The 46,457-nt window shown below is 62.2% G+C and carries 59 protein-coding genes, 34 tRNA genes and 1 pseudogene; 31 read left to right on the forward strand and 63 right to left on the reverse strand.

Annotation, left to right across the window (positions count from 1 at the left end):
- Positions 1-2,220, forward strand: a 2,220-nt coding sequence (locus DYI24_RS00710; protein ID WP_349627720.1) for a lytic transglycosylase domain-containing protein, incomplete at its 5' end; no start/stop codon positions are given.
- A gap of 293 nt (positions 2,221-2,513) precedes the next feature.
- Here the strand turns inward: DYI24_RS00710 and DYI24_RS00715 are convergent.
- On the reverse strand, positions 2,514-3,968 hold the full coding sequence (locus DYI24_RS00715; protein ID WP_164570887.1) for a porin: 1,455 nt from the start codon (positions 3,966-3,968) through the stop codon (positions 2,514-2,516).
- A gap of 608 nt (positions 3,969-4,576) precedes the next feature.
- Here DYI24_RS00715 and DYI24_RS00720 point away from each other — a divergent pair.
- The 16 genes from DYI24_RS00720 to DYI24_RS00795 all read left to right on the forward strand — a co-directional run bounded on the left by DYI24_RS00720 (position 4,577) and on the right by DYI24_RS00795 (position 11,861).
- Positions 4,577-4,670: transfer RNA gene (locus tag DYI24_RS00720), tRNA-Ser, on the forward strand.
- A 146-nt stretch (positions 4,671-4,816) separates the two neighbouring features.
- The gene (locus tag DYI24_RS00725) at positions 4,817-5,626 is read left to right on the forward strand and encodes a DUF6551 family protein (protein WP_164570888.1); all 810 of its coding nucleotides are present in this window, start codon (positions 4,817-4,819) and stop codon (positions 5,624-5,626) included.
- Positions 5,623-6,000 carry a winged helix-turn-helix domain-containing protein gene (locus DYI24_RS00730; protein WP_349627721.1) on the forward strand — a complete coding sequence of 126 codons (378 nt, stop codon included), beginning with the start codon at positions 5,623-5,625 and terminating at the stop codon, positions 5,998-6,000. The genes DYI24_RS00725 and DYI24_RS00730 overlap by 4 nt, the downstream gene beginning before the upstream one ends.
- On the forward strand, positions 5,997-6,230 hold the full coding sequence (locus DYI24_RS00735; protein ID WP_164570889.1) for a hypothetical protein: 234 nt from the start codon (positions 5,997-5,999) through the stop codon (positions 6,228-6,230). Before DYI24_RS00730 ends, DYI24_RS00735 begins: the two co-directional genes overlap by 4 nt.
- Positions 6,227-6,598 carry a hypothetical protein gene (locus DYI24_RS00740; protein WP_164570890.1) on the forward strand — a complete coding sequence of 124 codons (372 nt, stop codon included), beginning with the start codon at positions 6,227-6,229 and terminating at the stop codon, positions 6,596-6,598. Before DYI24_RS00735 ends, DYI24_RS00740 begins: the two co-directional genes overlap by 4 nt.
- Positions 6,595-7,329, forward strand: a complete 735-nt coding sequence (locus tag DYI24_RS00745) for a hypothetical protein (RefSeq protein WP_164570891.1) — start codon at positions 6,595-6,597, stop codon at positions 7,327-7,329. Before DYI24_RS00740 ends, DYI24_RS00745 begins: the two co-directional genes overlap by 4 nt.
- Positions 7,326-7,508: a hypothetical protein gene (locus DYI24_RS00750; protein WP_164570892.1), complete on the forward strand. Its 183-nt coding sequence runs from the start codon at positions 7,326-7,328 to the stop codon at positions 7,506-7,508. Before DYI24_RS00745 ends, DYI24_RS00750 begins: the two co-directional genes overlap by 4 nt.
- A gap of 141 nt (positions 7,509-7,649) precedes the next feature.
- A complete protein-coding gene (locus DYI24_RS00755) occupies positions 7,650-8,417 on the forward strand; it encodes a hypothetical protein (protein WP_164570893.1) in 768 nt (255 codons plus the stop codon).
- Positions 8,402-8,890: a DUF7694 domain-containing protein gene (locus DYI24_RS00760; RefSeq protein ID WP_349627722.1), complete on the forward strand. Its 489-nt coding sequence runs from the start codon at positions 8,402-8,404 to the stop codon at positions 8,888-8,890. Before DYI24_RS00755 ends, DYI24_RS00760 begins: the two co-directional genes overlap by 16 nt.
- Positions 8,887-9,162: a hypothetical protein gene (locus tag DYI24_RS00765; RefSeq protein WP_164570894.1), complete on the forward strand. Its 276-nt coding sequence runs from the start codon at positions 8,887-8,889 to the stop codon at positions 9,160-9,162. Before DYI24_RS00760 ends, DYI24_RS00765 begins: the two co-directional genes overlap by 4 nt.
- A complete protein-coding gene (locus DYI24_RS00770; protein WP_164570895.1) occupies positions 9,159-9,656 on the forward strand; it encodes a hypothetical protein in 498 nt (165 codons plus the stop codon). The genes DYI24_RS00765 and DYI24_RS00770 overlap by 4 nt, the downstream gene beginning before the upstream one ends.
- A gap of 9 nt (positions 9,657-9,665) precedes the next feature.
- Positions 9,666-9,950: a hypothetical protein gene (locus DYI24_RS00775; RefSeq protein ID WP_164570896.1), complete on the forward strand. Its 285-nt coding sequence runs from the start codon at positions 9,666-9,668 to the stop codon at positions 9,948-9,950.
- Positions 9,943-10,326: a hypothetical protein gene (locus DYI24_RS00780; RefSeq protein WP_164570897.1), complete on the forward strand. Its 384-nt coding sequence runs from the start codon at positions 9,943-9,945 to the stop codon at positions 10,324-10,326. Before DYI24_RS00775 ends, DYI24_RS00780 begins: the two co-directional genes overlap by 8 nt.
- A gap of 286 nt (positions 10,327-10,612) precedes the next feature.
- Positions 10,613-10,918 (forward strand): hypothetical protein, encoded by a 306-nt coding sequence (locus tag DYI24_RS00785; RefSeq protein WP_164570898.1) that lies wholly within the window; start codon positions 10,613-10,615, stop codon positions 10,916-10,918.
- A gap of 209 nt (positions 10,919-11,127) precedes the next feature.
- Positions 11,128-11,730, forward strand: coding sequence for a hypothetical protein (locus tag DYI24_RS00790; RefSeq protein ID WP_164570899.1), 603 nt, complete (start codon positions 11,128-11,130; stop codon positions 11,728-11,730).
- A complete protein-coding gene (locus DYI24_RS00795; protein WP_164570900.1) occupies positions 11,721-11,861 on the forward strand; it encodes a hypothetical protein in 141 nt (46 codons plus the stop codon). The genes DYI24_RS00790 and DYI24_RS00795 overlap by 10 nt, the downstream gene beginning before the upstream one ends.
- Here the strand turns inward: DYI24_RS00795 and DYI24_RS00800 are convergent.
- The 3 genes from DYI24_RS00800 to DYI24_RS00810 are packed head-to-tail and all read right to left on the reverse strand — an operon-like array spanning position 11,858 to position 14,389.
- A complete protein-coding gene (locus tag DYI24_RS00800; protein ID WP_164570901.1) occupies positions 11,858-13,174 on the reverse strand; it encodes an ISL3 family transposase in 1,317 nt (438 codons plus the stop codon). The genes DYI24_RS00795 and DYI24_RS00800 overlap by 4 nt on opposite strands.
- Positions 13,175-13,216: 42 nt before the next feature.
- Positions 13,217-13,546 carry a hypothetical protein gene (locus DYI24_RS00805; RefSeq protein WP_164570902.1) on the reverse strand — a complete coding sequence of 110 codons (330 nt, stop codon included), beginning with the start codon at positions 13,544-13,546 and terminating at the stop codon, positions 13,217-13,219.
- Positions 13,547-13,555: 9 nt separating this feature from the next.
- A complete protein-coding gene (locus tag DYI24_RS00810; protein WP_164570903.1) occupies positions 13,556-14,389 on the reverse strand; it encodes an adenine nucleotide alpha hydrolase family protein in 834 nt (277 codons plus the stop codon).
- A gap of 140 nt (positions 14,390-14,529) precedes the next feature.
- Between DYI24_RS00810 and DYI24_RS00815 the strand changes: the two genes are divergently transcribed.
- The 6 genes and pseudogenes from DYI24_RS00815 to DYI24_RS28720 all read left to right on the forward strand — a co-directional run.
- The gene (locus DYI24_RS00815) at positions 14,530-14,826 is read left to right on the forward strand and encodes a hypothetical protein (RefSeq protein ID WP_164570904.1); all 297 of its coding nucleotides are present in this window, start codon (positions 14,530-14,532) and stop codon (positions 14,824-14,826) included.
- Between the two features lie 20 nt (positions 14,827-14,846).
- Entirely contained in the window at positions 14,847-15,035 is a 189-nt protein-coding gene (locus DYI24_RS00820) for a hypothetical protein (RefSeq protein ID WP_164570905.1), read from the forward strand.
- Positions 15,032-15,223 carry a hypothetical protein gene (locus tag DYI24_RS00825; protein WP_164570906.1) on the forward strand — a complete coding sequence of 64 codons (192 nt, stop codon included), beginning with the start codon at positions 15,032-15,034 and terminating at the stop codon, positions 15,221-15,223. The genes DYI24_RS00820 and DYI24_RS00825 overlap by 4 nt, the downstream gene beginning before the upstream one ends.
- Before the next feature lie 13 nt (positions 15,224-15,236).
- Positions 15,237-15,461: a hypothetical protein gene (locus DYI24_RS00830; RefSeq protein WP_164570907.1), complete on the forward strand. Its 225-nt coding sequence runs from the start codon at positions 15,237-15,239 to the stop codon at positions 15,459-15,461.
- A 9-nt stretch (positions 15,462-15,470) separates the two neighbouring features.
- On the forward strand, positions 15,471-15,995 hold the full coding sequence (locus tag DYI24_RS00835; protein WP_164570908.1) for a hypothetical protein: 525 nt from the start codon (positions 15,471-15,473) through the stop codon (positions 15,993-15,995).
- Positions 15,986-16,291: pseudogene (locus DYI24_RS28720) on the forward strand (HD domain-containing protein); the annotation flags it as partial. The gene DYI24_RS00835 and the pseudogene DYI24_RS28720, both read left to right, overlap by 10 nt.
- A gap of 54 nt (positions 16,292-16,345) precedes the next feature.
- Here DYI24_RS28720 and DYI24_RS27980 read toward each other — a convergent pair.
- From DYI24_RS27980 to DYI24_RS00850, 3 genes are all read right to left on the reverse strand, one after another.
- Positions 16,346-16,510 (reverse strand): hypothetical protein, encoded by a 165-nt coding sequence (locus DYI24_RS27980; RefSeq protein WP_205523315.1) that lies wholly within the window; start codon positions 16,508-16,510, stop codon positions 16,346-16,348.
- A tRNA-Trp gene (locus tag DYI24_RS00845) sits at positions 16,489-16,562 on the reverse strand. Before DYI24_RS00845 ends, DYI24_RS27980 begins: the two co-directional genes overlap by 22 nt.
- A gap of 38 nt (positions 16,563-16,600) precedes the next feature.
- Positions 16,601-16,677, reverse strand: a tRNA-His gene (locus tag DYI24_RS00850).
- Positions 16,678-16,706: 29 nt separating this feature from the next.
- On the opposite strand from DYI24_RS00850, the gene DYI24_RS00855 reads away from it, so the two are divergent.
- Positions 16,707-17,159 carry a hypothetical protein gene (locus DYI24_RS00855; RefSeq protein ID WP_164570909.1) on the forward strand — a complete coding sequence of 151 codons (453 nt, stop codon included), beginning with the start codon at positions 16,707-16,709 and terminating at the stop codon, positions 17,157-17,159.
- Here the strand turns inward: DYI24_RS00855 and DYI24_RS00860 are convergent.
- The 3 genes from DYI24_RS00860 to DYI24_RS00870 all read right to left on the reverse strand — a co-directional run bounded on the left by DYI24_RS00860 (position 17,143) and on the right by DYI24_RS00870 (position 17,676).
- Positions 17,143-17,217 (reverse strand) — tRNA-Met (locus DYI24_RS00860). The two genes, DYI24_RS00855 and DYI24_RS00860, sit on opposite strands and share 17 nt — an antisense overlap.
- Before the next feature lie 303 nt (positions 17,218-17,520).
- Positions 17,521-17,595: transfer RNA gene (locus DYI24_RS00865), tRNA-Gln, on the reverse strand.
- 4 nt (positions 17,596-17,599) lie between these two features.
- Positions 17,600-17,676: transfer RNA gene (locus DYI24_RS00870), tRNA-Glu, on the reverse strand.
- A 9-nt stretch (positions 17,677-17,685) separates the two neighbouring features.
- On the opposite strand from DYI24_RS00870, the gene DYI24_RS00875 reads away from it, so the two are divergent.
- A complete protein-coding gene (locus DYI24_RS00875) occupies positions 17,686-17,907 on the forward strand; it encodes a hypothetical protein (protein WP_164570910.1) in 222 nt (73 codons plus the stop codon).
- A 1-nt stretch (position 17,908) separates the two neighbouring features.
- Positions 17,909-18,247, forward strand: coding sequence for a hypothetical protein (locus DYI24_RS00880; protein WP_164570911.1), 339 nt, complete (start codon positions 17,909-17,911; stop codon positions 18,245-18,247).
- A 2-nt stretch (positions 18,248-18,249) separates the two neighbouring features.
- On the opposite strand, the gene DYI24_RS00885 is transcribed toward DYI24_RS00880, so the two are convergent.
- A tRNA-Gly gene (locus DYI24_RS00885) sits at positions 18,250-18,324 on the reverse strand.
- A 20-nt stretch (positions 18,325-18,344) separates the two neighbouring features.
- Here DYI24_RS00885 and DYI24_RS00890 point away from each other — a divergent pair.
- Positions 18,345-18,515: a hypothetical protein gene (locus DYI24_RS00890; RefSeq protein WP_164570912.1), complete on the forward strand. Its 171-nt coding sequence runs from the start codon at positions 18,345-18,347 to the stop codon at positions 18,513-18,515.
- A 1-nt stretch (position 18,516) separates the two neighbouring features.
- On the opposite strand, the gene DYI24_RS00895 is transcribed toward DYI24_RS00890, so the two are convergent.
- From DYI24_RS00895 to DYI24_RS00930, 8 genes are all read right to left on the reverse strand, one after another.
- A tRNA-Ser gene (locus DYI24_RS00895) sits at positions 18,517-18,603 on the reverse strand.
- Positions 18,604-18,616: 13 nt separating this feature from the next.
- Positions 18,617-18,693, reverse strand: a tRNA-Arg gene (locus tag DYI24_RS00900).
- Positions 18,684-18,890, reverse strand: coding sequence for a hypothetical protein (locus DYI24_RS00905; RefSeq protein WP_164570913.1), 207 nt, complete (start codon positions 18,888-18,890; stop codon positions 18,684-18,686). The genes DYI24_RS00900 and DYI24_RS00905 overlap by 10 nt, the downstream gene beginning before the upstream one ends.
- A 19-nt stretch (positions 18,891-18,909) precedes the next feature.
- Positions 18,910-18,984 (reverse strand) — tRNA-Arg (locus DYI24_RS00910).
- A 196-nt stretch (positions 18,985-19,180) separates the two neighbouring features.
- Positions 19,181-20,491, reverse strand: coding sequence for a TROVE domain-containing protein (locus DYI24_RS00915; protein ID WP_164570914.1), 1,311 nt, complete (start codon positions 20,489-20,491; stop codon positions 19,181-19,183).
- Between the two features lie 319 nt (positions 20,492-20,810).
- Positions 20,811-20,887: transfer RNA gene (locus tag DYI24_RS00920), tRNA-Pro, on the reverse strand.
- Between the two features lie 7 nt (positions 20,888-20,894).
- Positions 20,895-20,971, reverse strand: a tRNA-Arg gene (locus tag DYI24_RS00925).
- Between the two features lies 1 nt (position 20,972).
- Positions 20,973-21,047 (reverse strand) — tRNA-Glu (locus tag DYI24_RS00930).
- Positions 21,048-21,109: 62 nt separating this feature from the next.
- Between DYI24_RS00930 and DYI24_RS00935 the strand changes: the two genes are divergently transcribed.
- Complete coding sequence (locus DYI24_RS00935; protein WP_164570915.1) at positions 21,110-21,319, forward strand: hypothetical protein; 210 nt, start codon at positions 21,110-21,112, stop codon at positions 21,317-21,319.
- A 506-nt stretch (positions 21,320-21,825) separates the two neighbouring features.
- On the opposite strand, the gene DYI24_RS00940 is transcribed toward DYI24_RS00935, so the two are convergent.
- Positions 21,826-21,900, reverse strand: a tRNA-Asn gene (locus tag DYI24_RS00940).
- 252 nt (positions 21,901-22,152) lie between these two features.
- Here DYI24_RS00940 and DYI24_RS00945 point away from each other — a divergent pair.
- Positions 22,153-22,491, forward strand: coding sequence for a hypothetical protein (locus DYI24_RS00945; RefSeq protein ID WP_164570916.1), 339 nt, complete (start codon positions 22,153-22,155; stop codon positions 22,489-22,491).
- Positions 22,492-22,600: 109 nt separating this feature from the next.
- Positions 22,601-23,149 (forward strand): hypothetical protein, encoded by a 549-nt coding sequence (locus DYI24_RS00950; protein ID WP_164570917.1) that lies wholly within the window; start codon positions 22,601-22,603, stop codon positions 23,147-23,149.
- Here DYI24_RS00950 and DYI24_RS00955 read toward each other — a convergent pair.
- The 28 genes from DYI24_RS00955 to DYI24_RS01090 form a co-directional block, all read right to left on the reverse strand.
- A tRNA-Phe gene (locus DYI24_RS00955) sits at positions 23,133-23,208 on the reverse strand. The two genes, DYI24_RS00950 and DYI24_RS00955, sit on opposite strands and share 17 nt — an antisense overlap.
- A 5-nt stretch (positions 23,209-23,213) precedes the next feature.
- A tRNA-Gly gene (locus DYI24_RS00960) sits at positions 23,214-23,287 on the reverse strand.
- Positions 23,288-23,314: 27 nt separating this feature from the next.
- Entirely contained in the window at positions 23,315-23,737 is a 423-nt protein-coding gene (locus DYI24_RS00965) for a group I intron-associated PD-(D/E)XK endonuclease (RefSeq protein ID WP_164570942.1), read from the reverse strand.
- Positions 23,707-23,799 (reverse strand) — tRNA-Tyr (locus tag DYI24_RS00970). The genes DYI24_RS00965 and DYI24_RS00970 overlap by 31 nt, the downstream gene beginning before the upstream one ends.
- A gap of 65 nt (positions 23,800-23,864) precedes the next feature.
- Positions 23,865-23,948, reverse strand: a tRNA-Met gene (locus DYI24_RS00975).
- A 107-nt stretch (positions 23,949-24,055) separates the two neighbouring features.
- A tRNA-Ser gene (locus DYI24_RS00980) sits at positions 24,056-24,143 on the reverse strand.
- Positions 24,144-24,148: 5 nt separating this feature from the next.
- Positions 24,149-24,225 (reverse strand) — tRNA-Arg (locus DYI24_RS00985).
- Positions 24,203-24,649 carry a hypothetical protein gene (locus tag DYI24_RS00990; protein ID WP_164570918.1) on the reverse strand — a complete coding sequence of 149 codons (447 nt, stop codon included), beginning with the start codon at positions 24,647-24,649 and terminating at the stop codon, positions 24,203-24,205. Before DYI24_RS00990 ends, DYI24_RS00985 begins: the two co-directional genes overlap by 23 nt.
- A gap of 287 nt (positions 24,650-24,936) precedes the next feature.
- Entirely contained in the window at positions 24,937-25,473 is a 537-nt protein-coding gene (locus DYI24_RS00995; protein ID WP_164570919.1) for an HNH endonuclease, read from the reverse strand.
- Between the two features lie 21 nt (positions 25,474-25,494).
- A tRNA-Ile gene (locus DYI24_RS01000) sits at positions 25,495-25,570 on the reverse strand.
- A gap of 97 nt (positions 25,571-25,667) precedes the next feature.
- Positions 25,668-25,745 (reverse strand) — tRNA-Pro (locus DYI24_RS01005).
- A gap of 7 nt (positions 25,746-25,752) precedes the next feature.
- A tRNA-Asp gene (locus DYI24_RS01010) sits at positions 25,753-25,826 on the reverse strand.
- 42 nt (positions 25,827-25,868) lie between these two features.
- Positions 25,869-25,951 (reverse strand) — tRNA-Leu (locus DYI24_RS01015).
- A gap of 3 nt (positions 25,952-25,954) precedes the next feature.
- Positions 25,955-26,042, reverse strand: a tRNA-Lys gene (locus DYI24_RS01020).
- A 4-nt stretch (positions 26,043-26,046) separates the two neighbouring features.
- Positions 26,047-26,135 (reverse strand) — tRNA-Lys (locus DYI24_RS01025).
- Positions 26,097-26,279 carry a hypothetical protein gene (locus tag DYI24_RS01030; protein WP_164570920.1) on the reverse strand — a complete coding sequence of 61 codons (183 nt, stop codon included), beginning with the start codon at positions 26,277-26,279 and terminating at the stop codon, positions 26,097-26,099. Before DYI24_RS01030 ends, DYI24_RS01025 begins: the two co-directional genes overlap by 39 nt.
- Before the next feature lie 24 nt (positions 26,280-26,303).
- Positions 26,304-26,377 (reverse strand) — tRNA-Ile (locus tag DYI24_RS01035).
- 5 nt (positions 26,378-26,382) lie between these two features.
- Positions 26,383-26,458, reverse strand: a tRNA-Val gene (locus tag DYI24_RS01040).
- Positions 26,459-26,628: 170 nt separating this feature from the next.
- A tRNA-Val gene (locus DYI24_RS01045) sits at positions 26,629-26,703 on the reverse strand.
- 184 nt (positions 26,704-26,887) lie between these two features.
- A tRNA-Leu gene (locus tag DYI24_RS01050) sits at positions 26,888-26,965 on the reverse strand.
- A 115-nt stretch (positions 26,966-27,080) separates the two neighbouring features.
- Positions 27,081-27,164, reverse strand: a tRNA-Leu gene (locus DYI24_RS01055).
- 5 nt (positions 27,165-27,169) lie between these two features.
- A tRNA-Thr gene (locus DYI24_RS01060) sits at positions 27,170-27,247 on the reverse strand.
- 5 nt (positions 27,248-27,252) lie between these two features.
- Positions 27,253-27,328, reverse strand: a tRNA-Thr gene (locus DYI24_RS01065).
- Between the two features lies 1 nt (position 27,329).
- A tRNA-Thr gene (locus DYI24_RS01070) sits at positions 27,330-27,405 on the reverse strand.
- A gap of 145 nt (positions 27,406-27,550) precedes the next feature.
- Positions 27,551-27,745 carry a hypothetical protein gene (locus DYI24_RS01075; RefSeq protein WP_164570921.1) on the reverse strand — a complete coding sequence of 65 codons (195 nt, stop codon included), beginning with the start codon at positions 27,743-27,745 and terminating at the stop codon, positions 27,551-27,553.
- Positions 27,746-28,298: 553 nt separating this feature from the next.
- Positions 28,299-28,685 (reverse strand): hypothetical protein, encoded by a 387-nt coding sequence (locus tag DYI24_RS01080; RefSeq protein ID WP_164570922.1) that lies wholly within the window; start codon positions 28,683-28,685, stop codon positions 28,299-28,301.
- A gap of 840 nt (positions 28,686-29,525) precedes the next feature.
- Positions 29,526-29,801, reverse strand: a complete 276-nt coding sequence (locus DYI24_RS01085; RefSeq protein WP_164570923.1) for a hypothetical protein — start codon at positions 29,799-29,801, stop codon at positions 29,526-29,528.
- Positions 29,798-31,120, reverse strand: coding sequence for a glycoside hydrolase family 19 protein (locus DYI24_RS01090; protein WP_164570924.1), 1,323 nt, complete (start codon positions 31,118-31,120; stop codon positions 29,798-29,800). Before DYI24_RS01090 ends, DYI24_RS01085 begins: the two co-directional genes overlap by 4 nt.
- 336 nt (positions 31,121-31,456) lie before the next feature.
- On the opposite strand from DYI24_RS01090, the gene DYI24_RS01095 reads away from it, so the two are divergent.
- Positions 31,457-32,530: an acyltransferase family protein gene (locus DYI24_RS01095; RefSeq protein ID WP_164570925.1), complete on the forward strand. Its 1,074-nt coding sequence runs from the start codon at positions 31,457-31,459 to the stop codon at positions 32,528-32,530.
- On the opposite strand, the gene DYI24_RS01100 is transcribed toward DYI24_RS01095, so the two are convergent.
- The 15 genes from DYI24_RS01100 to DYI24_RS01170 form a co-directional block, all read right to left on the reverse strand.
- Positions 32,508-33,707: a hypothetical protein gene (locus tag DYI24_RS01100; protein ID WP_164570926.1), complete on the reverse strand. Its 1,200-nt coding sequence runs from the start codon at positions 33,705-33,707 to the stop codon at positions 32,508-32,510. The two genes, DYI24_RS01095 and DYI24_RS01100, sit on opposite strands and share 23 nt — an antisense overlap.
- A gap of 849 nt (positions 33,708-34,556) precedes the next feature.
- Positions 34,557-34,898 carry a hypothetical protein gene (locus DYI24_RS01105; RefSeq protein ID WP_164570927.1) on the reverse strand — a complete coding sequence of 114 codons (342 nt, stop codon included), beginning with the start codon at positions 34,896-34,898 and terminating at the stop codon, positions 34,557-34,559.
- A complete protein-coding gene (locus tag DYI24_RS01110) occupies positions 34,895-35,338 on the reverse strand; it encodes a hypothetical protein (protein ID WP_164570928.1) in 444 nt (147 codons plus the stop codon). The genes DYI24_RS01105 and DYI24_RS01110 overlap by 4 nt, the downstream gene beginning before the upstream one ends.
- Positions 35,339-35,353: 15 nt before the next feature.
- Entirely contained in the window at positions 35,354-36,319 is a 966-nt protein-coding gene (locus DYI24_RS01115; RefSeq protein ID WP_164570929.1) for a hypothetical protein, read from the reverse strand.
- The gene (locus DYI24_RS01120) at positions 36,312-36,701 is read right to left on the reverse strand and encodes a hypothetical protein (RefSeq protein WP_164570930.1); all 390 of its coding nucleotides are present in this window, start codon (positions 36,699-36,701) and stop codon (positions 36,312-36,314) included. Before DYI24_RS01120 ends, DYI24_RS01115 begins: the two co-directional genes overlap by 8 nt.
- Entirely contained in the window at positions 36,656-37,078 is a 423-nt protein-coding gene (locus tag DYI24_RS01125) for a hypothetical protein (RefSeq protein WP_164570931.1), read from the reverse strand. The genes DYI24_RS01120 and DYI24_RS01125 overlap by 46 nt, the downstream gene beginning before the upstream one ends.
- A 4-nt stretch (positions 37,079-37,082) precedes the next feature.
- On the reverse strand, positions 37,083-37,484 hold the full coding sequence (locus DYI24_RS01130) for a hypothetical protein (protein WP_164570932.1): 402 nt from the start codon (positions 37,482-37,484) through the stop codon (positions 37,083-37,085).
- Between the two features lie 35 nt (positions 37,485-37,519).
- Positions 37,520-37,951, reverse strand: coding sequence for a hypothetical protein (locus DYI24_RS01135; RefSeq protein ID WP_164570933.1), 432 nt, complete (start codon positions 37,949-37,951; stop codon positions 37,520-37,522).
- Entirely contained in the window at positions 37,948-38,343 is a 396-nt protein-coding gene (locus tag DYI24_RS01140; protein ID WP_164570934.1) for a hypothetical protein, read from the reverse strand. Before DYI24_RS01140 ends, DYI24_RS01135 begins: the two co-directional genes overlap by 4 nt.
- Positions 38,340-41,846, reverse strand: a complete 3,507-nt coding sequence (locus tag DYI24_RS01145; protein ID WP_164570935.1) for a host specificity factor TipJ family phage tail protein — start codon at positions 41,844-41,846, stop codon at positions 38,340-38,342. The genes DYI24_RS01140 and DYI24_RS01145 overlap by 4 nt, the downstream gene beginning before the upstream one ends.
- Before the next feature lie 15 nt (positions 41,847-41,861).
- Positions 41,862-42,083 carry a hypothetical protein gene (locus DYI24_RS01150; RefSeq protein WP_164570936.1) on the reverse strand — a complete coding sequence of 74 codons (222 nt, stop codon included), beginning with the start codon at positions 42,081-42,083 and terminating at the stop codon, positions 41,862-41,864.
- Complete coding sequence (locus DYI24_RS01155; protein WP_164570937.1) at positions 42,076-42,501, reverse strand: hypothetical protein; 426 nt, start codon at positions 42,499-42,501, stop codon at positions 42,076-42,078. Before DYI24_RS01155 ends, DYI24_RS01150 begins: the two co-directional genes overlap by 8 nt.
- Positions 42,498-43,022 (reverse strand): DUF1833 family protein, encoded by a 525-nt coding sequence (locus tag DYI24_RS01160; protein WP_246701117.1) that lies wholly within the window; start codon positions 43,020-43,022, stop codon positions 42,498-42,500. The genes DYI24_RS01155 and DYI24_RS01160 overlap by 4 nt, the downstream gene beginning before the upstream one ends.
- The gene (locus DYI24_RS01165) at positions 43,022-43,393 is read right to left on the reverse strand and encodes a hypothetical protein (RefSeq protein WP_164570939.1); all 372 of its coding nucleotides are present in this window, start codon (positions 43,391-43,393) and stop codon (positions 43,022-43,024) included. The genes DYI24_RS01160 and DYI24_RS01165 overlap by 1 nt, the downstream gene beginning before the upstream one ends.
- Positions 43,394-43,396: 3 nt before the next feature.
- On the reverse strand, positions 43,397-46,457 hold a 3,061-nt coding region (locus DYI24_RS01170), incomplete at its 5' end, for a phage tail length tape measure family protein (RefSeq protein ID WP_205523316.1).

Below are 46,457 nucleotides of genomic sequence, written 5' to 3' on the forward strand. Positions count from 1 at the left end.
TCACAACGCCGCCCGCGTTTCACGGTCGTCCTGAAGGCATCGACGGCGATCCTGGCACTCAGCTTGGGCTTTGCGGGATTGATCGAGGCTGCCGACGCCGCCACCACGGTGCCGCTGCCGAAGCCGCGACCGCTGGCGCGGAGTGCCGCCCCCCAGAACGTTGCGAAGTCGCTGCCGGCTCCGGATCCTCGCCCCTCGACCAAGCTCCCCGTCACCAGCCCTGCTGCAGCGGTCGAGCCGATGCGTCAGCGGCCGCCCACCGCAGCCCTGCACAAGCCGGCGACGCGCTCTGCGATCGCTGCGACCGCATCGACCTCCTCCGCCGATGCCGGCGCGCTCGAAAACGTCATCGAACTCGCACGCAAGAAAAGGGCTGGCGAAGCCACCGAGGTCGCCAACACCATCTCCGATCCCGTCGCGCGCAAGCTTGCCGAATGGGTGATCCTGCGCAGCGAGGACAACGGCGCCAGCGTGGAACGCTATGCGGCGTTCGTGCGCGCCAATCCGAGCTGGCCGTCGCAGAGCTTCCTGCGCCGCCGCGCCGAGGCCGCGCTGTGGGACGATCGGCGCGATGATTCCGCCGTGCTCGCTTACTTCGAAGACGAGCGCCCTTCGACCGGCAAGGGCAAACTGGCGCTGGCGCGTGCGGTGCTGGCGCGCGGTGACCGCCGCACCGCCGAGCAACTGGTACGCGACGCCTGGCGCAACGACACCATGTCGGAGGCGACCGAAACCACCGCGATGGAGTTGTTCGGACCGCTGATCACGCCGAGCGACCACAAGGCGCGGATGGATTCGTTCCTGTACGGCGACGATCTCGGCCCGGCGCTGCGCGCCGCCAAGCGCCTCGGCGCCGCTCAGTTGGCGCTAGCGCGAGCGCGGATCGCGGTCGACAAGAAAGCGTCGAACGGCAAGGCGCTGCTCGCCGCCGTCCCATCCGAACTACACCACGACCCAGGCTTTCTGTTCAGCAAGATCCAAGTGCTGCGCCGCGACGACATGATCGCGGAGGCCGGACGGCTGATGCTGACGGTCCCGCGCGATCCGGCCCGACTGCACAATCTCGACGAATGGTGGATCGAGCGCCGGTTGGTCGCGCGCAAGCTGATCGACATCGGCGATTATCGCCTCGCCTATCTGGTGGCGCGCGATGCAGCGACTCCGACTAAGGCGATCTACAGGACCGAGCATGAATTCACCGCGGGTTGGATCGCGCTGCGGTTTCTGAATGATCCCGCGACGGCCGCACAGCACTTCGCACGACTCGGACGCGACACCACCAACCCCACTGCCCTCGCACGCGCCGGCTATTGGCAGGGCCGCGCCGCCGAAGCTGCCGGGCGCATCCAGGAGGCGCGCGCCGCTTACTCGGCATCGGCGGCGCATTCCACCAGCTATTACGGTCAGTTGTCGCGCGCCAAGCTCGGTCTGGGGCAGCTCGATCTCAACGGTCCACCATCCGGTGGCCGCAACGCCGACCGGCTCGAGATCGTCCGCGCGGTGAGCCTGCTGTATGCGATCGATGAAGGCGAGATGGCGATTCCGATCTTCGCCGATGTCGGCGAGAACGGCGATGTCGACGCCCTGATCGGACTGAGCGAAGTCGCAGAACGGCGCAACGATGCGCGCGCGATGCTGCTGGTCGGCAAAGCCGCACTCAATCGCGGTCTGCCGTTCGATCACTACGCCTACCCGGTCAACGGCATTCCGCAGTTCCGCTCGGTGGGCCCCGACGTCGAACGCGCCATCGTCTATGCGATCGCCCGTCAGGAGAGCGCCTTCAATCCGGCAGTCGTTTCGCCTGCCAATGCCTACGGCCTGATGCAGGTGACGCCCGACGCCGGCAAGTACGTTTGCCGCCGCCACGGCTGCACCTTCGATCTCCAGCGCCTCAAAACCGATTCGGTTTACAACGCGGCGCTCGGCGCCGCCGAACTCGGCGGCCTGATCGAAGACTATCGCGGCTCCTACATCATGACCTTCGCCGGCTACAACGCCGGCCGCGGCAGCGTCCGCAAATGGGTCGAACGCTATGGCGATCCACGCGATCCGAAGGTCGACGCGGTGGATTGGGTCGAACTGATTCCGTTCGCAGAAACGCGCAACTACGTGCAGCGGATCATGGAGAACCTGCAGGTCTATCGCGCCCGCTTCGGCGGCGGCCACCGTTTGCAGATCGAAGCCGACCTCCGCCGCGGTGCCGGCGTCGGGACAGAATAGCGGCAGCCGGCTTTAGCGGTCGGTATCCGTCCAGCGCATCCTGCCCAGCAGCCCAGCGCATCGCCGAATTTCGCGCACGATCATCGCTCTGCTGAGAGCTCCGTCGCGGTGCGGCTTTGCCTCGAGCCCCCAGAGAGACGCCGGTGCACGCGCGCCTTATGTCTCGCCAATCGCAGCGGCAGCATCTCAATTCACGCAATCGGCCCACGACGTGAGACAACGAATGGGAGACAACGAAAAACCCCGGCGGTTGCCCGCCGGGGCTCATCAAATCTCGCTTCGAGAAGCGGGGATCAGAAGTTGCGCTGAACGCGGAGGTTGCCGCTCCAGACGCCCTGGTCCTTGAACTCGTAGTTCGCCTGCGGCTTGGTCGCCGAAGCCGTCAGCGGCAGCACGCCCGAGGAGGCCTGGTCGAGGTAGGTGTAGAGCACTTCGCCCGAGAACGTCAGGTTCTTGACCGGGGTCCAGCGGGTGACAGTGCCGACCTGAGCAATCGCGAAGTCCGGATTGCAGTTGAAGCCGGCGGTGTTCGCAACGCCGAGAGCGCCGCAGATCAGAGCAGTCGCGGTGCCGTTGTAGTCGATCTTGGTGTACGAACCGAACAGCGAGCTCGACCAGTAGGGGTTCCAGTTGTGGTTGAATGCACCACGGACGCCCCAGGCATTGGTCTTCTCGATGCCGGTGCCGGTCAGGTTGTTGAGGCCGGCGAACACGCCGTCAGCAGCAACACCGAACGCGACGCTCTGGTAGGTATTCGGAGCCGAGTTGTTTCCGTAGATCGCGAACGAGTTCGGGCTCACGCCGCCCAGCACGTAACGGGTCGCGCCGTTCGAGTAGGTCGCCGTGATGTTGATGCTGTCGCCGGGGCCGGTCGGCAGGTTCTTGAGCGACAGAGCGCCCTGAACCGCATAGCCCCAGGTGTCGCTCGGATGACCGGAGGTCTCAAGCGCGGTGTTGTAGTAGCTGGCGCGGACCTGGTGCGCCGCAGCCGAAACCTGGAACAGACCCCAAGCCTGGTCGACACGGATCTTGCCGACGATGTCGGGGATCGAGGTGCCGGCGTAGGAGTTGGCGCCGTAGGCCAGGAAGTTCGGAGCGGACGAGACGTTGTACAGCGCCGACTGCAGGTACGACGACTGATCTTCGAGCGAGATCGAGGCCGACACGCCGTTGCCGAATTCCGCAGTGTACGACACCTGGTTGATGCCGGTGACGTCGTCGTAGCCGCCGATCAGGAACGAAGTGTTGTTGCCCGGATAGCCGGTCCAGGGAGTGTCGAACTGCGACACCGCCTTACCGAAGGTGAAGCCGGCGAACTGCACGAAGGCGTAGTACACGCCGAGCGAGCCGTTGGCGACGGTGTCGGAACCAGTGGTCCACTGGAACACCGCATCGAAGTAGGTACGAACCACGCCGTACTCGGTCGCGGTGCGGGTGTCGATGTTGATGTCCTGACGAGACCGGAAGACGTAGTCGTTCGCGAGGCGGTTCTTCTGGCCAGCGGCACCAGCCCAGGCGGGCGAGTTGTACGCGCCGCTGCCGGCGAGCGTCAGGTCGGCGCGCAGGTAGCCGCCGAGCTTGATGCAGGTATCGGTGCCCGGGATATAGTAGAAGCCCGCACCGTAGATCGAGCAGACCTTCACGTATTCGACCGCCTTGGCCTTCAACGGGAGATCGGCCGCCTGCGCGCCGCCGACGGCGAGAAGCGCCGCTGCTGAGCCGAGGAACAGGCCCTTAACGATGTTCATGTAAACCTCCAAGTTGCTCTGTCGGGAAGGTTCCGATCCGCAAAGTGCAAGCACCCGCTGTGGTCCCTTAATCCCAGAAACCCGCCTAGCCGCTTCGCGCCTTTGGACACACCCGCTGAACGCGAGGGACTTAAGCGAACCACCTATTACGGGGCGACCTCGGGATGCCCCCCTCCGTCGCACCACGACAATTACCTAACAGTGATGCACAAGCAACAAGGGAGCCATGCTCTGGCCCCGTTTTCGGAAGGGGTGTTGCACAAATAGCACTCACCCGTTTCCGACGGCTGACACAACCATCTGTTTTAATTACACTTTCTAAATCGAGTTCGGCGGGTAATGCCGCACTGCAACAGGCGGGCCGCGGTGGATGAGCCGCCCGCCAACCGGCAAATACGCGGTCTGCAATGGCGGATTCCTGAGAATCGATTCCTCTGCTGGGACGAATCCGAACGTCTCCGCGACCCCGGCGGAGCCGCAAACCGGCGAAATGCAAGCGCCCTGCCCCGCGTCGCGCCGACATTCTCGTGCACAGGCCCAAAGGTCGCGGTGCAATCTGCGCAATCCCGCTTGCGAGCCGCGACCGTGTCGGGCATATCGAGCGCACCGGAGACGTGGCCGAGTGGCTGAAGGCGGCGGTTTGCTAAACCGTTATAGGGTTGTAAAGCCCTATCGAGGGTTCGAATCCCTCCGTCTCCGCCACCCCCTGTAAATCGCCCCAAAAAACGCAACAAAATCAACGCGGGTTCAAATCCGCTGTTGCACGTGTTGGACGTTTTGTTGGACGTTTTGTTGGACGTTTCCGGATCCAGCATGCGTTCTGCGGGGGTGATGCGCGGAGGGCGGCCATGACCGCCCTGCGCCCCATTAGGCCCCTACCGCTCGCGGGACTCACGCCGGCCACGGTCGGCCGGGAGCTGCCCGAGCTGGTCTGGGTCGACCCGACGAAGCTTCTGATCGACGCGACCTATCAGCGGAACCTTTCCGAGCGATCGATCCGCTTGATCCGGCGAATGGTCGAGAATTTCGCCTGGAACCGGGTGAAGCCGCTCATTGGGGTGCGCGTCGACGGCGCCATCCACATTATCGACGGACAGCACACCGGCATCGCGGCGGCCACCTTAAAGATTCCCAAGGTCCCGGTGTTCGTGGTGGCTGCCGGTACCGTGGACGAGCGGGCCCGAGCATTCGTAGGCCACAACACCGACCGGCTCGTCGTCTCCCCCTTCGACATTTACCAGGCGCTCCTGGCGTCCGGAGACGAGGAGGCAACGGACGTCGCCAACGTCTTCAAGCGCGCTGGCGTCCGCATCCGGCAGATCTCGCCATCCTCCGCCATCTCCCCGGGCGACACCGCCGCCGTCGGCCGCGTCCGCGGTCTCGTCGCGCGGCGAGGCGTAAAAGACGCAAGGCGTGTGCTCCAGTGTCTCGTGAGCGCGAAACGAGCGCCGATCAGCAGCGCCGAGATTACGGCCGCCGACCACATCATCTGCGTCGAACGAAAGGCCATCGAGTTAGACGTTCTCGCCGCTGCCATCCGCATCGACGGGACCGACGGGCTGTTGGAGGCGCAGGCCAAGGCAAAGAAAGCCAGGTCCCCAATCTGGAAGGAGCTCGCTTCGCGCTGGCTTCAACTTCTTGATCGGAGCGCCAAGTGACTCTTCGTGACGATCTCATTGCCTCGCTCGAAGCTGAGAACGATCAGCTCCGAGAGCGCTGCCGACAGCTCGAAACCATGCTCGGCATTCGGTTCGAGGCGCCGCCCCTCCTTTGTCTCACTCAGCAGGAAGCGGTGATCTTTGGGTGCCTACTGAAGAACCGCATCATGACGAGAGACGCGCTCATGATCGCGCTTTACCAGGGCCGCGACGAGGCGGAAGCGAAGATCGTCGACGTCTTTGTCTGCAAGATGCGGAAGAAGCTCAAGCCCTACGGAATCCTTGTCCAGACGAAATGGGGCGAAGGCTACTACTTCGACGCTGACAGCAAAGCGCGCGCTCAAAATCTTCTCGACCAGGTCAACGCCCAATGAGCAGCGACAAGCGAAAGCGCTTCCACCGTGCCTGCGCCCTCCTCCGTGAGGTGAACCGCATCTCCGGAGACGAAGGCTGCGTCGGCCAAAGCGGCCGCGGGATCTTCAGCACCAAGAATCCAGTCGTTCGCTACTGCCTTGATCGCGGCCTGGCGCGAATGGAGCGCAGACACCGCGGCGGCATCACCCGGCGCACGTATTTCGTCGTCAACGTGGAGCACGAACTATGACCGAGGCCGATCTTGGAAAGGCACCCCCTAGTGATCTTGCCGAACGTCTCAGAGCCGCAGCGCATGAGTTCGAAGAAACGCGCGAGTGGCACGCCAACTGCGAAGACGCTGATTGCACGCCGCATCAAGAATACCAAGTCGCCATGTCGGAAGCTTCGAAGGCGGCGATCGAGGGGGCACAAGAAATTGCTCGGATGAGCGAGCGTGACCAGTTGTTCGACGAGATGGTCGAGGCGCTACGACCGTTTGCCAAAGCCGCCGACCAATTCGCGCCAGTGTATGGCGACCGGGTGAATCTCGGCACGGAATTTGTGACGGTTGGCCACCTTCGCGCCGCCCGCGCCATCTTCGCCAAGGTGCAGCGATGAGCAGCACCCCGGCCAAAGCCGTCCCGCACGTGGACTCATTCGAGTGGATCGAGCGCCCGGTCGGTCCGCAGCCAATCCCGAAGTGGTGCACCGGCGCCGTGATCGATTGGATCGACGGCTACAGCAACGCGCCGGCGATGAAGATCAAGACGTCGGAAAATCCTTGCCAGTGGCCAGACAAAGCTTGGATCTATGAGGGCGACGGAGTATGGCGCGCGTACTCGGACGACGGGCGCGTTGAGCAGCATGTCCACAAGGGCTCGCTGACCTGGGATGACGCTAAGCAGGCGTGGTTGACCCCTCAGCAGAGGGGCTACGCCGGCCGGCATTTCGAAATCCAGATGAAGTACGGCTCGACGTTCGAGCAGCACGGCCAGCGCATTACGTTCACCCGCGATCGGCGGACAGTAATCTTGCGCGGCCCGTGGCACACGGGTGGCCCCAAGGGCTACATCGGGGTGGTCTTCTACGACACCAGCAACCCGTACAATGAGCGTGAGCACTTCAGGCCGCGCACTAGGCATTGGCGCCCATGGCATCGCCGAACGTTGTGCTTTGGCCTGATGATCTCCGTCGAGCTTTGGCTCCGCATCATTGCTCGCTACCAGCCGACCGTTCGCGTCGCGCGATGCGACTACGGCAGTTATCGGACCTTGGAGCCGGTTCGCGAGGATTGGGATGAGCCGAAGCGCTGGGCGCTTCGTTCCGGTGCGGAGCAGGTTCAGCGATGATCGCGCTCCAGAACGGCACAGAAATCGAGCCGGACGACGCGACGCCTGTCGAGTGCCCCGTCCACGGCGTCAAAACGACATGGGGGCAACTCAGCCCGATCCAGCGGCTCGCTGTCGAGACCGGCTTGGACACCGCCGACGATCTCCCCTGCATCCTCGCACACAGCAATCATGGATAGCGGCGCAAAAGGCGTTGCGATCTCTCGAACTAAGGAGAGGCTCGGATGAACCGCGATACACACCTCTGCATCGACGACGATTGCCCTTACCAAGGGCAGCCAAGTCCCCGCGGGTGCAAGTGCCACAAGACGGAGCTCGAGATGGTCGCGACGCGCGCGGCCGCCGCCGAGCAGCAGGTCAAGGACCTCCGAGCGGCGCTTCTGCGCGCGCGGAAGTGGTGCATGGGCGAAGGCTGGGACGGCGGTGTCGCGCACGATCTCCGGACATGGATCGATGCCGGCATGAACGGACCAGCGCCGCCGGCGCGCACGGCCCTGACGGAACCGACGGCCGTGGAGCGCGCCCTGGCGGCGCCGGAGCCCAATGGCGAGTCTGCCGGAGCGGCCACCGCGGACCCCGATCTCGTGCCGTTCGACTTGCCGCCGGCGACGAAGGAAATCGCCAAGGCATTTCACTCCCGCCTCTGGGACGACATCCATGAGACCTTCTTCGCCCTATGGGAGAGCTTCGAGGGCGATCCAGAAGCCCCGCGCAAAGCGGGTTCGGTGATAGCGCACATCTGCGTCGGAGCCGGGGCGAAATACGCGCTGTTCGGTGCTGAGTGCGCCGGCGCGACGCCACGGCGCGATCTTTGGGAGCTGCTTACTGCCCAGCACTTCGACACCGCTGTGAAATTCATCGCGGAAGCGTTCGCCAAGGCTTCGTCCGCCGACACCGAGACGGTGACCTGCATCGCCTGTGGCGAGGCGCTGAAGCTCGACGACGAAGTCCTCAACGATGTGAGCGGCGGCATCATCCACGCCGCGTGCTGCGGCCCGGAACACGACAGCTACGTGAATCTCGACGACGGCAGCCCGATCGGACCAGACGACCCGATTCCCACGCCTTGGAAGTGGTCGCCAGCATGACGCCGGATTTCTTCAACGTCGGCCGGTCAACTCGGCGCGTCCTGCTCAAGGAAGAAGCGAAGCACCGGCGCAGTGGATCGTGGGGGCCTTGGGAGACCGTCCATTTCCCCTTCGGAACGATCGGCTTCTCTTGGACGGCCGGGTTCACCACCGCGCACAAGAACAAGGTGTTCGCCGTTCTGGAGCGGCGCCTCGACAGCGGCGTCCGGCATCTAGCCGTGACGTCGCTGTCGGAGATCCGGCCGACATGGCGAGAGATGCAGCGGATCAAGGATGAACTCGCCGGCCCCGACAAAACGGCTGTCGAAGTCTATCCGCCAGCCACCGAGGTAATCGACGCCGCGAATATGTTTCACCTCTGGGTACTGCCGGATGCCCTACCGTTCTCGCTTCACGATCGCGCCGCAACCACGCCCCGGGCTCCGAGCGAGAACATGCGCACGACCACGAGCCAAGAAGGCAACAGATCATGAAGGCTACAAAGCACTCCAGGTGGGTGATCGTCGGCTTAAGCGGCCTCTACACCGGTCAGTGGCTTACCCGTGCTGCGGCGATCGCCGGCCATGTCTGCTGCTCCCGCAGGTTTGATGAGCTCGACATCCAGGTGTCGGACATGCCGGACGGTACCAACGGTAGGCTGAGCACCGCCCAGCGCGAACTGTGGGCGAAGCGGCGCGCGGACGGCGACCGGTGCATTAAGGCGACCATCATCGTTCCCGCGTTTGGGAAAGGTGGTGCGTCATGAATCTTCGCACGCTGAAGAAGCTGTCAAAGCGTGCCGCGCCGCTGCTTGGCCAGCTCAGATCCTACTCCGGAGACCAATTCCCGGCGCCCAAAGACGACGACAGCTATCACAACACCTTCATCGGCGATCGCAAGCACTGGGACCGGCTGCCGTGCCATCCAACCTACGGAGCAAGGAATGACTGGCCAGGCAAGCGCGGCTCCGAGATCGTGTTCACGACACGCGCCGGCCGGCGGAAGATCCTCCGACCACCGACACACGCCCGCAAGGGGACGATCATGGTCGGCGGCATGTCAGGGTATTTCGAGCCAGAGTGGACTGAGGAGTCGGCGTGGGACGCGCTGAGTGGTTACGTTCGCGAACACTTCACCGAGTACGTGCCGGACAGTGACGGGGACGAATTCCACCTAACGCGACGGCTCAACACCCCATCTGACGTGTTCCGGGCAGCGCGGGAGATCATCGCCGCCCAGCTGGCAGGCCGCGTGATCTGAGTGCGCGTCATGGTCAAGGCAATCTCCTTCCACCGCTGGGTCCGCATCGAAGACGTGCCGGACTACTTGCTGCTCGGCTGGATCGCCCTGCCGACACTGCAGGGAACGCCGCACGGAGAATGGTCGGTGCACTGCGCCTGGCTCTGCGGCTGCCCAATGGTCGAGCCGATCCAGGCGCTGCGTACCATCGCCATCTATGACGCCATCAGTCGCGAACACGCGGAGGGAGAAGCTCAGCTTCTCGACGATCTCTCTGCGCTCATTTTGCGAGCTACAGGAGGGGAAAATGGCTGAAGTGACGGGGCCGATCTCAACCTTGCCTAGAAGCGGTCACGAGCTTCCGGAAGGGACGAAGTGCGACAACCACCCAGATCGTTTGGCGGTCGCTCGCATCCAAGGCGAAACCGACTCCTTTGGCTGCGAGATGAACGATCTCTGTCAGGAGTGCCTTGATGCAGATCGCGCTTACGAGCGATCCGAAGAGGCGAAAACAGGGCGCTGCGACTGGTGCAAAAAGCCGTCGACCGGCCTTCGCTGGAAGCGGGACTACGAAGAAGGAATGCACGGGCCGGTCTATCACGTTTGCGGCGCCTGCGCGAAGTCCTACGACGCCGCGGTCGAGGAAGAGCTCGACTACTGGGATGGACCGTCCGGTTGGGACGGCGAATAGGCCACTTCAACCGCGGGTGCAGATATGTCGTTTGACATTGAAAGACATTGCTCGTGTCGGTCAGTCCGGACCCAACAGACGGACGCGATCCCATTCTTCCTTCTGAAGGACAGCACCGAGAACGATGTCGACGGTTTCAAGGTAGCTGTGCCACATCGGGTGGCCCTCGAACCTTGCTTCTTCCGGGTTTCCGTCTCTGCGGCACAGGGCCCTGGCAGCCCGTTCTCGCGGCGATTGAGACCTAACCATGCCGTCCTCCGCAGTCGGATGACTCAACGTCCATCGCATGATGGTTCTGGTCAAGCATCATGTTCAACCGCTGGTGCAGATCGGCAGTTGGAGCGCGAAAATGCCGGATCAACCTTCAATGACTAAAAGCCAAAACCTTGAGGAATTACCGATGCCGATCACATTCTACCCGACCATCGCCTGCTTCGTTCTGAGCGCCCTCCTCTGGCTCTATTCCAGCAGGATTCCTGTTGCCGCTGGCGCCAGTGTTGCCGGGACGATGATGCTACTTGCAGTCATTGCTTTCGGGCTCATTGGGGTTTTGCTGCTTGGCGTCACCATCGGCCTCGTAGCCTCCGGATAGCAACTGATGGCCCGCCTCACCATCAGCAAGCCGATTTGCGATTGGATCGGTGCCGCCTTCAAAGATCGGCGCCGCGGAAAGAATTGGCTTTGCAGATCTTGCGGGGCGACCGGCAGCGGAAGAGCGCCGCCGGCGTGCCCATGCAAGCCGATCGAAATCAGTCACCCCGAGAGCGGGTTTGGCCCCAGCTCCGCAGACAGCAAAGGACGATGATCGTGGCCTATTCTGATTACGGCGGCTACGCCTACCGAAACGGCGAACGGCAAGAAGATCGGAGCGATGCCGTGCTGTCGCCAGATGGCATCAAGTCGACCCCTGGGATGTGGCCCGGATGGGTGATGGCTGAAGGCCGAAACGGCAACAGCTTCCATGTCATTCTCGGCGACGGCCCGATCTTCGTCAGCCTCTACAAGCAGAGTCACATCGCCATCAGCCGGCTTGGCCAATCGCTCAATCTGATCGAGATCATGACCGACAAGCCGGAGGGCGCCATCGCATCCCACGACGGCATCGAATACATCTCGCACGACTGGTTCATCGAGCGAGAGAAGCCGTGCACGTTTCGCGTCGACGGCCACCTCATCACGGTCTTCTGGACTGTCGAGGACAACTACTACCAGTACGTCCGCCTCGAGCAGCCCGACGGAACTGTTTGGACAGGATGGTCCGGCTATGGCGTCGGGGCCGGGCTCGACGATGGCTCATACGGCTACAGCAGCGAAGATCGGAGCGCGATGATGATGGAGCTCTTCTCGGAGTTTCCACCTCAACTCGCCAGCTCAACCCAGAACGAGGCTTCCAAATGCGGCTAAGCTGGAAAGCCTATTCCTACGTGATGTTCTTCGTCGGCCGCATTCTGCCGGCCATCGCCGCCATCGCGATCGCCGCCGCCATCACCGCGGACGTGACGAACTGGCTCAGCACTAGGGGGTATGGGGATTAAGGTGTGGAAACGGCATGACGCTTGAACCATGCATCCGTGTGGAGTCGGTGGCAGGTCGGGCACATCATCTTCGGCGTCCGCCTGCTCCTGGTCTTGAGTTCGACCGGGTACATCCCGAGGCACTCGTCGCAGATGAAGCTGCCAGCCGGCACCACGTTGTCCGGATCGAACAGGATGCGGGCGCGCAGCACCGGGAAGCTGTAGCCGACGCCGACCCGGTTGATCATCTTGACCGTCCGGTTCTTGCCCTCGGTGTAGCCGTTGGTGATCGGCCAATCCCAGTAGTTGAAGACCTCGGTGCGCCAGTTCTTCATAGCCCTGGTCAACTCGGCGAACGGCTTCGTCATTTCGGCCGGCAGGTCGCGCAGCCAAGCGTCGTAGGCGGCCATTGCCTCCGCCTTCGTCGTGCATTTGTCGTAGATCGAGTAGAACCGCTCCTTGGCGTCGTAGGCCCGCTTGATCTTCGGCACGTTCTGGAGCCAGCCGTCCAGCGCAAGCCGTTCATGAGCCTTCAGTTTGGAGGGGCGCTTCAGCAGGAGATGCCGGCTCCGCATCATCATCCGGCGGCCCTTGACGTCGTGCTCCTGGCCGACTTCCTTCCGAACATTGTTCAGCCCGTCGTTGGCGTACCGGACGACGTGGAACTTATCGACCACCAGGGGGACGCCGAGCACGTCGCGGACGGCGTCGCGATACGGCACCCACATGTCGGTTACGACGACCTGGATGCGCTCCCGGTCAGGGAGGTGCGACAGCCAGCGGACGACCGAAGGCTTGCTCCGGCTCTCCACCATGTCGATGACCTTCTTCTTCGCCACGTCCGTCAGGATCAGCCGCAGGCTGCGCATGACGGTCACCTCGTCCATGCCGAGGCAGAGCGGCGCAGACGGCTTGTAGGCGGCGTCCAGCGCCTCCAGGTGGTCGTAGGAGACCATCCGGACGGTCTTCGGAGAGACGTTGAGGTCTTCGGCGATCGACGAGTAGGTCCGAACCAGGGACTGCTTCTCGATGTACTCGACGCAGCGCCGGGTCATCCTGCGGGTGTCGTCCATGTCCGGAAGCGGCTGGAGGAAAGTCTCGGAGCAATGCCGGCACCGGAAGCGCTGGCGGCTCACCTTGATGACGACCGGCTTGCCGTGAACCGGGGCGTCGCGGTAGGCGATATCCTTCCGGCCGTGGCGGTAGACTCCCTCGGCTCCGCACTTGGCGCACGTGTCCACCGAATCCTTGAACTCGGCGGAGATCACATACTCGCCATCGATGATTGGCGCCTCAAGCACGGTCCAGTCCTTCAGATACAACAGGTTGATCATGGTTCCCCCGATCCTTGCCGGATGGACCATGCCGCAGAAGGATTAACGTGTGGAGTCCCTCCTGGTGTCCCAGATCGTTTCCGTCGGGGTGACAACGCTGAACGAGTGCTGAGACAATTCGTCCCGGAGAGTGCGTGCGAGATCAATTGCACGGCTCAGAATGTCGGAAGGCTCCGAAGGAAACCGGGGGTAGTTGATCAGTCCAACCCTGAAACCAGCCTCCTCACCTCCAGTGTAGATGAAGTCGATCGGCTCAACGGTGACGCACAACCCGACGTCGTAGCAGTATTTTCGGCAGATCATCTTGGCCTGATTTATGTCGCCGGCCATGTAAATCTGCGCCGTGAACGTCTTAACCTGGGATTCTGTCATGATGCGCTCCTATTCGGCTGCACAGAGCAGTCCGCATTCGGCGTCGTGGTCACCCCACTCTCCATCGTCAAACAACGTCGGAGACCGCTCGACTTCCGAGACCAGGTCGGCGACCCGATCCCTTTTGTCGAACCATCCACGTCCGTTTCCTCGCTCAATGCCTTCTTGGTCAGACCACCAACCAGCGCAGGCCGGATTGTCGCGGATGATCGACTTACGGATTCCGCGCCCCTTCATGAAGCAGAGGTCGCAATTACCCTCCCAAGGTCGGAGGTTCAGGTCGAATGGCTGCCGAGACCAGAACTCCATGACCTGCGGCTTGGTGACCTTGGCCTTCGCCAGAGGCGCGAAGCACCTCCTGCCGTCGTTGTCGTTGCGGGCGAGCATCTTCATCACCCTCATCCCCTCGTCGTAACGAAGGCCGATGATCTCGGTGTATTCGCCGCTGGTCCAACCCCAAGACTCGGCCAGTGCGAAGAGCGGGCGGACCTTCAGAAACTCGGTGCACCACCGCTCCTTCCAGTTCGGAAGCCGCTGCTTCTTGACGATCAGAGCGGCGAACGGTTCACCGGACCTGCTAGCGCTGTTGAAGCCGACCGTGTCGAAGCAAGGATTGGCGTCGCGCCACTCGATCCAATGGATGCGCACACCCCAGCGCGACCCGCATTCGTGGACGAACCGAAGCGTCTCCTCTCGCTCCTTCCCGGTGTTGGCGAACGCGACCCTGACGTGATCAGGGAGCGCCCCGCCGTGAGCCTGGACGATCTCATGAAGCATGAATGCGGACGTTCGCCCTCCGCTGAACGAGATCAGCGACGGTCCATCGAGCAGAAACGGGTTCATCGGCCGACCTCACTTCCACACCTTAATCCCTTTCTATATAGGACTGGACGCGGAAGGATTCAACATGATAATCCCCATAGCCGCACTAGGCACAGCAGCGCGTCAGCTTCCTCAAGTTCTGACATCAAGGGGGAGTGACCGTGGCAACAGAAGATGAAGACGAATACGACGGCTGGGACGATGTCGCTTGCGACCATGAAGGGTATGACGTCGACATCATCTCGGGTCGTGCGTTCTGCTGGCGATGTGGAGAAGCATGGAGTGTGTCTGACGAAGAACTGCGCCGACACGCCGAAGCGATGGCTGAATATGCCGAGTGGGAAGAACGGGAGAACCGTCGACAATGGTGGCGCGACCTCTGGAACGGGCTGACCACTCCCATCCGAAAATTCACGAGACGGCTATCGCCAGATGCTGACGATGGAATACCGTTTTGATTCCCAGGAGACAACGGACAATGAGCAAACAGTTTGATGCGAAGCAATCAGCGTTGGCGGCGTATCCTCGCGATCGAGAGGCTGGTGTTGCCCTGTTTCTCGAAATCCTCGGAGACGTCAGCGAGAAGGACTTCATCTACGAGGAAGGCTGCACACCAGAAGAGTACGTCTACGGTCCGCGTCCGGCCCAAGAGGATGCGAGCACGTGACCGAGGATGACAAAGAGTTTTTCGGTTCGCTCAGCGGCGACGTCCAGCGGATCGAGCGAGAGGCTTACAAGCGCGGGCTACTCGATGCCGCCACCCAGGCCTTCAACGTCTGCGCTGAGGCTCATCATGTCACGCTCGGGCGCAAGGCGATGGAAGCCATCGAAGCCACAGCAGCAGGCGTCGTCTGAATTGGAGGTGGAGATGAAGAAGCCGACGCCCGAGATGATCCGCGATCAGTTCGCCGCCCAAGCTCCAATCGGAACGCCTTGTCTGTATTTCCCAGTTCGGCCATTCGACCGCAAGGATGCTCTCGCGACCAAGATCAGATCAGAACCGTGGATCTTGGGGCACGGCGCCGTCGTCGTCGCCATCGAAGGCAGGACCGGCGGCGTCTGCATCGAACACATCGCATTTGAGCAGGTCTAGGTGATCGTCATGGAAACAGACGAACTTGATCGGATCTACTCCACGATCGCCGGCCACCAGGCCGCCGACTCATATTTCGAACGCCACGGGATCGCGGCCGCCCCGATCCTGACCGTGACGGACGATGAGACCGCCGACGCGATTGCCGAGTATCTGCGGCCGCGGATCGAAGGAAAGACCGTGGTCGAGATCGGCGGCGGGCTCGGCCTCCTCTCCCTCCACATGGGCCTGATTGCCAAGCGGGTCTTCTGCATCGAGGCAAACCCGATCTGGTCCGTTCTCTTCACGGAGGTGTTGTTCCGGACAAAGCCGCGGAACGTCTCGTACCTCTTCGGCACGGCCGACGAGTTCGTTGGCTCCATCCGCGGCGACGTTGCGGTGATCTGCACGCATTCCGACGTCACCGGCATGAGTCTGGTGGCAGCTCAGTTCGCGCCGGCGGTGATCGATGTCTACGGAGAGATCATCCGGTCGGCGGCGCCAGGCCGATTTGACCCCAGCATCGTCGCCGGAAGGGATGCAAAATGGGGCTGATCGAGCGCGCGGCCGATTTCGCGCGGCGAGCGCACGCCGGGCAGACGAGGTCTTACACCGGGGCGCCCTACTTCGAGCACCTCGAGGAGGTGGCGTCGCTATGTGAGCTCGTCGCTGCCCGGCCGGCCGTAGTGGCGGCGGCCTACCTTCACGACATCATCGAGGATACCGACGTTGCGCCTGATGATCTTGCGCGCGAGTTCGGAGACGAGATTTCAGGATTGGTTTGGGAGGTGACCGATCAAAGCACCATGGCCAGCGGGAATCGGCCGATGCGGAAGGCCATCGATCGCGCATACGTGGCGCGGGCCTCTGAGGGCGGCAAGACGGTCAAGCTTGCCGACCTGATCTCAAATACGCGGGACATCGAACAGCATGCCCCGGGCTTCGCGAAAATCTACATGGCTGAAAAGCGCTTGCTGCTCGGCGTGCTGACCGAGGGCGACCCGACGCTCTTCCGGATCGCCGCCTGGCAGGTTGAGCAGTACGAAGCTGGCAGGGGCGGCAGGAATCAAACCTACGTAGCCGGTTTTGGAAGCCGGAGTCCTGTCACTGGACGACGCCCCCTCACAATCATCGTCGATGAATTCGGGGTGGATGGTTGATGGTCCCGGCCGGCGGAATCGAACCGCAACGTTTCCGCGTCCACAGCGCGGCGTTCTGACCACTGAACTAGACCGGGAGAGGAAAACAGATATGCGCAAGATTTCGATGCTCGAGCAGATGCGGATGGCGCGCGCCGAACGCGAACGGCCGCTGCAGCGGAAAGTCGATAAGCTGAGGGTGCAGCTATCCGATGAGCACTACCTCAACCTCAGACTACTCGATGATCTCGCCACGATGAGCTTGCTGGTCACCACCGACCTCGGCAAGCACATCATTCAGTTCACGCGCGATAGCATCGCGGCTGAGTACGAGCCGGTCCTGCGCCAGGTCTTGGCGGCGCGCGGGCCGGTCCAGGTGGCGATCGATCCGCAACACGTCAGAACCGCCCGAGATCCCATGACCGCGCTGTTGGAACTGGCGGCGCGGCAATTCGACCAGCGCGCCAAAGCATCGATCGGAAGGATCGACACCGGCTCCGGCGTCGTGCGCACGCTGCAGATCTCGGTGCCGGCGGTGACAGTCAACGAGAGCGTCGTAGATCTGGTCCCGGCAGGTTGATTCGAACAACCGGTGGCGCCGTATGAAAGCGCTGCCTTAACCGCTTGGCTATGCCGGGATGATTGCTGGGAGAGCCATGAATGTGCCTGACCGGGAAGACGAGATATCGATCCGCGCTGTTCGGCACGAAGGTCGTGCTGCAAGTCCAATACGAATTGACTGGGATGCTGGCCTACTCGCGGCGGATCGGGACCGAACTGCGCTGGAGAGATGCCACACCGAACGATCTCTTGCGGTTGCTGGTGCCGGCCCGCGATGGAGAACGTCCCGCGCTGCCGACGACGGGATCTGGCGTTCGCCCGCCCGGTCCGCCGCCTAACCCGCCGAAGCGCTGACCCCGCTGACGCCGGCTGGGATATTCTGGAAGCCGGTGAAGGACTCGAACCCTCGACATCCGCCGTCAAAAGGCGGCGTCCTACCACTGAACGAACCGGCTGAGTTGGCCCTGCCAACGGGAGTCAAACCCGCGAAGTTCCGGTTTGAAGGACCGGCACCCTTATCACCAGGCGATGGCAGGAGAAGTGAAATGCAGGATGAAGACAAAGAACTCGGACGCGAGCTGCTCACAATCGCGCGGCAGATGAACGTCCCGGCTGGAGGAATTCTGACGCATAGCTCTCTTATCGGGAAGATGAAGTCCGCTCATACGCGGGAACGAGCGGTTAAATACGCCCTCTTTGAAGGCTGGATCGAACTGCATGAGATAGGGTATCGCATAACCGTAAAGGGGCAGCTCCATGGATCGTGAGATGAACCATTCGGTGCCGATGGCTTGGATCTGGGAAGCGCGGCTAGGCACGTTCCGCCCCTCCACCAAAGCCTTCTTCTGCGTTGAACCGCACACGCTGGTGCCGATAGACCTCATCGTCCCGCCGAAGCGAAATGAGAATGTCGATCTGGACGAAGGCGGGTTTGGAAAGGATCGCGCGATGTGGATACTTACGCGTGTCTATGATGCCGAGCCAATCCCGCCCATTCGATTGGCACCAGGAGCGCCGCACCAGGTACGAGATGGCTTTCACCGGTTCTACATCTCGCTCGCGCTCGGCTACTCGCACATCCCTGCCGATATCGAGACGTGGACCTGAATTGGAGCGGGTGGCCGGAATCGAACCGGTCCTTGACAGCTTGGAAGGCTGCTGGTCCACCAATGACCCACACCCGCATTTCACATTGAGAAGAACGATGGATCTTCCCGAACTGGACAATGCTGCTCGCGTCAATCTCCGGGAGAAAGACCTCAGATACTACGAGAAGTACAAGGCCGACCTCATAGCGAGCGGCGAAACGGAAGAGGATATCGATCTGATCTTGCGCGGCTTCATTTGGGACGCCACGGAAGGATATGATGATTGAATGGCGGAGAGTACAGGGATCGAACCTGTGCACCCGTGAGGGCTCGACGCGTTAGCACCGCGCTGCCTTACCGCTCGGCCAACTCTCCGCAGTTGAATTCATGGCGATCGCGGCCGGACTCGAACCGGCAACCTCCCGGATAGGAGCCGGGCGCTCTATCCGGTTGAGCTACGCGACCCGTCGTCCAGTGATCCGCCAATCGCCAGACTCATCCTCAACGGCCCGCTCGACCTCGATCGAGCAACCGTGCTGGGCCTCCGTCCAGACGCGCTCGTTGTCGGCGGCGGCGAGCGCCTCAGCCGCGGTCATCGCGGCCGCCGGAAAGATCAGGCAGACCCACTGGTCGCCAATTGCTGCTGGTCGCATGAGCGTCAATCTCGTGTCGTCGGAGTGATGGCGGGCGCACGAGGACTCGAACCTCGTTTCCGGGCTTAGAAGACCCGAGCCTATCCAGTTGGCAGATGCGCCCGCAAGATGGATGCCCCGGCCGGTGCTGCCCCGGCTCATGGAGGTTTTGCAGACCACCGCGTTCCTGTTTCGCCACGGGGCAAGAAATTGGCAGCCGCTCGCGGGATCGAACCGCGGACCACTCGAGTCAGAGTCGAGTGCTCTACCAGCTGAGCTAAGCGGCAATGGGGAGCGCGGCGCGTGCGCCACGCTCGTCTTCAATTCGACCGCTCGACTTCGTGGATGAAGCGCAGAACGCCCTCCGAGAAGCCGTCGATGTGGATCCAGCGACCGTATCCGACGCCGTTCCGATTGGAGGCGACGTTGATCATGTAGGCGCGCTCAGCACCCGGCGGCGGCACCGGATCAGCGGACTGCTCGTCCGTGATGACGATCAGCCGGTCGTGCGGGATGGCGTTCACCGCGGCTACAGCCGCCCCAAGCGCCGTCCCGTTGTGAGCCTGCGAGCGCTTGATCGCATCGACGCCGGCCATGCCTCGCCGCGGCGGCACCTCAACCACTCGATCCGAGAAGGTGAAGAGCCGCAGCTGCTCGGCGTTGACGATGGCGCCGAGCGCCGCCGCAGCATCCATCCTGACCATGTCCGACTTCTGGGACATCGCCCATTCCATCGACTTCGACACGTCGACCAGAACAATGGTCCGACCGCCGAGCCGCGGCAGATCGGCGATCGCCGCCTGCAGAGCCTGGTCGAGGAACGGCTCGAACTGCGGAGCAGCCCGGGCCGCCGCCACGTACCGGAACGGCAGGACGCGGTGAGCGCCCTTCCGGGCCAGGATAGCGCCGCGGATGAGGTCCTGGTCAACGCCGGCGGCCGCCATGCCACGCAAGTTGCGCAGCAGCGCCAGATAGCCGAGCTTCTCCTCCCGGAGCAACCGCTCGAAGGTCTCGCGCTTGTCGGCGCCGCCGGAGAGCGCAACCTCCCAGGTGTCAGGCGTCGAAAGCGTCCGATCCTTGATGCGGCGGAACAGAGCGGACTGCTCGTCGTTGGCCGGCCGCGGCCGAACCATCCGCAGCACGTCGCGCAGCTTCACCGCACCGTCCCGGTCATACTTTGCCAAGCGGTGCTCGTCGAAGCGGCACAGCGCCCGCGCCAGGCCGCTCCGCATCTGCGCTGGCACCATCTTGCGGCCGTTGCGCCAGTAGATGGCGAGGAGCTCGCCCATCTCATCAGCGCGCTGGATCACGCGGTCAACGGTGTCGGCCACGATGCGATCGCCCTTCCCGGTCTTCGACAAGACGTCGAGCAGCAGAAGCGGCACATGGCGCAGATTGAACGTCTCGCGCGCCTCGATCGCGATGCCGGCCAGCACTGCCGGCGGCACCTTCTCGGCGTGCTCGACGATCCGGTCTGCAATCGTCTTTCCGTCCTCGTAGAACTCCCGCTCCCACAGCAGGCACGACATGACGGACCGCCGCAGCTGCTGCTCAGCTGAGAGGTGGCGGATCGCCGGCGCTCCCTCGTGGGTGAAGACCGGTGCGATCTTGGCTGAAACGTTGAGACGCATGGCGACCTCCTTCGGTTGGTGGTGTCGCCATGACGGGGCCTGGCAAGCGGCGAGCGCGGAATATGGGCCGAAGCCCGCTCTTTCATGGCAAGAAGTATCCGCGATCTATCAGCGCAGGCCCCGTCATGGGGACGTCATTTGACGTGCAGATCTGCACGCACATTTCCATTGCGGGACCGGGCAAGTATCGAGCCCGGACACAGTAAGCGCTCTACCACTGAGCTACCGAAGTTTCCTTCGGGTTGGATTCGAACCAACGACCTCTCGCTACCAAAGCGAAGTAACCGGGATCTGCAGCGCCGATCCCGCAATGGAATTCTGGTCGGGGCACGCGGATTCGAACCGCGGACCTGCGGTACCCAAAACCGCCGCGCTACCGGACTGCGCTATACCCCGAAGAAGATGGACCACCCGGAGGGACTCGAACCCCCGCCCTGCGCGTTCGTAGCACGCCGCTCTCTTCCACTGAGCTACGGGTGGATGGCACTGCCAACCGGATTCGAACCGGTGTTTTCGCGCTGAGAACGCGACGGCCTAACCCCTAGCCGATGGCAGCATGTCGTTCTTCCAACGAACTGCAGCGCCGCTATGATCGTGACCACACGAAAGGAGCTGCTGATGGACTTTCTCGTCTACGGCGGAATTACCGCTGATCGCACGCACCCGACAAAGCGTCCCACGTTTTCCATTGAGGAAGCCGTGTATTGTCGAGAAGACCAGCTGGATGCGACGTTGCAGGATCTGATGAGCCGCCACGTCACTACCGGGGCAGTCCGCCTATCGGACCCCAAAGCTTTGGCGGCGCTCGTGCATGCCGGCCTGTGCTGAGATCTATGGCTGCTCGAGCAGGGTTCGAACCTGCCTCTATGCGGCCACTTCGGCACCATGAGAGAAGAGCCCGCGGTCCCGTCTCCTTGTAGGTCGAGCTGAACAAGACGTGGAGCAGTACCACGCTCCTTTTCGCTTCTTTCCTCCGCACTCGCACCGAACCAGCGTAACTGGCTTTGTGATTGGTCGGCATATCTCACGGAATGCGAGTTCATCAAACGCCTTGGCGTCCGGATTTACTACAGCCACCCCAGCATGAACCTCGCGATGACAATTTGCGCAAAGCAGCACGCATTTCTTCAGTTCGGTGATTAGCTTCAGGACGGCCCGCGGTGCCGAACGAATTTGTCCGAATGTCAACTCCTTCGCCGACGGATCGAGATGGTGGATTTCAAGAACGCCCATGCACCGATCATATCCGCAGTTCTGGCAGCATCTGCCCATTGCGAAAACAACGCGCTCTTTGAATCTTGCTCGCCACAACTTGACGCGGCCTGACTTTGACTTGGCTCCAGCGGCTGGGGTCGAACCAGCACCCTCCCGGTTAACAGCCGATTGCACCACCATTGTGCTACGCTGGAATAGATCGTCGACCACCGAGGTGGTGGTTTTTGACTCACAAACTGCTTGGGGTATCGTGCTTTCAGCCATGACCTGCGCTCCAACGCTGGTTGCGGTTAGGCCCGGGCATGACGCTCCAACGTCGGCCTGGGCCGTCTGAATCTATCAACAGCGATTCATCTGGTCTACCAGTTCCGCCATCGAGCAATGCAGTGGACTTCGCGTCCACGATCTGGTTGGATTTCTAGCGATTTCGCCAAAGGATTGCGCAAATGCATTTTGGGACCATCGCGGCGATCGCCGCCATTTTCGCGCTCGCAGGATGCGCGGGCACCGACAGCCACACCAGGATACTCGAGAAGGAAGGCGCTGTTCGCGTAGACCCTGCTCCGCCAGGCCAGCCATACGACTTCGTCGTGTCGATCCGAAACGTCAAAGACATCGGTTATGATCCGGACAACAAGGCCACCCGTGACGAGTTGGCGACACGGATGCTCCGCGAGCAATGCCCATCATCTCGGGTGATCGGCGAGACGGTGATCAACACCGGAGAGTATCTTCTCGGAAATGCTGCGCGATCTTACGCGGTCCAGGTCCGCTGCAAGCCATAAGTATGGTGGAGACACGGGGTACCGCCCCCCGCGCGGCGATCTTGCAAGGATCACCTGCACCCTTGTGCTGTCCCCGTGTTATTCTTGATCGGCCAATCTGGAGCCGATCATGTCAGTTGTTCTTGAGTTCAAGCCGCCGGCGCGACCAACACCGAAACCGGCTCGGCGCGGGAAAAAGATCTGGCGACATCCAACGAAGGAATACGTCCGCGCCGAAGCGGAATGCGAGATCGCCAAGGACGGCGCGCCAAATGTCTACACGAGCTATCTCATGTTGCATGGCGTCTACCCTTCTCCGCAGCAGGCTACTGCAATGGGCCTCCGCCTAGGCCGGCGCGTTCGGGCTGATGACGGCCAGCACTACCCACCGAAATCAAAAGCCGAGAAGCTGCACGACAAGAAGATGCGTGATCGGCAGAAGGAAGCAGCCCGCATCTACGACGGCGTCCTCCGGGTACAATCAGCGATCCAGTACGTGGCATCGCTCCAGGCCACTCCCGAAGAGATCGCCGCCTATCTGAGCCGGGAGTGCCCCGCGCTCGGCGACGGTGATGCGATTGAGCGCAACATCGACGTGGCAATCGATCGCCTCCAACGTTTCGCAGCAGCGTGGCGCGCGAAGCACCCAATCAAGCAGGATCTGGCGCCGCCCCGCTGAATCGAACAGCGTCCTCCTGCTCTTCAGACAGGCGTGCGCACCAGCTACACGAGGGCGGCGTATTTGGAGCGGGCAGCGGGAATCGAACCCGCGCCTCGACCTTGGCAAGGTCGCAATCTACCACTGAGATATGCCCGCATTTTGATGCGCAGAGATGGAGTCTCTTTACACCAGAAACTGCATGTATGCCGCGCTGGGCAATGTAAGTTTGAATTTTAGATGCTGGATCGCGGCCCGCGGAATCTCATATTTCTGACCATCGGCCGTCACAACGAACAGGATATCGTATGAGAACTGGTCGCCGGTCTTTCCGAGATAGTTCGCCTTGCGGTTTCCACCCTGCATCGAGAGGGTAACCTCGAACTGCCCGGCGCGCGCCATCCTGCAAGTTTTGACTTGCACGCGCTTCAGTCCGCCGCCTTTGTCGACCACTAGATCGTAGTCCTGACTGTCGTTAAGGGGCACCGAGACGGTTACCATTTCGGACACGTAGTGCGCGATCGCGAGGCCGAGACCGACATTCCCTTGCTGTTTCGTATTCTTGGCGTGGCTGAATATGGTGCGTGGGGCTGGATTCGAACCAGCAATGTTTGCCTCAAAGGGATCCGATTTACAGTCGGACGCTACACCACCGCCGTAGCCGCCCACGCCTGAAACGTCCATCAATCAGTCTCCGTCGTTGGGCTCGCCACATGCCACGGTGTCTGCGCGAAGCTGGTTGCAGGGGTCGGAATCGAACCGACTGTGCCTCTCGGCATCAGGTTATGAGCCTGATCAGCGCCCGGTGCTCGTCCCTGCGTCAACTGGTGCCCAGGCTACTAACTCCAAGGCGGCGCCGGCGGTACGTCCGCGCGCGGCGCGATATGCGGCTCGTATTGGCCAAACGCGGCGGAAACGAGTCGAAGGTGGAGGATGGCCAAGGAATCGAACCCTCACCGCTCTCGCGGGCCACGGTTTTCAAGACCGCTGTCAGACCATTCCGACGGGACCATCCAATTTTGGTTGCCCCTGCTGGACTCGAACCAGCGGCCTCGACCTTCGGAGGGCCGCGCTCTACTCCACTGAGCTAAGGGGCAGTGCTTTGTTTCGATTCTTGCCCCAGTTCGCAGCAGACCATCTGGCCGAGCCGACGAGATCCGGGAATAGTCGATCGAGATCTTCCTCGAGCTTCTTTTCGGCGGCCCGCTTGGCGTCGTACGCCTCCGTCACCGGCCGGTGTGCGGCGCGCGACTCCTCCATGGATCTGGCGCTGAATTCCTTCAGTTCAGACTCCAGTTCAGCTATCACCCGCTTACGCCGATCGATTTCGCGATTCCGCCATTCGTCGACCTTCATCTCCGCGGCTTTCGCCGCCTCGATAGCTGGACCGAACCGTCGCTCAATTTCGTCGAGCCCAGTCTTCTCGGCCTGGTTGCGCGCTTTCTTCCGTGCCCAGTAGGCCTTGTCGCGATCGCTCCGCGCCTTCTTGCTCGCTGCCTTCTGCTCCGGTGTCATCGCCATGGCCCGCTCCGTATTGACGGGCCGACGATGGAGCAGTCACCGCCGGGACGGAATGGGTCACAGAGGACCATCAACGCCAAAATGGCCGGCACCGATCCCGCCGCGCCGTTCCCCTGTCGCTGACGCGTGAACGCCTGGGGTTTGTGAGAACGGGCACCGCCCAATGTCCGCGTCGCCGCGGCCGCTGCAGGAAGTGCAATGCTGCCGGCAAACAAAGCCGCCGGCAACAAATGGTGTACAGCTTAGGAGCGAAATGCCGGTTTTCGCAATTCACTTCAACCGTTAGATCACGGCTCGAGCTCGACGTCCCACCACAGGAAGTCGCGCCAGGTCTCATGCAAGAAGTTCGGCGGAAAGAGCCGTTGCGCCGCGACGAGTTCGTGCACCGTCGGCTCCCGCGGGATACGGAGCGGTTTGATCCGCAAGCGATCCTTCTTCGTGTTGCACGGGCTGCACGCCGCGACGATGTTCTCCCAGCAGGTCAGGCCGCCGTCGGCGCGCGGGATCACGTGGTCGAAGGTGAGCTCGCCGCGGAGGTGCTGATCGCCGCAATACTGGCAGCGGAAGCGGTCGCGGAGGAACACGTTGAAGCGGGTGAATACCACTCGCGTCGGCGGGCGCACGTATTCGCGCAGCGCGATCACCGATGGAATTCGCATCACTACCGACGGGCTCCGCACGACCTGGTCGTACTCGGCAACGACGACGTGCGAGCCCTTTACCACCGACCGGACCGCCTCCTCCCATGAGACGAGCGATAACGGGAAATGGCTGAGCGGTTGGAAATCGGCGTTGAGCACCAACGCCGGGTGCGCGGATGACATCGTCGACTCCTCTGGTTGACATGGTGGCCCCGGCCGGATTCGAACCGGCGATGAGACCCTTATGAGGGGCCAGCCTTAACCGCTTGGCTACGGGGCTATGAATTCGCCGGTGGTTCTGGCCGCTGAACTACCGCAGGTGATCGACCCGCGAACGGGATTCGAACCCGCGTCTCCGTTGCATCCCACGCGGGGATTGGTCAGCGCGGTGTGATTCGAACACACGGTCTCCTGCTCCCGAAGCAGGCGCTTTAGCCAGACTAAGCTACGCGCTGGTGAAGATGGCGGCCTCGAGGAGGATCGAACTCCCGTTCTCGCATCGACAGTGCGGTGTCCTACCACTGGACGACGAGGCCACTTCCGTTTTGCGGATCAAACCTTGAGGCGAAATTCTGAAGTGGTGCGGCCGCCGGGACTCGAACCCGGACGCCGAAGCGCCCGCCCCTCAAGCGAGTGCGTCTACCGTTTCCGCCACGGCCGCGATTGGTGAACGAGGCTGGATTCGAACCAGCGCGGAGCTTGCGCTCGTGCGGTTAAGAGCCGCGTGCCGTCGACCGCTTGGCTACTCGTCCGTGATGGTGAACGTGGAGGGACTCGCACCCCCGATGAGGCAAATGCCTGGCGGATTAAAAGTCCGCGCCGATCGCTGCTCCGGTCACACGTCCAGGATCTGGATGTGATGCGGCGGCCAGCCGCCCCGGTTTCAGATGGCGCGACACGATCGCGTCGCCCTTGGCCTTCGCTCGTGCGAGCGCGTCGAGGCTCTCAGCCGACAGGACGTGAACGCCGTCGGGACGTTTCGCTTCCATGTAGACCTCCTGTCGATGGTGGGTTGGTCCTCGCGTGGTGAATCGAACACCCGTCGCAGCCTTATCAAGACTTCGCTCTACCACTGAGCTACGCGAGGAAATCTGGTGCGCCCGGGCGGTATCGAACCGCCGACCTCGGCCGTGTCGAGACCGCGCTGCTGCCGCTGAGCTACGGACGCATTCGATGGTTATCGACGTGAGAGCTTCCTCCACCATGTTGATCCCGTGCCCCCTGATGCGCGCCAGGCAGCGCGATAGGGCTGGCCGCTCTCCCGAGCTTCCGGCATGGTCGCCACGATCCCAAGCAGGCTGTGGCGCCTCCCCGTCTACCGAAGGCTCACGTCGAACTTGGTGCACGCTGACAGGATCGAACTGCCGACATCCTCGGTGTAAACGAGGCGCTCTCCCACTGAGCTAAGCGCGCTTGAATTCCGTGCCGTTAGCCGGCGGGGACGGACCCGCCGACATACATCCAGAGCCACGGCGCACAGACGTCGTCATCGCGAGGTCAGTTCCTCCGTTACCGGACCGACCAAGGATCAATCTGGATATCCCTCTTCGTGCAGCCGGCCAAGTTCGGCCGAACCGGCAAGCCACACGTCGAGATCTGGTGCCCCGAGCAGGACTCGAACCTGCAAGGAAGCTTCTTTTGAGGAAGCGGCGTCTTCCAATTCCGCCACCGGGGCATAGAGCATCAGGGGAGACCGCGTTGCCGCCCTTCGGAGTAATCCAGCTTTTGCCAGTACCGACTTCGCTGTGCACATTGGCGCGCTGTCGATGCACAGTTCAGCCCGATGATCTTGGTGCGCGCGGAGGGACTTGAACCCCCATGGACAGGCCGGCACGTCCTGAGCGTGCTGCGTCTACCGATTTCGCCACGCGCGCATTGATGGTGCTGTCACCCGGGCTCGAACCGTGCGCCTCGGCCCTACCAAGACCGCGCTCTTCCAGCGATGAGCTATGACAGCGGGAATGGTGCTCCGTGCACGGGATCGAACCTGCGACCTGAGCCTTACAAAGACCCGGCTCTACCGCTGAGCTAACGGAGCCTGGTGCTGGCAGGACGGATCGAACGCCCGACCTCGCCCTTACGAGGGGCGCGCTCTACCGACTGAGCTATGCCAGCGCAAATTGACAAACGGGCGGATTGCTCCACCCAATTAGTTCATTCGCTGCCGGAAACCAGTGTTCACCGCCTCACTGAAGAGGACCACTACCGGTCAGCGGATCGCCTTATGCCCAGGGGCGATCAAGCCTGGTCGAAAATTACTTCAGGCAGCCGCGCGCTTGCCGCGGGTTTCCGCCGGCTCTGCACGGTTGAGATAGTCGAGGTAGATCTTCCGAGCTTGCGCCTCGGTCAGCCCCCGTCGCTCGACAACGATGCGAACGAAGGCGAGCGCCACCGGCGAGGAGAAAAGCCTCTCCTGCTGATGGTCTTCGAATCTGCTGGTGCTGGTACGGGACATCTACCGATCCTCTGCCTTGGTGGCAGAGCGGGAGTCCCGTCTGCCGATTTACGCTCTTGCTGGGAGACTGCGCCCGACTGTGCCGGGCTGATAATTCGGACCTTGCTTCGTCACCGACATGCACGACCAATCGTTCGCCCGAATAAACGGGCGTTCGCTGGTGGCCTTGGTGGCGATATGTGAGCGTAGGCTCAACATGGCGGTCCTCAAGAGCGCCGACTGATTTCGGCGGAGCGGTTACTTCGGATTCGGGTATGCGCAGAGTTCCGAGAATCCGTCAAGTGCTAAACGGCGAGAAAGTTCGCCTGAAGTAGCAAGATCGATTGCAGGGCACGTCTTTCGCATATCCAATTATGACAACCTCAAAGAAACTCAACTTGGAGAATACGTGAGCTGGCCAACGCGAAAACGCAAAAAAGGCCCGGCCACCTCTCGGCGGCCGGGCCAGTTTTGGGAGGAACCGGTGGAGGTCATCTACCGGTCGAAGGGCGCACCGCGGGGCGCGCCCGGTCAGGGTCAGCGCGGGCATGCGCCTTCCCTGGATTGATATTGGTCAGCCGCTACCCGAGCCGCCGCGGTTGCGGTTAGCGTCCTCGACGGCATGCCGAAGATCGCGGAATTCATCCATGAAGTTGATGAACAGCTTGGTGGCTCGGTCGATCGCGTCTCTCAGATCCTCTCGGTTTTCAGCGGTGAGGAGCGCGATCTTGTCGATGGCGAGCGCCAACCGGTCGAGCGAAAGCGAGAGTTTCGTGACCGATTCCGCATCGGCCAGCAGCGCCGATATACCGATAGCACCTGCCGCTTTTTCTGGCTCGCCTCGCCGGCCGGCTCGCGCCGCCTGCATATAGGAGATCACCGCAACGATGATCGTCGTAATGCCGCCGGCGCCGAAGAGTGGAATGATGACGTCGAGTGCTGTTAGCCCGGTCGTGCCCATCGCTGCAGTGCCCCTGAATGGTAAGAATCCCGGGCACCACGAGCTACACTGTACCCTTCGAAGACGATCAAGATCGGGAACCACAGCAGCCCTGCTGGTGTCGGGCCTCCATCGCGAGCGAGGAAGAATAGGAAGCCAAGTACCAGCCACCAGCATAAGCCAAGACCGGCGCAGAACGCGCGGATCAGAGGCGACCGCCGCCAAGATCCGTTGATGTAGAGCGCGGTGATCCTAATCGCCCCGATTGAAAGCGCCCAGCTGGCCCACACAGGCTCCGGAGCAAGATCGGCCAGCATCCGATACTGCGGGATCTGCAGCGTATCGCCGGGAAGCAGCAGACCCAATCCCCATGCGACCATCATGCACGCCAAGAGCCATTCGACTGATCTGGTGTGTGATCCGGTGTAACTCATCGGCCACCTCCCGGATACAGCAGCTCGTCGACGGCCTCGCGCGGCGGGGGTGGCGCCGGCGGCGCCGGCACGACGGCCACCGGCGGCGGGGGCCATGTCGATGGCTTAGCCTCCGCCGGCGGAATTACACGATCCCTGATGCGCCGGATCAGCGATCGGCGCGGCGGCCGTTTGGCCACCACCGGCGTTGCCTTTTGCTTATCGAGCTCCGGCGGCCGCGGTGCCGGGTAAGCCCAATTGCAGGCGCCGATACCGCCGGCGACGGTCCGATCGACCCACCGCTGGTCATACGGCGTGGCGCCTCTGACCTCATAGTCTGGCCGCTCGAGGATCTTGCATTCCGAGCCGGCGACCGAGGTCGGCCCGCCGGGAACGGTCGCGCAGCCGGCTAGCGCCAGGCCTGCGCAGATAGCCAAGACGCTCCTGATCATCGGCACCCCCCTGTCGTTTGATCCCAGGCCAAGCCTTGAGACTCGCACCGAGTTACCTGCTCGCGGATCCGCTTGGCGTTGCCGACAGCCTGCTGGTTGTTGCGCCCGACGTCTGAGATCGCCCGCTGATAGCCCGCGGTGTATCCCTCTCGGTAGATGCTGTGCCGCCATGCTCCGTAGCCGACGACGAGCGACACCAGCACGCCACCGATGATCGCAAACCGGGTGCCCGCGCTGAGCATGTTGAAGGCCACGAAGATCCCCGAAATCATGCCCGTGCTCCTGTTTTGACGCTCTGGGTGATTGCGTTCGCGCTCTGCCGGGACAGCCACCAGATGGCGGCAAGCAGCGCCGCCGCCCCGAATATCCAGACGGCCGGCGGGATGGACCCGAGAAAGCCTGTGACGGCCGAAACCGTGCCGCTGTCGACTTCGGGGATGTCGTCCTTGTGGCCCTGAAAGAAGTCCCAAGCCTTCATCACCGGCTCGCTGACGGTCTGCCACAGACCAGCGAAGAACGTGGCCAAAGCGCCCCACGCGGCCGCGAGGGCGCTTCTCTTCGCCGGGACGACTTCCGGCGCGACCTCGGCAACAACCTCCGGGTCGGCGCTTGCGCGCCCCGCCGCCACCGGCCGGGCAAAGCCTTCCGCTTCCGCGGCCTCGATCTCGAGAACAAGGCGCTCCCTCACCGCAAAGAATCCGACGGCGGATGTCGGTGCCGGGATGTCGCTGCGCCGATCGTTGATGAAGCCGGAAATGGCGCCGGCCGTCAGACCGCCCCACTCGCCTTCTGTCCGCCCCGGATTGTAGTTCATCGCCTTCAGGCGGATCTGCACCTCCTGCAGTTCGGGGTCGGCGCTATCGTCCGCATTGTTGGCTGCCGGCTCAGAGAGCAGGCCGACCGGCGCAGCGCCCCCGTAGTTCGCCAGCACCTTCTTGGCCGTCGCCAGGAATTTGATGCAGCGATCGAGACCATTCTCGCCACCATTGATGGCTCGACGGCCGCCCTTCACGTCGTCGCGGTCGGCCGCAGCATTGCAGCGAGGATCGCCGCCCCACTCGAGGTAGGCTGCTGTGAAGGCGGAGCCCGGCGAATGAAGCAGCTCGGGATGCTCCACAAGCGGCAGCCCGGTCTTTTGCGCCATCTTGCGGTAATTGCTCTTGCCGGTGCACTGCATCATACCGCCGCCGCGGTACATCCAGCCATCGTTCGGCCCCGTATTGTCGAACTCCCGCATCTTGACAGGGTTGCCGACGCCGTAGACCCGGTTGAAAAGCACCGGGCCGCGCTGCGCAACCGGCAGAGCGGCGATCCGCCGAGCCTCCGCCTCGGAGACTCTGGCGCTGTGCTTGCCGATCCCGAAGGTCTTCATGATGCCCTTGGCGGAGTAGGCACCGCTTTCGGAGAGCACGCTGAGGCCTCCGGTCTCGGTCATCACGTTCGCGAGGAAGTGGCAGGCTCGAAGCTTGGTCGTGAGTTTCGCTTTCTCGACCGCCGCCGGCCATCCATCGACGATCGCGGCGACAAGGTCGGATCGCGCTCCAAAGCCGGCGATCGCTCGGATCTGCGCAGCGGTGACAAACACGGTCATCGCGGCACACCGGCGCGCACGTAAGCGCCCCCAAAAATGAGGTTCAGCATCATCCTGGTCCGCTCCTGTGAGGTCGCCCGGCCTCGCCGGGCCTTCGATCGAGGCCTTCAGCCCGGCTACTCTCGGGCCGGGAGATGCCCCAAGGCGAAAGACGCCGCTCGCCACCGGGCAGCATCAAAATTGTCTAATTCAGCCAATGCATTACGCGAGCATACAGCCGCGCTGATGGCTCCGCAGGCTCTTCCCAAACCGGGAATATCTCTACCGTTGCGCGCGCGCCAATTCCGTTTCGCGCTGTGATATGCAATATTTCTGGATCATTTCCGGAGACACACTTTGAACCAATCGCGTAACCGATCGCTCGACCAGCTTCGTGCCCTCGCCATCATCCCGGTTATGACCCACCACTTCTACTCCCCCTGGCTACCTGGCGGGGGGCTAGGCGTGATCGTGTTCTTCGTGTTGAGCGGATACCTAATCGGGCAAAGCCTGCAAAATGACTCTGGGGGCCGCTGGGCGCTCACCACCAAATTCGTAATCCGGCGCGCGCTTCGGATCATGCCGATGTACTACGTCGCTGTTGCCAGCGCGATCGCGGCCTTGGCGCTCTGGTCCGCTCCGCACCTCCAATTGACGCTCGAAATCCTCCCACAACTTCTCACGATGACCCGAAAACCCTATTCTCCTCCCGGGTACTCCTTTGAGGTGATGTGGTCCCTCTATGTAGAGGTCGCGTTCTATCTGATTATTGCGCTATCAGTTCTTGTCTTCGGCTTGAAGCGCATCACAACGCCGGCATTCTTGCTAATCGCAACCGCAGCAACATTCCTGCTGACGAGTTACCCGTACACTCTTCTCGGGTGCATGTTTATCGGCCTATCGCTTCACAGCGCACCGGTGTCTTCGATCAAGCTCAAGTACCCAACCGTAGTGGGTGCCGCGTGCATATCGATCGTCACTTGTTTCTACTTTGCCGTGGACGTCGCCCGCCCCGTGGACTCCAATCTGTTCTTCCTTGTCGAGTACATCACCGCGGCGGCCACTGGCTTCCTCGTGCTGGCCGTCCTCCAAGGCGCCAAGATCCCATTGGTCCCAGGTGCTCCATACATCGGCCGCATCTCATATTCGCTATACCTTGTGCACGCTCAGGTACTTGATTGCCTCAACACCCCATCGATCATCGCACCAGCGAATGTTGAGCCTTGGTTCTATCCGGCTTTGTGCCTTGCGATTGCTTCCATCACGTATTTCATTGTCGAGCGACCGTACAACCGATATGCGCATTCCCTATGCGCAAAGCTCGATGACATCGTGTACCGGGCCAAATTGCTGCGACGCTCGTTCTCGTCCGCAAACTCGCTTTCGCTCGGGAATACAGCCCGCACCGTTACAGGTCAGCGGACAGCGTGATCGTCACGCGGTCGATCATCGTCGGGCCGCCAGATGCAGCCACCAAATAGGTCAGACCATATTCTGAGACATCGGTGACCGAGCGGCTCGATCCACTTACATTTTGCGCAGCAAGAACCGTGTAATCTAGGACTTGTGGTGCGATCCGCATCCGTCGCGGGAAGTTGACAGACATCAAGTATCCCTTCGTCGCTACGGCGGCACCGTTGTCCTGGCTGCCTGCTCTGACAAATTGATAGAACCGCATGCATTCATCCAGCTCGGACGCGATCGACCGGAACTCGAACGGCGTCGGGACCGCCCCCTGTTCGAGTTGCACCTTCCCCAGCGTCCCCGCGTTCGATGCGATCGAGCTCCCGCCAGCGGCGTTCGCACCTGTGAACTCGACGTCGAGAGACAGCCCAGCGCTGACTCCAGTAACCGTGATCGGACTAACGACGAAATTCCCGGTCGGTGCGCCGCCAACTCCGACGCGACCGGTTGCTGTCCCCTCCCAGCTGAGAACGTATGTTCCGCCGCGCACATTTGCGGGCTCAACGGTCTGTCGGATCGACTTGCTTGCTGCAATGCTGATCTGGGTCGACGTCACCAGCTGCGAGAACGTATAGGCACCGCCGCCGGTGCCGGCCTTCCAGCGATCATGTCCGTAGGCACCGGCGGCAAGCGCCGCGCCCGACACATATCCTCGCTGGTTGATCCTAAAATCTGCGTTGGTGATGAGATTCCGGCCCGAGATTCCAGCGGCACTCCTGGCATGCTCAGCATCAGCAGCAGTCGCGATCTGCTTGCCTAGGTCCGTCACCCCCAGATTGGAAAGACCCTGGTTCTTCGCACCAGTCGACAATCCCTGATCACGAGACACCGACAACACGTCGTTGTTGAACGTCTCTGCAATCGGCGTGCAGGTCAGAACGGCGCTTCCGCTGAGGTCGATCGGCGAGTTGCCGTTTGTCGATGTGACCACCGTACGTGTCGCAGTGGTCACGCCGTCTTGCAGCGTCAGGTAGCCATTCTCGCGGTTGTCTCCATCGACGAGTTCGTAAGGCGGCTGGTCTCCGTCGACCGCACCGGCCGCAGCAAAGCTCTGCCAAGTTGCTGGCACCGTGCCGAGCGCGATCGCGCCAGAGCCAGGCGTCACGACGATATGCCGAACGTTGTTGAACAGCTTCTTGCCCATTGAGAACTCACCTAGTCGAACAGAGATACAGAGATGCGTGGACGCGATGGGATCCTGCCGGAAACGATTGCGATCATCTCAGGGGGTGGCAGACCACTAACGACGGCTCGGACTTTGCTTACTTGCGCAAGCGCACCCGCTTCGGGGTGAACGGTGATGGCCGCGGTCGCCGATCCATCGTCAATGGCAACAGAGCGTGACGGTTGAAATGTCAGCGATGAGACAGGAGATCTACCACACGCGCCGCGTCCACAAGCGTGGTCCGATAGTAACCGGTACCGCTCCCCAGGAACTGCGGTGATGGTCGCATTCAACGTGCCGCCCCGAACCGCGAGACGCGCCGCTACGAAGTTTCCGGGGATTCCAGCGCTGACACCGTCACCTGGCTTTATGGGCAGCCCGCCCGACGCAATAAGCGCAGTGACGGTCGTCTGCGGCCTTCCGCGCTGTACGGAAATCGTTTCGCTGATCGCCGAGACCGCGACCTTTCCGGCAACTTGGCCCGGCTGAATGGAGAGATGGCCGGCAGCGCTCGAGGACAGAAGCGACCGCGGCATGCCGCCAGCTGTGGCGACAGAGGCGGCCGCAGGCGAAAGCGATACCTCGACCAACACGGTCCCGCCCTGGAAGGCAACACTTCCGCTTGCCGCCGACGAAAGCAGCGAGTCTGGGGCAGCGCCGACAAGGGCAACGCTCGTTTCACCCGGGACGACGTCAACCGCTGGCCGTAGACCCGATCCTGATGAGACCGCGAGCGAGCCAGCTTGCGGGATAATGAACAGCGGCTCCTGGGCGACCGCCGATCGACCGCAGGCGCCGCGCCCGCAAGGGACGCGACCGACCGCCATATTACTTCACCACCTGGATCGACCATTCCGGCTTAACGGACGGCGCAGGCTGCGGCTGTCCCTCGATCTGCAGCAAGAGCGTATTGAGCTCACACGCTGCGTCGTGGACCACCTGTCGCTCGTTGTGCACCTCCTCGCGCAACTCGCGGATTTTTGCTGCCACCTGATCGTTCGGCTCTTCGCCGCCCTCCACCTCGGCGAGCTGCCGGGTCAGCTCCTCAGCCTTCGCGATGAGATCGAGGCGCCGCTTATTGAACCTTTCACGAGCAGAGCGAACGAGTTGCGCTGCACCTTTGGGTGGCAAGCCTTCGATCTGCTCCAACACCTCAGCGAACGTGGTCATGCCAATGTCCCCTTTCCGGTGCGGAAGATTCCGTCGGTGCCTGGCGTGATGCCGAACTCCGAACTATCGGGGATGATAATCGCGGACCCGAAGTCGAACCTGCCGACAACCTTGTCATTTGCAGAGGTGTCCGAGTAGACCACGATATAGCGGAATGGGCCGATCGGTCCGCCGGACGCCGTCCACTTGAACTGCGCCGAAGTGAACCGCCACTTTCCGTCCCCTGATGGATCAGACCAGACGATCGAGGTGAGCGTCACGCCTCCCGTTGTGTAACCGTTACCGTTCGCAATCTGCGCGATGTCGGCCAAAAACTCGTTCGTCGCGAGATTCGGCGCCGAGTTGGTCAGAACAGCCTTGAAGGTGTCCGTCTCCAGATTGATCCGGCCGGCGCCCTGATGCCCGATTGCTTTGAAGAAGTGGTCGAACTCGACTGCCACGGACGTGGTCCTTTCTTAGCTAAATACTCTGTCGGTGTAGAGGGTGAGTGTAAGGCGGGTGATACCCGAGCAGGACTCCACGACGAACCTCAGTGCATCATCGTCGCCGATGGTCGGAGACCATCCCGCCAGCGTGGCGTCCTCATAGTCCCTGGCAGCAGTGAGGTGCGGCTTCGCTGATCCGCAGATGCTATCGTCAACTGTCGGCACGCCATCAGCGAATGCTCTTCGGCGAATGTCGATTGTTGCCGAACCGACACCGTCGGCGCGCAGACGCAGCCTTCGAATCACGCTCGTCACGCCAACTGGCAAATCAAAAGTCGACCCTGCGGCGATTTCTCGCCCATCGCTGTCGAACGTTATCGTCAAGCTCGATTCGGTAGGAAACGGGTAGAAGACGCCCCAGTCTTCAGAACTAGTGCCAGGCTCGACATTCTTGTTTGCTCGTTTCGAAATCCAGAGCTTGCCGTTGTGCGGGATGACGGTCCGGATTCCGTATTCCTTGGAAGCGGACCACACCTCTTCCCACGAGATGTTCCCGTAAATACCTTGAAACTCCCAGGCGCCGTCCCTCTTCAACCACTCTTTGCCGGTGCTTGGCTGTCTTGCTAACTGGCCATCCTCGCCGATCGACGGATCTGGTTCCGTCACATCGTCACCAATGATGTAGTACGGACCGGCCTCGTTCAGCAGCGCAAGAAGCCTAGAGACATCGGCCATGGCCTGTCCACCGGCGAACCGCAACGGTGACCATTTGTAGATCGCGTATGAGCTCCCGGTCAGATCCTGACCACCCCACGACGTGATCTTCAGGTGTTCGGCGTCGACGACATCTGTCACCAGCGCCGCAAACTTGTCTGCTACGAACAAGTCACCTGCTCGCGCGTTCACTCCCGACCAGATCGTGCCGCTTCCGACTACGGACGTGCTGCCAGACACGACGGAGACGGTCCCCGTCGAATAGCTCGGGAATTCAGCCATAGATCGCCATCACTTGCTTGAGCTGCTGCGGGGTCGCCGCCGATCGGATCGCGGCCAGGACGGTCTGGCGGCGATGCTCGCGCTCCGCCACGGTGTCTGGCTTGGATAGAATCTCGCGCGCGAGATCCTCGGCGGAGATGCCGCGCAGCGCCGCCTCCGCGACGAGCTGTTCAGATGCCTCGCCTACCTGCATGCGCGCTGCGGCGGCTCGCTTTGCCGCGTAAGCAGCATCCTGATGTGTCATCGCCGCGGCCTCCCGGTTGAAGAACCGCGTCACCTTGGCCTTGGCGTCCTCGCGCAGCGCCGGCATCGGGTCGATGTCGAGAACGAACGCCATCACGCCACCGCCTCGATTTCGACGACGAACAACCGTGCCGGCCACAGATCGACCGCGAAGCGATAGAGCCCCGGGACCGGGAGGGCGAACTCGCACAAGGTTTCGCCGGGTGTCCCCTGATAGAGTTGCACACCATCCATCGTCAGCGTTACCAAGGCGGCCTTCGGGACGCCGTGCAGAACCGCGCGTTCGGCGCCGCCGGCCTTGATCCGGCGCCGCGGCGCCAGCACCGACAGATCCGGGCGCTTACGGAGCTTGTCCTTGTGCACCCAGAACTCTTCGCCCGGCACGATCATGCGTTTCTCGTCCTGCACGAACGAGTAGCCGAGATCGCGGAGCTGCCCCTCGTAGCCCGGAGCCGGAGCGAAGATCTTGTTGGCCTGAGTGATGCGGCCTTGCTCGTTGTGGACCACGTACAGCATTAGGTCACCCGTAGTTCTTCAGGATCGCGTAGTTGATAACTGCATTGAGATAGCGCGCTGCACCAGCGTCGTGGACGAAATTCAGACCCCAAAGCTCGTAAGCGCTGGTGATGATCGCCCCGAATCCATAGCCGTTGGAGTTATGATACGGTGTCCGCAAAAGGCGAGATGAGCCGCTCGGGACCGATTCCTTGCCGGCTACCATAAAGATCGGATAGGTGCCGGCCGGCACAGCGATCGATGCCGTCGATTTTTCAGCCCAGGCCGGCGACCAGTTGTAGTTGGTCAGCGACGGAACCTCGACATACCCGGCCCCAGCAAACCGTAGCGGCTCCTTGTCGCCGTTAAACAACAGATCGAACACGTCGGCGCCGTCCGCATTTTGGCCTGCGGCCGCGATACGCAACGGCGTTCCGCCGCCCTGAAATACTACTCCGAGCGTCATGTGAACGGCTTGTTGTAGACCGAATAGAAGGTGGCTCGCGTGGTCTGGATCGTCATCGTTGCTCCGTTTCCGTTGATGGCCGCGTAGGAAGGTGGATAGGTGATGAACGTGATGCCTCCGCCCTGCTCGGTGCCCGTCTTAAGCCCCGACGGTGATGGGCGGATCACGCCGTTCCATCCGCTGAGTCCGACAATATCCGACACAGTTTCTCGGCTGGTGATGAAGACATAAGGTGAGCGTGTTAGCCCCATCGCCACGATCGACGGCTCGTACACCCATCCCGAGAGGATCAGTTGCGACACCTTGCTCGACACGTTGAGCGTGAGTTGATCGTCGCTTGCGACGTAGGCGTCGACCCCCAACGGCGCGACGAACAACCCGCAATCGCCGGAACCGCGAAACCCCATGACAATCCCGCGCTCGGTCATGGCGACGGCACCGGGATCTTGTAGACGACGTAGAGGATGTCCATCTCGGAGGCTTCGCCCTGGACCGTAAAGCGATTGCTATACATCGCGGCGCCGAAGCCGTAGCGATTGTCGGTGACGTAATCGTCGTAGATGATGTTGCCGACGCGGCGGCGGATCTCGATAAACGGCGTGTAGCCAAGCTCCGGAAATGGCACCGTTGTGTAGAGGGTCGACGGGAATGTTGCGATCGTCGCCGGGCCGATCTGGTGCACCTTCAGGATGTCTGCCCAAGCCGAGTCGAACGACATCCCGTTATCGGGTCCAGTGTAGGCGTCGAATCCCGGCAGCGACACCCGTAGCCGCATGCTGCCGTCCGGGAACAGACTGATGACTGCGCTGCGCTCGCTCATCGCCAGAACTCAATGCGAGTTTGATCAAGTAAGATTCTCATCTTGTTATTAGTCGACCGTAGCGTTCCAGCCGTAATGTCGCCAGCGTTCACCGTAATCGCGGACAATGCTCCGACCGACATCTTCGGCGCAGTGATCGACCCGTCGGCGATGACGTCGCCCCTGATATTGATCGTCCACGAGGCCGTTCCGTCGAGCTTACCAATCCCCTCCAGCGTGAACCCGCCGGTGGATCCGTTGATGGTTCCGATCACGCCATACTGCACCTTGATGCCGTCGACGCTGGATTGGACGGTAGATATCGACGCGCTGTTGGCGCCTACCTGAGTCGAGACCGTGGTGATCTGCCCGGCAAGAGCCTGGTCTGCCTGCGAACGCGCAAGGGATTCTTGTTCGATTGTCGACGACACGTTGTTGAAAGTCGTCGTCACCGTTACCTTGTATGCAGCCAGAGCTTCCTGTGTATCAACGGCGACAGCCCTCACCTCAGCGATGGCTGCTTTCGTGCCCCCAGCTTGCGCTGACAGCTCGGCTCGCGTCTGCTTTTTATCCAGCCAATTGCGCGCCATGTCGTTCGATACGAGAGACGCAACGAGCTGATCAATCTCATCCTTTGTGGATTTAATTTCGTCTAGTCCGCTGGTGACTAGATCTCGGAGTCCAGCAATCAGGGAGTCGAGCGCTACCGCATTGTTGGCGATCTTGATCGTAGGCGCCTGGAGCTCGACGATAGAATACGGCCCTCGCGCGCCGGCACTGACAGCTTGAACGCGAAGCCTGAGCGCGGCGAGCGTTACGACCGATTCAAACTGATTGTCCTGCCCCTCGTACACCTGCTGCCAGTGGCTGCCTCCATCGTAGCTGACGTCCGCGATGTAATAGAGCGCGCCGGCGGTAGGGAACCAACTTGCGGTCAGCTTTGGCTCGGCAACACCTTGAGTGAATCTCGCATTGAGGCCAACGATAAGTGGAAGCGTCGGGTTGCTTGGGAATTGGCCAACCGGCAGGACTGGTGGAATCCCCACATCCTCGGATGCATGCACGCGCTCATCATCAACGACGAGGCTCAGCGTGCAGTGGTCTCCATCAGGAACGCCACCGAGAACCACGCAAAGACGGGATTGATCGTCGGCGGTCCCAAATTCGAAGGTGGGCCATTCACCGCCATCCTCTCGCAGCAGGACCTCGGCAAGGGTGGTTGACTGCGCCGCCTCTGCAGATGCAAGACCAGCGCTATCAAGAACCACCTCGGCAGCGCTGGCGGATTGCACCACGCGAATTGGGCCGAAGAGCTTTCCGTTCGGGCGACGAAGTCTGATGTAGTGATTTCCAGTGTCCGACCACGACGGCGCGGGCTCAAGAGTTAGGATATTTCCGCTTCGCTCCACGACGGCACCGCTGTAGCCGTACCCAAGAGGAAGGTCCGACTGCACGCGCACGACCGAGCCGAACGTGATGGCTCGGCCCTCATACTCGGTACCGATCTGAAGATTCTCGCGTCGATAGATCGACTGCCGATAGTAGAAAGCGCACTCGCGATAGGCCTGGGCGCGATTGACGACGCCGTCAATTCGGCGCGTCTCGGCACGAGTAGCGATGAACAATTCACTGTTCGGCGGGTACTGCACCTGAGCGGGAAGCCAGGTGCCCTCGTCGATATACTCGATGATTACGGCGTCCGGGTCCTCGTCGCCGAGCATCTGGAACGACACCTGCATCGAATCGCGGACGATTTCGCGATCCGTTAGGAGCATCGTGGGTACATCCCGCCACTCGTCTCTGACGACGCTGACCGTGTCGCCCAGCCAGAAATGTCGAGCGCGCGACGGCGTCAGGGCCTTGTCGAAGGCCTCCGGCACCGGCACGGCAGTCGTGAACCGATAGTCGAAGGTGTCGCCTCTTGCGTCACATCCTGCTGCGTGAGCGATGATCGCGTTGTAGTCGATCTTCGAGTCGGCGAGCTCGGCGCCATAGACACTGTTGACCGCCATATCCAGCGTTGCCCAAGCCGGATTTCGCGTCGGCTGAGTGACAAACGTGGCTCCATTCCAGACGGGGAGCCTTCGTGTCGCGAGCACTCCAAACCGGTATGAGCCCTGCGTGGTCTTGTTCGCCGGGATTCTGATCGCCACCGTGGAGACATCCGGGAAAGAGCTATCCCCGACCAGGAACGCGCGCAGACCTGCCCACATCACGGAATTGGAGCCGTCCTTGCCGCTCAGTGCGGCGTCATTCCGGCGCACCCGTACCAAGTAGCGCCCCTGCCCGACGTCGACCTTGACGCTGTCACGGATCGGGCTCTGAGAGGCGTAGACCTTCTCGACAAACGCAAGCGGGGTGAAGGCCCCGATCTGCGCGCCAGCATCATTGCAAGGCGCGTATTCGATCGACAGCGAGACGATTGCATTTCCGATACCGCCGTCCTCGGCGTTGACGGTGTAACAACCTCCCGGAAGGACCCAGTCGACCGCAATGGCCTGCGCCTTGGTTCCCGACGGGTTTGCGACGTAGCCGCCGACCCACTCACCTGACGTCGGCGAGTTCGCAGAGATGTACTGTCCGCCCTTGGTCCCGCTTCCGTCAGGGAGCTGCTGCCCGCTCACCTCGCTCGAGGAGTGCACGTTCGCCGCGAAGAGAGAGATTCTCTGGCCCGGCTCATAGAACGCGATCTCGGTGCCGGCGAAGGACGATACGAGGCCATTGGCCGCGGTCCACAGCAGGGTGTCGTCGACGTAAAGCGCCTCATACGACATCGATCCCATCGAGACCGACAGCAGCACGTTCAGGTACTGATCATTGCCGACGAACTCACCCCACGGTGTCGCGGCAAAGTCGGGGAACGCCTTCAACCGGCCGTACCAGACCGGCAACGGCTGTCCCAGCCGCGCCGCATTCCCCTGAGCGAGTACCGAATAGATCTGATCCTGTGTCGCGCTCGGCGAGTTGGTGGCGCCTGCCTTCGGTGCGACCAACGAATTCACGAGCAGCGCGCCGCCGATGCCGATCACACCGGTGGCAAGACCTCCGACCAATGTTGCAGCAGTGCCCGTCAGCCCGAACCCGGCCGCGAGCGCCGGTCCCGCCCATGCAGCGAAGGCGGCGACTGCCACCAGCGCGACCAGACCGATCACCTGTTTGACGGTGCTTCCGCCTTGACCCTGTCCACCCTGCAGCGGCGCGGACACAAACCGCACCTGATCGCGCGCGGCGATCCGGTGACGCCGCCAGTGGCGGCGCAGCAGCGGCGCGCCGTTGACCTCGCAAATTGTCGGAAGCCCCTTCCGAAAGCGCCAGCCATGAGTGCGATCGTGAGCGGCCCAGCCGGTCCGGCGCAGGAACGCTGAGATGCTCTCGCGCGGCCGCGGAACCGCCCGCGCCACCTCGACGCCTGGCATCACAACATGCAGAACCGGCCGGCGTGCACCGGAGGCCCGGTTGCGACGCGCGCGGCTGCGCTCGGCCGCCGGCAGCGCCGGAGGCAGTTGCGGGAGAGAGTGCGACATGACGAATGAAGGGCCTTACAGCGCCTTGGACGTGACAGTCGGCGCGGTGATGACTACCTGGTGCGCAGCAGCGGCACCGCCATAGATCACATAGGTGCCAGGGATAACGATCTTCTCCGCAGCTGCGATCGCGAGTTCGAGCGACGCGAACGGTCCATAGACACTCGGTACCAAACCTACGACGGTCAGGGATGTGTTGGCGATGAAGCAGGCCGGTGCGAACGCGGCTTCAGCCATTGGTGAATTCTCCTACGTGCTCGAAGAACGACAGGTTGAAGTAGCCGCTTTGTCGGAGCGCCAGCACCGGCTCGCATACGACGCCAAATTTTCCGCAATGGATGACGCGTTGCTCAGGCTTCAGCCACGTGCCGATGTGACCTGGGAAACGCTGCTTGGCCATCAACACCAGCGCGCCGTCACCGGCGGTTACGATTCCGTTCGGCGCCTTAATCTCCGACCAGTACGCTCGTTCAGGATGCCGTGCGAATTCCCTGCGCACCCAGAGATCTTGATAGTCCGTCGGGACGACGACATCGGGAAGCTCGCGGCCGAACAGCTCGTGCTGCACCAGCCGCGTGAACGTCCAGCAGTTGTGAGACCGCCAGTCCCAGGCCTCGCCGATCACTCGATTGAGAAACTCCGCGCGTCGCTTCATGGCAGAAGGCTCGGGAAGTCGGTGTAGCTATAGTTCTTGTCGAGCTTCGGAAACCGCTTGTTCTGCAGATTCTTGACCCGAACCTCGCCAGACAGCTTCGTCCCGATCAGCGTCACATTGGACAGGATGAACGAAATCGGCCCGTAGGCCGGCTCGCCTCGATCCGACTCGAGATACTGTCGATGGGTCACGGTGATGTACGAACGATACCCGAGCGCAGCCCGCACCTTCGGAACCAGTTCACGCGCAACGTTATCGATTTCGACCTTTGCGACAGGCGGCTGCCCCTCGCGCTGTTCAGGCCAAGGCGCCTTGAACGGGCACGCGATGAAAGTCACCATTTGGCCGGCATTGATTGCCGCGCCTGGCTCGATACCGAACTGCATATCGTCGGCGACATTCGCCACGATGTATGCTGGCTCGCCGAATGATGGATGGTCGAGCTGGACCGTGTCGTATGTCCGCTCAGACGGCGGACATGATGCCACGGCCTCCAACCAAGCTTCGCTATAGCTCGGCATTAGACCCCGTACACACGTAGTGTCATGGAAACAGCTACTCGCGATCGCGACACCGGTGCGTATGCCGGCTTTCCGTCACGCGTGAATTGGCAGACCTTCTCCTCGTAGGAGGTGCCCAACCACACCTTCGCTCGAAATCGCCCGGTCCCGAGATTGAGCGTGTTCTTCACCCACGACTTGAACACTTCAGCTTCCGCCAAGGTCATCCAGATCGTCTGTCCAACGGTCCCGACGTTATCGCCCGGCCGCGGCCGCTGCCGCTCGTTCCCTTGCTCGAACTCAGTAGTTAGAGGAGGCAGCGCCATCTTGATCGGCTGGAACGACGGGCGCTCGGGCCGATAATTGACCGCCGGCCAATCCGGGATTGCCATCGTTTACGATCCCATGAACGGCTTCACGCCGTACTGGCTGCTCAGCACGCGCTGACCACTGCCGTTCGCCATCGAGCTCGCCACCGCATTGTCCATCATCTTGTTCAGCGTCACGGTCATGTCGCCGTTTGCGCCGACGGCGGTCTTCGTTTCGCTTTGGACCCCGAGATTGTTGATCACGGTGACGCGGGGGGCCGCGCTGAAGTTGTTGTTCGCGGCGCGGGGCGCCCCTGCCATCTCGACGCCGAGCCTCCCGTCAGAGCCGCGCCGAAGCGGCATCACCGCCTCGGGCCCGGCCTCACCCATGAGGCCGAGCGACATCGCTCCGCCGTTCGCGAATTTGAACAACGTTGGAGCGCTCACAACCGAGTTCGTGAAAGCGCCGCCATTCCGGAACGGGATCACGTTGTCGCCGAAGACGTTGCCGGTCGCGCTCGGCAGGACGTTCATCGACCCGGTGCCGCCGATACCGAGCATGCTGAAGCCGGCCTGCAAGCCCTTCATCAACGGAGCGACGATCATGATCTTGACGATCATCTCATCGATCGCGCGGATGAACATCTTGCTCATGTCGCCGGCGCCCTGCGCGATCGACTTGGTGCCGTCAACAATGTCGACGAGGCCCGTGGTCAGGCCGCTGGACATCGTCGAGGAGACGCTGCTGAAGGCATTGTTGGTGCGCAGCGCAGATGCCTCGACGCTGCTGAGAGCCGTCGCGACATCCGGATACAACCCCTTCAACTGCTGGGCGATCTGGACATCTTCTGGCGATAGCAGCGCTGTCTGCGCGCCGAACCGAATGTCCTGCAGGATCCGCGCCCGCTCCGCGGCTTGCACGACCTCGCCGAGCGCGGCCGCCTGTCGCTTAATCTGCTCGATGTCCTGCTCGGTCAGCACCTGGCGATTGCGCATCGCCTCTGCCAACCGGGTCTGGATGGCGCTGTACTCCGCCGCCTTTCCAGCTGACATGCCCAGCGTCTCGGCCTGGATGCGCGTCGCGTCGGCCTGCTGCTTCATGGCCGTGATGCCGAGCGCCTGCTCGCGCGTCAGGTCGAGAATGGCGGCGCGCTGCTCGCGCGTGATGCTGACACCGTCACGCGCGGCATTGTCGAGCTCGAGCATTTTGCTGCGGACGACGTCCTGGACCGAGGCCATGCCGCCGAGGGTCGAGATCCGTTGCCGCTCGACGTTGTCGAGCGCAGTCTGCCCGCCGGCGGCGAGACGAGCCGCCTGGTCCTGCTTCAGAAGGCGCTCGGCGGCCGTGCCGGCGTTCGGGTCGAGCTGCTGCCGCCGCGCCTCCGCCTCACGGGCTTGCCGCGCCCGTTCGGCCGGCGCGCGGGCGTCGAGAGCTCTGATCTGCGCCTCGGCGTCGGCGATCTGGTTGCGGACCGGATCGGCGCCACGCATCGCCTCGGCGGCGGCGCGCGACCGCTCAAGAGCCGTCACGAGGTCGGTGCCGGCGACGCTGACCCACCTTCCGATCGCGGGATCGGAGAACGCCTGATTGAGGGCCTTGGTCTGATCCTCGAGCTTCCTGGTCTGCTCGATCGCCGGCAGCATTGCCCGTGCGACCGCATCAATCTCCAGCCCACGTTGCTTGTTCGCGGTCTCCGGTGTCGCCGCTGTATCGATGGCCAAGCGCTTCTTGCGCAGCTCCTCCAGCTGCTGAGTGACCTTCGCGATCTCCTCGTCAAGTTGAGAGGGCCAGACGTTGTTCAGGATTGCGTCGAACAGACCTCCGGTCAGTTTCGCCTTCTGCAGTTCCAGCAGCCTCAACGTGAGGCCTTCGATCTTCTCGTTGATGTCGGCGCCGCCGGCGAACACTCGGTCGGCGCCGCGGCCAACCTGATCGAAGAAATCGCTTACCGTGTGAGTGACCGACTCCCATGCACGCGACCAGAAGCCGGTCACATCCGCCGATTTCGCCACGCTTTCGCGCAGCCGATCGGTCAGCACCCTCACCGCTTCTTGCCGGTTGCCCTGGGTGACGAGCGAGTCGATCAGCAACTTGGTGTTGGCGTCGAGGAACCCGAGCCGCTTGTTGAGCTCGTCCGCGCCGCGAACCGGGTCGGAGAACGCATCGGCAAGCATCTTGGTCGCTTCAGCCGCATCGACGCCGAAGGTCTTCGCGAAGTCATGGCCCAGCGCAACGATTGGCGCGATCGCCGCGACACCCACCTTTCCGGTCGATGCCAGCTCCGCGGCGAGGTTGCGGGCTTCGTTGGTCGAAAACCCGCTGTTGTCATTGGCCGCGATCGCGTCGATCTGGTTGACCGACGCGCCGGACGCCCGCCCCATACCAGAAAGCTTCCGCTGGACCTCGGTTTGCTTCTCTTCGAACGAGATCAGCGCCGCCGTCGCGAAGGCAATGCTGCCGCCGATTGCGGTGTAGGCAACACGAGCCGGTGTCACCATTGCAGCAGTTGACGAGATGAACGCCGCCGCCATCTCGCCGGCGCTCGCGCGGGATCGGCTGAAGATCTGGTAGATCTGGCCACCTTGCTGGGCGGCGATCATGAATACCGGCTGTCCGAGCATCAGGCCGGTGATGACGTCGTTGACCTGGTAACCGAGGTTGGCGAGTTCGCCCGACAGAACGCGCCCACCGATCGCGGCACGGCGCATGTTCATGTCGAAGTCAGACAACCGCTTCGCTGCGAACGCCTGTGCCTGCTCGTATTCACCAGACGAAATGACGCCGGCGTTGAGCAGCTGCTTGTACTCGGCCATCTGCTTGCCGAGGCGGGTCATCTCCGCCTCGAGCGGATTGATCTGCGCGCGCAAGTCCGCAGCCTTCTTGGCGGCAGCTTCCTCGGCTTGAGCGGCTTCCATGAACACTGCAGCGGAAGCCTGAGCAGACTTCGCCGTCGCGCCGATCCCCGCCGCGAGATTGATATTCGCCTGGAACTGCTGGGCGTTGTGCTCCGCCCGTGCCTGCTCGATCTCATCGAGGCGCCGCACCTGCTCGGCGAGCGCCGAATAGGTCGCCCCCTGGGAGACCGCCGACGGCCCCCCGCCCCCAAGAGCCTCCGTCCGGCTTCCCTGAAAGTTCGCGCCAGCTTGC

This window comes from Rhodopseudomonas sp. BR0C11 (genome assembly GCF_010820945.1).
Taxonomy (GTDB): Bacteria; Pseudomonadota; Alphaproteobacteria; order Rhizobiales; family Xanthobacteraceae; genus Rhodopseudomonas; species Rhodopseudomonas palustris_H.

What these genes read in the sequence shown, in the direction of transcription:
- DYI24_RS00715 (WP_164570887.1), bottom strand. Translation starts at nt 3,968, where the DNA reads ATGAACATCGTTAAGGGCCTGTTCCTCGGCTCAGCAGCGGCGCTTCTC.
- DYI24_RS00725 (WP_164570888.1), top strand. Translation starts at nt 4,817, where the DNA reads ATGACCGCCCTGCGCCCCATTAGGCCCCTACCGCTCGCGGGACTCACG.
- DYI24_RS00735 (WP_164570889.1), top strand. Translation starts at nt 5,997, where the DNA reads ATGAGCAGCGACAAGCGAAAGCGCTTCCACCGTGCCTGCGCCCTCCTC.
- DYI24_RS00740 (WP_164570890.1), top strand. Translation starts at nt 6,227, where the DNA reads ATGACCGAGGCCGATCTTGGAAAGGCACCCCCTAGTGATCTTGCCGAA.
- DYI24_RS00745 (WP_164570891.1), top strand. Translation starts at nt 6,595, where the DNA reads ATGAGCAGCACCCCGGCCAAAGCCGTCCCGCACGTGGACTCATTCGAG.
- DYI24_RS00750 (WP_164570892.1), top strand. Translation starts at nt 7,326, where the DNA reads ATGATCGCGCTCCAGAACGGCACAGAAATCGAGCCGGACGACGCGACG.
- DYI24_RS00755 (WP_164570893.1), top strand. Translation starts at nt 7,650, where the DNA reads ATGGTCGCGACGCGCGCGGCCGCCGCCGAGCAGCAGGTCAAGGACCTC.
- DYI24_RS00765 (WP_164570894.1), top strand. Translation starts at nt 8,887, where the DNA reads ATGAAGGCTACAAAGCACTCCAGGTGGGTGATCGTCGGCTTAAGCGGC.
- DYI24_RS00770 (WP_164570895.1), top strand. Translation starts at nt 9,159, where the DNA reads ATGAATCTTCGCACGCTGAAGAAGCTGTCAAAGCGTGCCGCGCCGCTG.
- DYI24_RS00775 (WP_164570896.1), top strand. Translation starts at nt 9,666, where the DNA reads ATGGTCAAGGCAATCTCCTTCCACCGCTGGGTCCGCATCGAAGACGTG.
- DYI24_RS00780 (WP_164570897.1), top strand. Translation starts at nt 9,943, where the DNA reads ATGGCTGAAGTGACGGGGCCGATCTCAACCTTGCCTAGAAGCGGTCAC.
- DYI24_RS00785 (WP_164570898.1), top strand. Translation starts at nt 10,613, where the DNA reads ATGATGGTTCTGGTCAAGCATCATGTTCAACCGCTGGTGCAGATCGGC.
- DYI24_RS00790 (WP_164570899.1), top strand. Translation starts at nt 11,128, where the DNA reads ATGATCGTGGCCTATTCTGATTACGGCGGCTACGCCTACCGAAACGGC.
- DYI24_RS00795 (WP_164570900.1), top strand. Translation starts at nt 11,721, where the DNA reads ATGCGGCTAAGCTGGAAAGCCTATTCCTACGTGATGTTCTTCGTCGGC.
- DYI24_RS00800 (WP_164570901.1), bottom strand. Translation starts at nt 13,174, where the DNA reads ATGATCAACCTGTTGTATCTGAAGGACTGGACCGTGCTTGAGGCGCCA.
- DYI24_RS00805 (WP_164570902.1), bottom strand. Translation starts at nt 13,546, where the DNA reads ATGACAGAATCCCAGGTTAAGACGTTCACGGCGCAGATTTACATGGCC.
- DYI24_RS00810 (WP_164570903.1), bottom strand. Translation starts at nt 14,389, where the DNA reads ATGAACCCGTTTCTGCTCGATGGACCGTCGCTGATCTCGTTCAGCGGA.
- DYI24_RS00820 (WP_164570905.1), top strand. Translation starts at nt 14,847, where the DNA reads ATGAGCAAACAGTTTGATGCGAAGCAATCAGCGTTGGCGGCGTATCCT.
- DYI24_RS00830 (WP_164570907.1), top strand. Translation starts at nt 15,237, where the DNA reads ATGAAGAAGCCGACGCCCGAGATGATCCGCGATCAGTTCGCCGCCCAA.
- DYI24_RS00835 (WP_164570908.1), top strand. Translation starts at nt 15,471, where the DNA reads ATGGAAACAGACGAACTTGATCGGATCTACTCCACGATCGCCGGCCAC.
- DYI24_RS00855 (WP_164570909.1), top strand. Translation starts at nt 16,707, where the DNA reads ATGCTCGAGCAGATGCGGATGGCGCGCGCCGAACGCGAACGGCCGCTG.
- DYI24_RS00875 (WP_164570910.1), top strand. Translation starts at nt 17,686, where the DNA reads ATGCAGGATGAAGACAAAGAACTCGGACGCGAGCTGCTCACAATCGCG.
- DYI24_RS00880 (WP_164570911.1), top strand. Translation starts at nt 17,909, where the DNA reads ATGAACCATTCGGTGCCGATGGCTTGGATCTGGGAAGCGCGGCTAGGC.
- DYI24_RS00890 (WP_164570912.1), top strand. Translation starts at nt 18,345, where the DNA reads ATGGATCTTCCCGAACTGGACAATGCTGCTCGCGTCAATCTCCGGGAG.
- DYI24_RS00915 (WP_164570914.1), bottom strand. Translation starts at nt 20,491, where the DNA reads ATGCGTCTCAACGTTTCAGCCAAGATCGCACCGGTCTTCACCCACGAG.
- DYI24_RS00935 (WP_164570915.1), top strand. Translation starts at nt 21,110, where the DNA reads ATGGACTTTCTCGTCTACGGCGGAATTACCGCTGATCGCACGCACCCG.
- DYI24_RS00945 (WP_164570916.1), top strand. Translation starts at nt 22,153, where the DNA reads ATGCATTTTGGGACCATCGCGGCGATCGCCGCCATTTTCGCGCTCGCA.
- DYI24_RS00950 (WP_164570917.1), top strand. Translation starts at nt 22,601, where the DNA reads ATGTCAGTTGTTCTTGAGTTCAAGCCGCCGGCGCGACCAACACCGAAA.
- DYI24_RS00990 (WP_164570918.1), bottom strand. Translation starts at nt 24,649, where the DNA reads ATGGCGATGACACCGGAGCAGAAGGCAGCGAGCAAGAAGGCGCGGAGC.
- DYI24_RS00995 (WP_164570919.1), bottom strand. Translation starts at nt 25,473, where the DNA reads ATGTCATCCGCGCACCCGGCGTTGGTGCTCAACGCCGATTTCCAACCG.
- DYI24_RS01030 (WP_164570920.1), bottom strand. Translation starts at nt 26,279, where the DNA reads ATGGAAGCGAAACGTCCCGACGGCGTTCACGTCCTGTCGGCTGAGAGC.
- DYI24_RS01075 (WP_164570921.1), bottom strand. Translation starts at nt 27,745, where the DNA reads ATGTCCCGTACCAGCACCAGCAGATTCGAAGACCATCAGCAGGAGAGG.
- DYI24_RS01080 (WP_164570922.1), bottom strand. Translation starts at nt 28,685, where the DNA reads ATGGGCACGACCGGGCTAACAGCACTCGACGTCATCATTCCACTCTTC.
- DYI24_RS01085 (WP_164570923.1), bottom strand. Translation starts at nt 29,801, where the DNA reads ATGATTTCGGGGATCTTCGTGGCCTTCAACATGCTCAGCGCGGGCACC.
- DYI24_RS01090 (WP_164570924.1), bottom strand. Translation starts at nt 31,120, where the DNA reads ATGACCGTGTTTGTCACCGCTGCGCAGATCCGAGCGATCGCCGGCTTT.
- DYI24_RS01100 (WP_164570926.1), bottom strand. Translation starts at nt 33,707, where the DNA reads ATGGGCAAGAAGCTGTTCAACAACGTTCGGCATATCGTCGTGACGCCT.
- DYI24_RS01105 (WP_164570927.1), bottom strand. Translation starts at nt 34,898, where the DNA reads ATGACCACGTTCGCTGAGGTGTTGGAGCAGATCGAAGGCTTGCCACCC.
- DYI24_RS01115 (WP_164570929.1), bottom strand. Translation starts at nt 36,319, where the DNA reads ATGGCTGAATTCCCGAGCTATTCGACGGGGACCGTCTCCGTCGTGTCT.
- DYI24_RS01125 (WP_164570931.1), bottom strand. Translation starts at nt 37,078, where the DNA reads ATGCTGTACGTGGTCCACAACGAGCAAGGCCGCATCACTCAGGCCAAC.
- DYI24_RS01135 (WP_164570933.1), bottom strand. Translation starts at nt 37,951, where the DNA reads ATGACCGAGCGCGGGATTGTCATGGGGTTTCGCGGTTCCGGCGATTGC.
- DYI24_RS01140 (WP_164570934.1), bottom strand. Translation starts at nt 38,343, where the DNA reads ATGAGCGAGCGCAGCGCAGTCATCAGTCTGTTCCCGGACGGCAGCATG.
- DYI24_RS01145 (WP_164570935.1), bottom strand. Translation starts at nt 41,846, where the DNA reads ATGTCGCACTCTCTCCCGCAACTGCCTCCGGCGCTGCCGGCGGCCGAG.
- DYI24_RS01150 (WP_164570936.1), bottom strand. Translation starts at nt 42,083, where the DNA reads ATGGCTGAAGCCGCGTTCGCACCGGCCTGCTTCATCGCCAACACATCC.
- DYI24_RS01155 (WP_164570937.1), bottom strand. Translation starts at nt 42,501, where the DNA reads ATGAAGCGACGCGCGGAGTTTCTCAATCGAGTGATCGGCGAGGCCTGG.
- DYI24_RS01160 (WP_246701117.1), bottom strand. Translation starts at nt 43,022, where the DNA reads ATGCCGAGCTATAGCGAAGCTTGGTTGGAGGCCGTGGCATCATGTCCG.
- DYI24_RS01165 (WP_164570939.1), bottom strand. Translation starts at nt 43,393, where the DNA reads ATGGCAATCCCGGATTGGCCGGCGGTCAATTATCGGCCCGAGCGCCCG.